The organism is Flavobacterium gawalongense, from assembly GCF_007097265.1.
GTDB lineage: Bacteria > Bacteroidota > Bacteroidia > Flavobacteriales > Flavobacteriaceae > Flavobacterium > Flavobacterium gawalongense.
Genome location: NZ_VJZP01000005.1, coordinates 57,672 through 115,342 on the forward strand (window position 1 = coordinate 57,672; position 57,671 = coordinate 115,342).

At 33.5% G+C, this 57,671-nt stretch carries 53 protein-coding genes and 1 pseudogene (2 of these 54 cut by a window edge); 36 read left to right on the forward strand and 18 right to left on the reverse strand.

All coding sequences use genetic code 11. The features are described from left to right. Both FNW38_RS04535 and FNW38_RS04540 read right to left on the reverse strand, forming a co-directional pair. A protein-coding gene (locus tag FNW38_RS04535) for a YicC/YloC family endoribonuclease (RefSeq protein WP_143386962.1) crosses the window boundary here: on the reverse strand, positions 1–780 show its 5' portion. Its footprint begins 81 nt before the window's first position; only the first 780 of its 861 coding nucleotides appear in the window; its start codon is at positions 778–780; its stop codon lies off the left edge, out of view. A 130-nt stretch (positions 781–910) separates the two neighbouring features. After that, entirely contained in the window at positions 911–1,261 is a 351-nt protein-coding gene (locus FNW38_RS04540) for an arsenate reductase family protein (protein ID WP_143386963.1), read from the reverse strand. 76 nt (positions 1,262–1,337) lie between these two features. On the opposite strand from FNW38_RS04540, the gene FNW38_RS04545 reads away from it, so the two are divergent. Beyond that, entirely contained in the window at positions 1,338–1,793 is a 456-nt protein-coding gene (locus FNW38_RS04545; RefSeq protein ID WP_143386964.1) for a DinB family protein, read from the forward strand. A 178-nt stretch (positions 1,794–1,971) separates the two neighbouring features. Here FNW38_RS04545 and FNW38_RS04550 read toward each other — a convergent pair whose 3' ends face one another. After that, on the reverse strand, positions 1,972–2,715 hold the full coding sequence (locus FNW38_RS04550) for a DUF3298 and DUF4163 domain-containing protein (protein WP_143386965.1): 744 nt from the start codon (positions 2,713–2,715) through the stop codon (positions 1,972–1,974). Between the two features lie 101 nt (positions 2,716–2,816). Here FNW38_RS04550 and FNW38_RS04555 point away from each other — a divergent pair, with 101 nt between their 5' ends. After that, positions 2,817–3,962 carry a cystathionine gamma-synthase gene (locus FNW38_RS04555; RefSeq protein WP_143386966.1) on the forward strand — a complete coding sequence of 382 codons (1,146 nt, stop codon included), beginning with the start codon at positions 2,817–2,819 and terminating at the stop codon, positions 3,960–3,962. Between the two features lie 136 nt (positions 3,963–4,098). On the opposite strand, the gene FNW38_RS04560 is transcribed toward FNW38_RS04555, so the two are convergent. Next, the gene (locus FNW38_RS04560) at positions 4,099–4,902 is read right to left on the reverse strand and encodes a THC0290_0291 family protein (RefSeq protein WP_143386967.1); all 804 of its coding nucleotides are present in this window, start codon (positions 4,900–4,902) and stop codon (positions 4,099–4,101) included. Positions 4,903–5,180: 278 nt separating this feature from the next. On the opposite strand from FNW38_RS04560, the gene gdhA reads away from it, so the two are divergent. The 6 genes from gdhA (at position 5,181) to FNW38_RS04590 (ending at position 14,567) form a co-directional block, all read left to right on the forward strand. Then, complete coding sequence (gene gdhA / locus FNW38_RS04565; protein ID WP_143386968.1) at positions 5,181–6,524, forward strand: NADP-specific glutamate dehydrogenase; 1,344 nt, start codon at positions 5,181–5,183, stop codon at positions 6,522–6,524. A gap of 163 nt (positions 6,525–6,687) precedes the next feature. Beyond that, complete coding sequence (gene porZ, locus FNW38_RS04570) at positions 6,688–8,985, forward strand: type IX secretion system anionic LPS delivery protein PorZ (RefSeq protein WP_449404042.1); 2,298 nt, start codon at positions 6,688–6,690, stop codon at positions 8,983–8,985. Between the two features lie 74 nt (positions 8,986–9,059). Further along, the gene (recO, locus tag FNW38_RS04575) at positions 9,060–9,773 is read left to right on the forward strand and encodes a DNA repair protein RecO (protein ID WP_143386969.1); all 714 of its coding nucleotides are present in this window, start codon (positions 9,060–9,062) and stop codon (positions 9,771–9,773) included. A 250-nt stretch (positions 9,774–10,023) separates the two neighbouring features. After that, positions 10,024–13,488, forward strand: a complete 3,465-nt coding sequence (gene ileS, locus FNW38_RS04580) for an isoleucine--tRNA ligase (RefSeq protein ID WP_143386970.1) — start codon at positions 10,024–10,026, stop codon at positions 13,486–13,488. A 7-nt stretch (positions 13,489–13,495) separates the two neighbouring features. After that, entirely contained in the window at positions 13,496–13,876 is a 381-nt protein-coding gene (locus FNW38_RS04585; RefSeq protein ID WP_143386971.1) for a TraR/DksA family transcriptional regulator, read from the forward strand. Between the two features lie 85 nt (positions 13,877–13,961). Then, positions 13,962–14,567 (forward strand): lipoprotein signal peptidase, encoded by a 606-nt coding sequence (locus FNW38_RS04590; RefSeq protein WP_143386972.1) that lies wholly within the window; start codon positions 13,962–13,964, stop codon positions 14,565–14,567. 75 nt (positions 14,568–14,642) lie between these two features. Here FNW38_RS04590 and FNW38_RS04595 read toward each other — a convergent pair whose 3' ends face one another. From FNW38_RS04595 to FNW38_RS04605, 3 genes are read right to left on the reverse strand one after another with little or no spacing between them, the layout of a single operon-like run. Next, positions 14,643–14,843, reverse strand: coding sequence for a hypothetical protein (locus FNW38_RS04595; protein WP_143386973.1), 201 nt, complete (start codon positions 14,841–14,843; stop codon positions 14,643–14,645). A gap of 41 nt (positions 14,844–14,884) precedes the next feature. Continuing rightward, a complete protein-coding gene (locus FNW38_RS04600; protein ID WP_143386974.1) occupies positions 14,885–15,451 on the reverse strand; it encodes a 5-formyltetrahydrofolate cyclo-ligase in 567 nt (188 codons plus the stop codon). Further along, complete coding sequence (locus tag FNW38_RS04605; RefSeq protein ID WP_143386975.1) at positions 15,441–16,424, reverse strand: succinylglutamate desuccinylase/aspartoacylase family protein; 984 nt, start codon at positions 16,422–16,424, stop codon at positions 15,441–15,443. Before FNW38_RS04605 ends, FNW38_RS04600 begins: the two co-directional genes overlap by 11 nt. 117 nt (positions 16,425–16,541) lie before the next feature. Between FNW38_RS04605 and FNW38_RS04610 the strand changes: the two genes are divergently transcribed. From FNW38_RS04610 to FNW38_RS04665, 12 genes are all read left to right on the forward strand, one after another. Continuing rightward, positions 16,542–17,876: a Fic family protein gene (locus tag FNW38_RS04610; protein WP_143386976.1), complete on the forward strand. Its 1,335-nt coding sequence runs from the start codon at positions 16,542–16,544 to the stop codon at positions 17,874–17,876. A 34-nt stretch (positions 17,877–17,910) separates the two neighbouring features. Next, entirely contained in the window at positions 17,911–19,716 is a 1,806-nt protein-coding gene (uvrC, locus tag FNW38_RS04615) for an excinuclease ABC subunit UvrC (RefSeq protein ID WP_185963079.1), read from the forward strand. Between the two features lie 33 nt (positions 19,717–19,749). Further along, entirely contained in the window at positions 19,750–21,945 is a 2,196-nt protein-coding gene (locus tag FNW38_RS04620) for a patatin-like phospholipase family protein (RefSeq protein ID WP_143386977.1), read from the forward strand. 183 nt (positions 21,946–22,128) lie between these two features. Next, complete coding sequence (locus FNW38_RS04625; protein ID WP_143386978.1) at positions 22,129–23,286, forward strand: homogentisate 1,2-dioxygenase; 1,158 nt, start codon at positions 22,129–22,131, stop codon at positions 23,284–23,286. 208 nt (positions 23,287–23,494) lie between these two features. Then, on the forward strand, positions 23,495–24,655 hold the full coding sequence (gene hppD / locus FNW38_RS04630; protein ID WP_143386979.1) for a 4-hydroxyphenylpyruvate dioxygenase: 1,161 nt from the start codon (positions 23,495–23,497) through the stop codon (positions 24,653–24,655). Positions 24,656–24,947: 292 nt separating this feature from the next. Beyond that, entirely contained in the window at positions 24,948–25,727 is a 780-nt protein-coding gene (locus FNW38_RS04635; RefSeq protein WP_143386980.1) for a DUF3108 domain-containing protein, read from the forward strand. Then, positions 25,717–26,646 carry a tryptophan 2,3-dioxygenase family protein gene (locus tag FNW38_RS04640; protein WP_143386981.1) on the forward strand — a complete coding sequence of 310 codons (930 nt, stop codon included), beginning with the start codon at positions 25,717–25,719 and terminating at the stop codon, positions 26,644–26,646. Before FNW38_RS04635 ends, FNW38_RS04640 begins: the two co-directional genes overlap by 11 nt. A 28-nt stretch (positions 26,647–26,674) precedes the next feature. Continuing rightward, complete coding sequence (locus tag FNW38_RS04645; protein WP_143387039.1) at positions 26,675–27,895, forward strand: M23 family metallopeptidase; 1,221 nt, start codon at positions 26,675–26,677, stop codon at positions 27,893–27,895. 237 nt (positions 27,896–28,132) lie between these two features. Then, the gene (pgi, locus tag FNW38_RS04650; RefSeq protein ID WP_143386982.1) at positions 28,133–29,776 is read left to right on the forward strand and encodes a glucose-6-phosphate isomerase; all 1,644 of its coding nucleotides are present in this window, start codon (positions 28,133–28,135) and stop codon (positions 29,774–29,776) included. A 172-nt stretch (positions 29,777–29,948) separates the two neighbouring features. Next, positions 29,949–30,233, forward strand: a complete 285-nt coding sequence (locus tag FNW38_RS04655; RefSeq protein WP_185963080.1) for a hypothetical protein — start codon at positions 29,949–29,951, stop codon at positions 30,231–30,233. A gap of 97 nt (positions 30,234–30,330) precedes the next feature. After that, complete coding sequence (locus FNW38_RS04660; protein WP_143386983.1) at positions 30,331–30,753, forward strand: hypothetical protein; 423 nt, start codon at positions 30,331–30,333, stop codon at positions 30,751–30,753. 82 nt (positions 30,754–30,835) lie between these two features. Further along, on the forward strand, positions 30,836–31,315 hold the full coding sequence (locus tag FNW38_RS04665; protein WP_143386984.1) for a septal ring lytic transglycosylase RlpA family protein: 480 nt from the start codon (positions 30,836–30,838) through the stop codon (positions 31,313–31,315). Here FNW38_RS04665 and FNW38_RS04670 read toward each other — a convergent pair whose 3' ends face one another. Beyond that, positions 31,316–31,783, reverse strand: a complete 468-nt coding sequence (locus tag FNW38_RS04670) for a CYTH domain-containing protein (RefSeq protein ID WP_143386985.1) — start codon at positions 31,781–31,783, stop codon at positions 31,316–31,318. It abuts the gene before it with no gap. Between the two features lie 114 nt (positions 31,784–31,897). Between FNW38_RS04670 and dinB the strand changes: the two genes are divergently transcribed. Further along, a complete protein-coding gene (dinB, locus tag FNW38_RS04675; RefSeq protein WP_143386986.1) occupies positions 31,898–32,980 on the forward strand; it encodes a DNA polymerase IV in 1,083 nt (360 codons plus the stop codon). A 95-nt stretch (positions 32,981–33,075) separates the two neighbouring features. After that, positions 33,076–33,591: a PAS domain-containing protein gene (locus tag FNW38_RS04680; RefSeq protein ID WP_143386987.1), complete on the forward strand. Its 516-nt coding sequence runs from the start codon at positions 33,076–33,078 to the stop codon at positions 33,589–33,591. A gap of 60 nt (positions 33,592–33,651) precedes the next feature. On the opposite strand, the gene FNW38_RS04685 is transcribed toward FNW38_RS04680, so the two are convergent. From FNW38_RS04685 to FNW38_RS04710, 6 genes are all read right to left on the reverse strand, one after another. After that, positions 33,652–34,425, reverse strand: a complete 774-nt coding sequence (locus FNW38_RS04685; RefSeq protein ID WP_143386988.1) for a Bax inhibitor-1/YccA family protein — start codon at positions 34,423–34,425, stop codon at positions 33,652–33,654. 175 nt (positions 34,426–34,600) lie between these two features. Further along, positions 34,601–36,031: a pyruvate kinase gene (gene pyk / locus FNW38_RS04690; RefSeq protein ID WP_143386989.1), complete on the reverse strand. Its 1,431-nt coding sequence runs from the start codon at positions 36,029–36,031 to the stop codon at positions 34,601–34,603. Between the two features lie 5 nt (positions 36,032–36,036). After that, positions 36,037–36,525, reverse strand: a complete 489-nt coding sequence (locus tag FNW38_RS04695; protein ID WP_143386990.1) for an IPExxxVDY family protein — start codon at positions 36,523–36,525, stop codon at positions 36,037–36,039. Between the two features lie 113 nt (positions 36,526–36,638). Beyond that, complete coding sequence (gene rnc / locus FNW38_RS04700) at positions 36,639–37,379, reverse strand: ribonuclease III (protein WP_143386991.1); 741 nt, start codon at positions 37,377–37,379, stop codon at positions 36,639–36,641. Between the two features lie 4 nt (positions 37,380–37,383). Further along, positions 37,384–38,637 carry a beta-ketoacyl-ACP synthase II gene (gene fabF / locus FNW38_RS04705; protein ID WP_143386992.1) on the reverse strand — a complete coding sequence of 418 codons (1,254 nt, stop codon included), beginning with the start codon at positions 38,635–38,637 and terminating at the stop codon, positions 37,384–37,386. A gap of 180 nt (positions 38,638–38,817) precedes the next feature. Beyond that, positions 38,818–39,054, reverse strand: a complete 237-nt coding sequence (locus FNW38_RS04710) for an acyl carrier protein (protein ID WP_007137004.1) — start codon at positions 39,052–39,054, stop codon at positions 38,818–38,820. A 175-nt stretch (positions 39,055–39,229) separates the two neighbouring features. Here FNW38_RS04710 and purN point away from each other — a divergent pair, with 175 nt between their 5' ends. From purN to FNW38_RS04730, 4 genes are read left to right on the forward strand one after another with little or no spacing between them, the layout of a single operon-like run. Further along, positions 39,230–39,799, forward strand: coding sequence for a phosphoribosylglycinamide formyltransferase (gene purN / locus FNW38_RS04715; protein WP_144064604.1), 570 nt, complete (start codon positions 39,230–39,232; stop codon positions 39,797–39,799). Positions 39,800–39,801: 2 nt separating this feature from the next. Then, positions 39,802–40,284: a ribonuclease HI gene (gene rnhA / locus FNW38_RS04720; protein WP_144064605.1), complete on the forward strand. Its 483-nt coding sequence runs from the start codon at positions 39,802–39,804 to the stop codon at positions 40,282–40,284. A 37-nt stretch (positions 40,285–40,321) separates the two neighbouring features. Continuing rightward, the gene (locus FNW38_RS04725) at positions 40,322–40,570 is read left to right on the forward strand and encodes a hypothetical protein (protein ID WP_144064606.1); all 249 of its coding nucleotides are present in this window, start codon (positions 40,322–40,324) and stop codon (positions 40,568–40,570) included. Beyond that, complete coding sequence (locus FNW38_RS04730) at positions 40,528–40,869, forward strand: type II toxin-antitoxin system RelE/ParE family toxin (protein ID WP_144064607.1); 342 nt, start codon at positions 40,528–40,530, stop codon at positions 40,867–40,869. The genes FNW38_RS04725 and FNW38_RS04730 overlap by 43 nt, the downstream gene beginning before the upstream one ends. A 96-nt stretch (positions 40,870–40,965) precedes the next feature. Here the strand turns inward: FNW38_RS04730 and FNW38_RS04735 are convergent, their stop codons facing one another. Beyond that, positions 40,966–41,292: a hypothetical protein gene (locus FNW38_RS04735; protein WP_144064608.1), complete on the reverse strand. Its 327-nt coding sequence runs from the start codon at positions 41,290–41,292 to the stop codon at positions 40,966–40,968. 113 nt (positions 41,293–41,405) lie between these two features. Here FNW38_RS04735 and FNW38_RS04740 point away from each other — a divergent pair, with 113 nt between their 5' ends. From FNW38_RS04740 to FNW38_RS04760, 5 genes and pseudogenes are all read left to right on the forward strand, one after another. Next, positions 41,406–43,289 (forward strand): DNA methyltransferase, encoded by a 1,884-nt coding sequence (locus FNW38_RS04740; protein ID WP_144064609.1) that lies wholly within the window; start codon positions 41,406–41,408, stop codon positions 43,287–43,289. A gap of 3 nt (positions 43,290–43,292) precedes the next feature. Beyond that, positions 43,293–45,863, forward strand: coding sequence for a DEAD/DEAH box helicase family protein (locus tag FNW38_RS04745; RefSeq protein WP_144064610.1), 2,571 nt, complete (start codon positions 43,293–43,295; stop codon positions 45,861–45,863). 280 nt (positions 45,864–46,143) lie between these two features. Next, positions 46,144–46,329 (forward strand): annotated as a pseudogene (locus FNW38_RS04750) (RNase H family protein); the annotation flags it as partial. A gap of 222 nt (positions 46,330–46,551) precedes the next feature. Next, positions 46,552–47,475, forward strand: a complete 924-nt coding sequence (locus FNW38_RS04755; RefSeq protein ID WP_144064611.1) for a PfkB family carbohydrate kinase — start codon at positions 46,552–46,554, stop codon at positions 47,473–47,475. A 142-nt stretch (positions 47,476–47,617) separates the two neighbouring features. Further along, a complete protein-coding gene (locus tag FNW38_RS04760; protein WP_144064612.1) occupies positions 47,618–49,516 on the forward strand; it encodes an amidophosphoribosyltransferase in 1,899 nt (632 codons plus the stop codon). 265 nt (positions 49,517–49,781) lie between these two features. Here FNW38_RS04760 and FNW38_RS04765 read toward each other — a convergent pair whose 3' ends face one another. Together FNW38_RS04765 and FNW38_RS04770 are read right to left on the reverse strand one after the other, a co-directional pair. Beyond that, positions 49,782–50,390: a superoxide dismutase gene (locus FNW38_RS04765; RefSeq protein ID WP_143386997.1), complete on the reverse strand. Its 609-nt coding sequence runs from the start codon at positions 50,388–50,390 to the stop codon at positions 49,782–49,784. 356 nt (positions 50,391–50,746) lie between these two features. After that, positions 50,747–51,430 carry a ComF family protein gene (locus FNW38_RS04770; protein WP_144064613.1) on the reverse strand — a complete coding sequence of 228 codons (684 nt, stop codon included), beginning with the start codon at positions 51,428–51,430 and terminating at the stop codon, positions 50,747–50,749. Positions 51,431–51,527: 97 nt separating this feature from the next. Between FNW38_RS04770 and FNW38_RS04775 the strand changes: the two genes are divergently transcribed. The 5 genes from FNW38_RS04775 to FNW38_RS04795 all read left to right on the forward strand — a co-directional run bounded on the left by FNW38_RS04775 (position 51,528) and on the right by FNW38_RS04795 (position 57,572). Next, a complete protein-coding gene (locus FNW38_RS04775) occupies positions 51,528–53,069 on the forward strand; it encodes a glycine--tRNA ligase (protein ID WP_143386999.1) in 1,542 nt (513 codons plus the stop codon). Positions 53,070–53,448: 379 nt separating this feature from the next. Continuing rightward, a complete protein-coding gene (locus tag FNW38_RS04780) occupies positions 53,449–54,261 on the forward strand; it encodes a LytR/AlgR family response regulator transcription factor (protein WP_144064614.1) in 813 nt (270 codons plus the stop codon). A gap of 175 nt (positions 54,262–54,436) precedes the next feature. After that, positions 54,437–54,715 (forward strand): 3-oxoacyl-ACP reductase, encoded by a 279-nt coding sequence (locus FNW38_RS04785; protein WP_144064615.1) that lies wholly within the window; start codon positions 54,437–54,439, stop codon positions 54,713–54,715. A 143-nt stretch (positions 54,716–54,858) separates the two neighbouring features. After that, positions 54,859–56,880: a tetratricopeptide repeat-containing sensor histidine kinase gene (locus tag FNW38_RS04790; RefSeq protein ID WP_144064616.1), complete on the forward strand. Its 2,022-nt coding sequence runs from the start codon at positions 54,859–54,861 to the stop codon at positions 56,878–56,880. Beyond that, positions 56,877–57,572, forward strand: coding sequence for a response regulator (locus FNW38_RS04795; RefSeq protein ID WP_144064617.1), 696 nt, complete (start codon positions 56,877–56,879; stop codon positions 57,570–57,572). The genes FNW38_RS04790 and FNW38_RS04795 overlap by 4 nt, the downstream gene beginning before the upstream one ends. Positions 57,573–57,664: 92 nt before the next feature. On the opposite strand, the gene FNW38_RS04800 is transcribed toward FNW38_RS04795, so the two are convergent. After that, positions 57,665–57,671: the 3' end of a type II toxin-antitoxin system RelE/ParE family toxin gene (locus FNW38_RS04800; RefSeq protein WP_143387004.1), read on the reverse strand. The gene runs 287 nt beyond the window's last position; the window shows 7 of its 294 coding nt (coding positions 288–294); the start codon falls outside the window, past its right edge — the gene reads right to left on this strand; its stop codon occupies positions 57,665–57,667.

Below are 57,671 nucleotides of genomic sequence, written 5' to 3' on the forward strand. Positions count from 1 at the left end.
ATTCGATTTAGAACCCATCGTGTTGATTTCACGTCCCATTTCTTGTGTAATGAAACCTAGTTTTCTACCATTGGCTTCGGTGCCGTTGATGGTTTCAAGGAAATAATCAAGGTGATTGGTCAATCGCACTTTTTCTTCGGTGATGTCTAATTTCTCTAAATAATAAATCAATTCCTGCTCAAAACGATTTTCATCTACATTAACTTTTAGTTCTGAAATTGCAGTTTGCAGACGGTCTTTTATCGCCTGAACACGTTCTGGATCAAGTGCCAAAGCTTCGGTCATGTATTGACGGATATTACCAATTCGCAATTGAAATTCTTTTTCAAGAGACATTCCTTCATCTTTTCTGAAGGTCAAGATGTTTTGCAACGCTTCTTCGACAACGGTTTGGATTTGAACCCAGTCGTTTTCATCGATTTCATCACGTTCTATTTTCATGGTATCCGGCATGCGAATGGCCATTTTCATTAGTTCCGTTTCATCAGCATCGGCATAGACTTCCCTCAACTGGTTGATATATCCTTTTACAATGGGCACATTAACTTTCGTAGAAGTTTGTTCAGCGGTACTTTCGATAAAAATAGAAAAATCTACTTTTCCTCTTTCCAGTTTTAGGGCAATTTGGTTGCGCAAACCCAATTCCATTTCGCGGTAAAGAGAAGGCATTCTCACATTCAAATCCAAACCTTTACTGTTTAAGGATTTTACTTCTACCGTGATTTTTTTGGTTGGTAATTGCAAAGTCGCTTTACCAAAACCCGTCATTGATTGTATCATATAGTTGTATAAAAGAGGTCAAAGATAATGAAAAAGTGTTCAGTTTTCAGTGATCGGTGTTCAGTTGAGTAATCGTTTAGGATTGCTACTGATCACTGAATACTGATTACTTTTTTATTGGTATTCGATATTATCCCAAAGCTTTCATTACTTGCAACATGTTTTGCTGTGTGTTACCAATAAAAATTTTTCCGTCTATAATAAAAACAGGACGGCTCAAGAACGTATAATGTTCCAGAATGTATTTCTTGTAATCATCTTCAGTTAAAGATTTATTCTTTAAATCCATTGATTTATACAATTGTGCTTTTTTGCTGAAAAGTGCTTCGTAACTTCCGGAAAGTACGCGCATTTGTTCCAATTCTTCCACTGTAATCGGGTCTTGTTTGATGTCGTGAAACTTCAAATTATGATCTTTCGGTAATGATTTTATAATTTTTCTACAGGTGTCGCAAGAAGCGAGATAATATATTTTGTTCATATAAACAGCGATTTCTTTGTGCAAAGAAAAATCATTTGACACGGAAAATGATTATTTTTATCAAAAAATTAGAAAAATGAATCAAACATTCGACGTCAACACTACAAGCAGAAATATAGTTTCAAAATTTCTAGCCGGTTACACTTTAGAACAACTCAACACGATTCCTGAGGGATTCAGCAATAACTTGATTTGGAATATTGGCCATGTTATCGTGACACAACAATTGTTAGTGTATAAACTTTCAGGTTTACCCATGATGATTTCCGACGAGTTAGTCGGAAAGTATAGAAAGGGAACTAAACCGGGACATATCGCCACACAAACCGAAGTGGACGAAATCAAATCGGTATTGTTTGAAACAATCAATCAAACCAAAGTTGATTTTGACAATAAAATTTTCAAAAATTATAATGAATATCCCACATCAACTGGTTTTATCTTAAAAAGCATTGAAGATGCATTGGCTTTTAATAATTTCCACGAAGGGCTTCACATCGGGATTATGATGAGCATCAGAAAGTTTATTTAGGAGCTATTTCCCGCTATTCGTTGCAATCTTTTTTTCGGTAAAAACCTCAAAAAAGGATTTTCACTGCTATCCGGGCTAGGCAATCCCTAAAAATATAATAATTTGGTCTTTAAAAGAATTTTCAAATTATAGGAACTTAAATTCCTTATATGTTTCTGATTTTTTTAAAGACCATTTATTATTTAACGGTCAAATAATCGTTCACTTCCTTATAAAGCAACAACAATTCTTTTGGTCCATCTGCATACGATGCCGCTTCATAGGAATTATAATAAAGAAGCAACCCTTTATCGGTGTAGAAAATATTTTGGGGCAGGTTGAATTTCTCGTCTTCAAACATCAATCCGGTTGAATTTATAGATTTGTTTGTCGGAATTTTATATTTGGCTCTGAATTTTTTTTCGGCGAAAGCCTTAAAAGCATTCTTGTCTTTAAATAATTTAGTATTCGGAATAAATTTTCCGGTGTTAGGATCAAATAGCAGCGAACGCAACCCTTGGTAGCCATGAGCGCCACCGGTATAGGTATAGTGCTTGATTTCTATATTCAATATACTGTCGGATTGGTATTTTATACTTCCTTCAATGTCAGCTTCCCAGCCAAATTTGTCGTTCGGAAATTCTTTCTGAAGTTTTTCATAGGAATCAATAAACGAAGTTAACAATCCGTCATAATTCGTTGATGTATATGGCTTTTCGCCAAAATAAATAATCTCCTTCAATACCGAAAACACTTTTTTGTTGATGCTGTCCGCTACAATTGGGACTGCATTTGCAACAGGGATTTTTACAGTAATTTTTGGACAATTTTCTTTGCAGGGCAAAGTCGTTTTTTTCTGGAAAGATTGATCTTCAAAAACCAATTCGTTAGAACATCGCGCTGCCGAAAAAAGCAATAAAGTATAAATTAGTAGGTGTTTCATCTCAAAATTGTTAATTAAATACAAAGGTACCTACTTGTGGCTTGGTTAAAATAAATTAAAAGGTAAATTTGTAAAACAATTTTGCATTAAAAATTCAATATATGAAATTCAATACTAAAGTTATTCACGGTGGTCAGCATCATGATCCTAGTACGGGAGCAGTTATGCCGCCAGTATACCAAACGTCAACATTTGTACAAACAAGTCCTGGACACCCCATAAATCCGGATTATGAATACAGTAGAGCTGCAAACCCTACCAGGAGTGCTTTGGAAAATGCATTAGCCAGTATTGAAAACGGAACACGAGGATTGGCTTTTTCGTCAGGATTAGCGGCCACGGATTGTATTTTACGTTCTTTCAAGGCTGGTGATGAAATCATAGCTATGGATGATTTGTATGGTGGAACCTACAGAATGTTTACCCGTATTTATAAAGATTCCGGAATAAAATTCCATTTTGTGGATATGAATGATTTGGAGAAATTCAAGTCATTAATCAACGAAAACACCAAATTGGTTTGGGTAGAAACGCCAACAAATCCATTGATGAAATTAGCCGACATTCAAGAAATTGCTAAAATCACTGCAGCAAATAAAATCCTTTTTGCAGTTGATAATACTTTTGCAACACCCTATTTACAAAAACCATTGGATTTAGGAGCTGATATTGTAATGCATTCTGCAACCAAATATCTTGGTGGCCATTCTGATGTTATTGCGGGAGCATTAATTGTAAAAGACGAAGCACTTGGAGAACAATTGCATTTCCAACAATTTGCAACGGGAGCTACATTGGGACCAATGGATAGTTTCTTGGTTCTTAGAGGAATAAAAACTTTGCATTTGCGAGTAGAAAGACATTGTGAAAACGGTGGAAAAGTGGTGGAGTTTTTAAACAACCATCCAAAAGTGAAAACGGTTTATTATCCGGGATTGCCAAGTCATCCGTATCATGAAATCGCCAAAAAGCAGATGAGTGGTTTTGGAGGGATGGTTTCGTTCACTTTTGTTTCGGGTAAAAAAGAAGATGCTATTGATTTTCTGGAGAAACTAAAAGTGTTCACCTTAGCAGAATCTCTTGGTGGAGTAGAATCATTAGCAAATCACCCAGCTTTGATGACTCACGCATCGATTCCGGAAGAAAAGCGAAAAGAAATAGGAATTACAGATGATCTGGTTCGATTGAGCGTTGGTATAGAAGATGCCGAAGATTTAATTGAAGATTTAAAACAAGCATTAGCGTAAATTTATAAAAATAAAACAGCCCGCTTTTCTCCCTCTCCTTTGGAGAGTCCCGACGCTTCGGGAGGGGAGAGGAAAAAAGCGCCAATTCTAATTTTAGAATTGGCGCTTTTGTTTTTATATTGGTGTTTTGTTTTTTCTATTGTAAGTAATAAATATAACCAACATTCAACCAAACCAGCCAGTCGTTTGCTTTGTTTTCTTTGTAAAGTGCCGGATTAGGATTTAAACCATCTACCCAATTGGAAAAATAATATTGAAATCTTAAATCAATCATTAAATCTCGTAAAGGAGTCAGTTTATAACGGGTTCCCATGCTTGATACAACTGACCACACGGTCCCGCCTTCAGTAGAAAATCCATAAGGACGATCGTCTGTAGGGATTAAATATTTAGGAAATGTAGTTAAGGGTGTTCCCAAAGTTCCCATTGTTGAATAAGCTTCGGCATCATAATAACTGAATTGGGCTCCAAGACTTACGAATGGTCCTAAGCTACCAATTCTTGCGGTAAAATCACGAATACTCCATGGGAAATATTCTAGTTGCATTCCTATGTTTGTAACCGCGGTGCTTCCTTTCATTGCGCGTAATTGATCTGCTCCAAGAGAGGTTTTATTTGGTTCTACCCATTCTCCAAAATGCTCTAATTTGGTTTTATTATAAGAAAGCTCGGATCTTAATTTAAAATGGTCATTAAAATAAGTTTCAGGAGTAAAACAGTTACATTCGGCTTTGTAAGAGAAATTTAAATAATGAATAATTCCAATTCCTAAACCTGTATTTCCGGAGTTAGTTTTCAAATCATAGCGTTCCCCATAATCAGATTGAAAAGCCACAGGACCAGCAATAATTCCTACTTCATGCGAAAAACCAAATTGCGCATTTATTTTATTTGAAAAGCCAAATAAAATAAATAAAGTAAGGATGGTTTGTTTGATCATTAGATATTAAATTTCAACTCTTGACAAATATATAAAAACATCATCCATTAATTAAAATAAACTAAAAATTAAATATAAGTAATCAAATTCTCATTTGGTTACGAAAACTATAACGTTTTCGTAACAAATGCCACTTCAAAAGCATATTTCTCTGTAATTGCTTAATAAAAAGATAATTCTGTTGATAAAGTCAAAAAAAACACTGCAATATTCTTATAAGATGTATCTTTGTATACACTAACGAAAACGTTTTCTTAAACGTTAATAATCTAATTATTATGTCACAAAGTATTACTACTTTTATCGAAGCGGTTGCTAAAAAAAACCCTAACGAGCCTGAATTCATGCAGGCAGTTTTAGAAGTTGCTGAAACAGTAATTCCTTTTATCGAAGAAAATAAAAAATACCAGAACAAAATGCTTTTGGAGAGAATGGTCGAGTCAGATCGAATCATTACGTTTCGTGTAACTTGGATTGATGACAAAGGTGAAATTCAAGTGAATAGAGGATACCGTATTCAAATGAACTCTGCAATTGGACCATATAAAGGAGGACTTCGTTTTCATCCTTCAGTGAATCTTAGTATTTTGAAATTCTTGGCTTTCGAACAAACTTTCAAAAATAGCTTAACTACATTACCTATGGGTGGTGGGAAAGGTGGAGCTGATTTTGATCCAAAAGGGAAATCAGATAATGAAGTGATGCGTTTTTGTCAAAGTTTCATGACTGAATTGTGTAAACATATTGGTGCTGATACGGATGTTCCTGCTGGAGATATAGGCGTTGGTGGAAGAGAAGTAGGTTATATGTTTGGTCAATATAAAAGAATCAGAAACGAATTTACTGGTGTTTTAACTGGGAAGGGAATTTCTTTTGGAGGTTCATTGATTAGACCGGAAGCTACAGGTTACGGAGCCGTTTATTTTGCTCAAAGTATGTTGGCTACAAAAGGCGATAGCTTTACGGGGAAAACAGTTGTAATTTCCGGTTCAGGAAATGTAGCACAATATGCTGCTGAAAAAGCAACTCAATTAGGTGGAAAAGTAGTTACCATGTCAGATTCTGGAGGATATATCTATGATGCCGATGGAATTGATGGGGAGAAATTAGCTCATGTAATGGTAATCAAAAATGAGTTAAGAGGTAGAATTAGTGATTATATCACTAAATATCCAAATGCAAAATACGTTGCAGGAAAACGTCCTTGGGATGTAAAATGTGATGTTGCATTGCCATGTGCTACTCAAAACGAATTGAATGAAGACGAAGCAAAAGCTTTAGTAGCACATGGATGTATCTGTGTTGCCGAAGGAGCAAATATGCCCACTATGCCAGATGCAGTATTAGTTTTCCAACACGCAAAATTATTATTCGCTCCGGGAAAAGCATCTAATGCTGGCGGGGTTGCAACTTCAGGTTTAGAAATGTCTCAAAATTCATTAAGACTAGGTTGGGCATCTGAAGAAGTGGATGAAAAATTAAAAGGAATTATGCTAAATATTCACGCTTCATGTGTGAAATATGGTTCTGATGCTAACGGTTATGTTGACTATGTAAAAGGAGCCAACATTGCAGGATTTGTAAAAGTAGCTGATGCTATGCTGGCTCAAGGAGTGGTATAAAAAATCCTCACCCCTCCCGAAGCCTCGGGACTCTCCAAAGGAGAGAGTTAAAAATAGTAATGCCTTCTACCGTCCCGATGCTTCGGGATCGAATGGAAGGCATTTTTTTGTGTAACAAAATTCTAATACTTTCGTTTGTTCTATATTTGTAAACCAAATATTGATGCAAATAATGAAAAAGGGCGTTTTATGTTTTTTGCTTTTACTTTTTATCCAAATGGGTTTTGCCCAAAGTAATTTGTTGTGGCAAGGTTATTTCTCTTATAATGAAATTAAAGACGTTTCAGAATCTACAACTGCTGTTTTTGTCGCTTCAGAAAATGCCTTGTTTTCTAAAAATATAACAACAAGCCAAATTAAAACTACCAATACAATTGATGGACTTTCTGGGCAAACTATTTCTGCATCATACCACAGCGCAACATTCAATAAAACAATTGTAGGTTATGAAAACGGATTGATAATAGTTATCAACGAGGCCGATGGGAGTATGCTGAATGTTGTAGATATTATCAACAAACAACTTCCTTCAAACATAAAAAAAATAAATCACTTCACGGAATTTGAAGGTATTATTTACGTTTCCTGTGATTTTGGAATTGTCCAATTCAATTTGGCTACCATGCAATTTGGTGACACCTATTTTATTGGAACTAATGGAGCCGAAATAATTGTTAACCAAACGGCACTATTTAATGGATTTATTTATGCAGCTACAAATAGCGGTATAAAAAGAGCTACTATTTTTAATGAAAACTTAATCGATTATAGCCAGTGGGAAACAATTGCACCTGGAAACTGGTCCAGCGTTGAAATTTTTGGAGCAGATTTGTTTGCTGTTAATGCTGTAGGTTACATTCATAAATATAATGAAAGTACTAGTTCTTTTACAGGATATTTAGCTCTCAATCAACCCTCCTCAGACATGAGAGCAACTGTTAATTATTTAATAGTTACTACTTTAAACAGTGTTTATATTTACAACAGTCAGATGGGGTTGGTACGCCAAATAACCACAAACCAAATTACGGAGAGTAATCCTAGTTTTACTTGTGCAACGATAATAGGAGATACCATTTTCATTGGAACCAAAGAAGATGGATTGATTACTACCTCACTTTCTTCGGTTGGAACTTTTGAAAATACGACTCCAATTGGACCTTCTCGGAATAATATATTTGCGCTTCAAACGACATCAAATTCACTTTGGACGGTTTATGGCGATTATACAGTAGATTATAATCCGTATGATTTAGATAGTTATGGCGTGAGTAAATTTAGCGCCACAGGATGGTTGAATATTCCGTATGAAAAAGTTTTTGGGGCCAAATCAATGACCAGAATCACCGTTAATCCAAGTAATGAAAACGATGTGTACGCGAGTTCTTTTTTTTCAGGATTACTAAAAATTGAAAATGATGAACCTACTTTTTTGTATAATCAAACGAATAGTGGACTGGAATCATTAACCTTTGCCGGTCCAAATTATATTGATGTTAGAATAAACGGAGCGGCATTTGATAAATCGGGGAATTTCTGGGTGACCAATAGCAGAATTAAAAACGGATTGAAAGTGTTGAAATCTGACGGTCAGTGGCAAAGTTACGCGATGGATAATATTCTGGATTCAGCTATTGATAATAATTTTGGAACAATTGCAATTGATAAAAATGGTACGAAATGGCTCTCTACAAGTAGTGATGGGGTTATTGGTTTTAACGAAAGCGGCAATAAATTCAAAAAAATTACAACTGGACCTGATACCGGGAACTTACCTATTGCTGATGTAAGAACGGTTGCGGTAGATACCAGAGACCAACTTTGGATAGGGACTACAAAAGGATTGCGAGTTTTGTCTAATGTTGGAAGTTTTCAATCTGATAATCAATTAACGACCAATCCCATTATTATTTTAGAAGATAACTTGGCGCAAGAGTTGTTGTACGAACAATTTATTACTGATATTGCTGTGGATGGAGCCAATAACAAATGGATTGGCACTGCCGATTCGGGTGTTTTTTTAGTTTCACCAAACGGTCAGGAAACAAAATATCACTTTACAATAAACAATTCGCCTTTGCCCAGTAATGATATAAATGACATCGACATAAATAGTACAACGGGCGAAGTTTTTATAGCTACCGCTAAAGGTTTAGTTTCTTTCAAAGGAGTCTCGACTGCTGCAAATGATGATTTAAGCAATGCGTATGTGTACCCAAATCCAGTGCGGCCTGAATATCAAGGAACCGTTAAAATTGCCGGATTACTCGATAAAGCCAATATTAAAATTACCGATATTGAAGGAAATCTGGTTTATGAAACCACTTCCGAAGGCGGAACAATAGAATGGGATACCACGGCTTTTGGAAAACACAAAGTAGCTTCGGGAGTGTATATGATTTTTATTTCGGCACAAGACGGAGTCGAAACGAAAGTTAAAAAAGTAATGATAATCAGGTAATTTGTTTATGGTTTTGAGTTTGTGGGTTGTTTTTACAATCCGAAACTTTAAACTTTAAACTTTAAACAAAAAAAATGCTCGTAAAAACTAAAGCTATCGTCATTTCATCTTTAAAATTTCAGGAAAAAAGCTTGATTGTGAAATGCTTCACATTGTCGCATGGTTTGAAATCTTATTTTGTTCGGGATGCATTTTCTTCCAGAAAATCCAATCAGAAAATCGCCTATTTTCAGCCGTTGACTATTCTCGAAATTGAAGCTGTTCATAAAAATAAAGGTACTTTGGAGAATTTCAAAGAAATAAAAATCGCAACGCCTTTTCATTCCATCCATTCGGATATTTATAAAAGCACGATTGTGATGTTTGTTTCTGAAATTCTGCATCATTCGATTCATGAAGAAGAAAAAAACGAGCAACTGTTTACCTTTTTAGAAACTGCTTTGCATTGGCTCGACAATCATGATGAAATCGCCAATTTTCACCTGATTTTATTACTGGAAACTACAAAATACTTAGGCTTTTATCCTGATATTTCGGACATGAACATGCCTTTTTTCGAAATGACTGAGGGCGTTTTTACGCCGTTCAATGCCATCAGTTCGCTCACCGAACATGAAAGTAATTTGTTTAAAAAACTCATTGATTTAAAATTTGGTAACAATCAAAAAATATTTCATGTTATTGAAAGACAGCTAGTTTTGAAAATCCTAATCGATTACTACAGTTTTCACCTGGATGGCTTTAAAAAACCAAAATCCTTAGACGTTTTAAAAGAAGTTTTCTCTTGAAAAACCTTAGTAAAGGTTCAGAGACACAAATTAAAAATGAAAAACTAACACGAATTACACTAATTTTCACTAATTAATTCATGTTGTTTTTTAGATTTTGGATTTTGAAACTTGAGAATAGAATCAATTTTAAAATGAACAAAAAAATTTCAAACCTGTTTGGTAAACAAAAATTCGTGAAAATTCGTGAAATTCGTGTTCAATAATTCAAAATTCCTTACTTTCGCACCTCGATTTAGAAAAGGATAAAATGAGGACAAAATTTACTGAATACAAAGGACTTGACTTGCCAACTGTAGCGTCAGAAGTACTTGATTTTTGGAAGGCAGCAAACATATTCGAGAAAAGCGTAACCACGCGTGAAGGAAATCAGCCATTCGTGTTTTTTGAGGGGCCGCCTTCGGCAAATGGATTGCCTGGAATTCACCACGTAATGGCACGTGCGATTAAGGATATTTTTTGCAGATATAAAACTCAAAAAGGATTCCAAGTAAAGCGTAAAGCAGGTTGGGATACTCATGGTTTGCCTGTGGAATTAGGTACTGAAAAAGAATTAGGCATTACCAAAGAAGATATTGGAAAGACGATTTCCATCGAAGAATACAACGAAGCGTGTAAAAAAACCGTGATGCGTTACACGGACGTATGGAACGATCTGACTGAAAAAATGGGGTATTGGGTTGATATGAAAGATCCGTATGTGACCTATAAACCAAAATATATGGAAACGGTTTGGTGGATTTTGAAACAAATCTACAACAAAGATTTGATGTACAAAGGCTACACGATCCAACCGTATTCTCCAAAAGCAGGGACTGGTTTAAGTTCTCATGAAGTAAACCAACCGGGAAGTTATAGAGATGTAACGGATACGACTGTTGTGGCACAATTCCCCACCCTAGCCCTCCCCGAAGGGGAGGGAACCGGAGCCGAAAACTCTGTGTTCAAGGCATTCGGTTTCAGCGCCACGTCACCCTTCCCTTTGGGAAGGGATGGGGATGGGATTTATTTCCTCGCTTGGACAACAACTCCTTGGACTTTGCCTTCGAATACCGCTTTGACGGTTGGTCCAAAAATCGATTATGTATTGGTAGAAACCTTCAATCAATATACATTTCGTCCTTCGAAAGTGATTCTTGCTAAGAATTTAGTTGGAAAGCAATTTGGAAAAGGTTTCTTCGAAAGTTCAGAACCAGCTGATTTTGAGAATTTCAAGGAAGGCGACAAAAAAATTCCTTATCAGGTTTTGGCTGAATGTAAAGGAGCTGATTTGGTCGATATACGTTACGAGCAATTATTGCCGTTTGCGTTGCCATACCAAAATCCAGAAAATGCTTTTAGAGTAATTTCAGGGGATTTCGTTACTACAGAAGATGGAACAGGAATTGTACATACTGCGCCAACATTTGGTGCTGATGATGCAAAAGTGGCTAAAGAAGCTACGCCAGAAGTTCCGCCAATGTTGGTTTTGGACGAAAATGGAACTCCGGTTCCTTTAGTAGATTTACAAGGAAAATTCACTTCACACATGGGTGAATATGCCGGTAAATATGTGAAAAACGAATATTATAATGATGGTGAAGCACCGGAACGTTCTATAGATGTTGAGATTGCTATTCGATTAAAAGAAGAAAATAAAGCTTTCAAGGTGGAGAAATACGTGCACAGTTATCCGCATTGTTGGAGAACAGACAAGCCTATTTTATATTACCCTTTGGATTCTTGGTTTATAAAAATCTCTGAAGTTAAAGATAGAATGTTTGACCTGAACGAAACCATCAACTGGAAGCCAAAAGCTACCGGAGAAGGACGTTTTGGGAATTGGTTGAAAAATGCCAATGACTGGAATTTATCCCGTTCAAGATTTTGGGGAATTCCGTTACCGATTTGGAGAACCGAAGACAAACAAGAAGAAATTTTAATAGGTTCTGTTGAAGAATTATATAACGAAATTGAAAAATCAATCGCTGCCGGTTTCCAAAAAGAAAATCCTTTTAAAGGTTTCGAAATTGGAAATATGGCTGAGGAGAATTATGATTTAGTTGATTTACATAAAAATGTAGTCGATGAAATTACTCTGGTTTCTGCTTCGGGGAAAGCGATGACGCGTGAAGCGGACTTGATTGATGTTTGGTTTGATTCGGGTTCCATGCCTTATGCACAATGGCATTATCCTTTTGAAAACAAAGATAAAATAGACGAAAACAAAGATTTTCCTGCTGATTTTATCGCTGAAGGAGTCGATCAAACACGCGGTTGGTTTTATACGTTGCACGCTATTGCAACTTTAGTTTTTGACAAAGTAGCATACAAAAATGTAGTCTCTAACGGATTGGTTTTAGATAAAAACGGACAAAAAATGTCCAAACGTCTTGGGAATGCTGCAGATCCATTCGAAACATTAAAAGAATATGGTCCTGATGCCACACGCTGGTATATGATTTCAAATGCAAATCCTTGGGACAATTTAAAATTTGATTTAGAAGGAATTGCTGAGGTGCGTAGAAAATTCTTTGGAACATTATACAATACGTATTCGTTCTTTAGTTTGTACGCCAATATTGATGGTTTCAAATTTGAAGAAGCAGAGATTCCATTAAATGAAAGACCGGAAATTGATCAATGGATTATTTCGGAATTGAACACTTTGATAAAAGATGTTGACAGCTATTATGCGGATTATGAACCAACGAAAGCAGCTCGTGCAATCTCTGAATTTGTACAGGAAAATTTAAGTAACTGGTACGTTCGTTTATGCAGAAGACGTTTCTGGAAAGGGGAATATGCACAAGATAAAATTGCGGCTTATCAAACCTTATATACTTGTTTGTTAACCATAAGTAAGCTGGGTGCGCCTATAGCTCCGTTCTTTATGGACAAACTTTACAGAGACTTAACTTTAGCAACACAGTCGGAAAAGTACGACAGTGTGCATTTGGCGGAGTTTCCAAAACACGTTGAAAACTTTGTTAATAAAATGTTAGAGAGCAAAATGCAGAAGGCGCAGACCATTTCATCATTGGTTTTGTCACTCCGAAAAAAGGAAATGATAAAGGTGCGTCAACCATTGCAAAAGGTAATGATACCAGTACTTGACGAGAATCAAAGAGCTGAAATTGAGGCCATTTCTGACCTTATAAAAGCAGAAGTAAACGTAAAAGAAATCGTACTTTTGGATGATGCTTCGGGTGTTTTGGTGAAACAAATTAAACCGAATTTTAAAGCGCTCGGACCTCGTTTTGGAAAGGATATAGGCTTGATTTCTAAGGAAATACAAGGGTTTTCTAAAGAACAGATCAGCCAATTGGATAAGGAAGGCAGCCTGGATATTGTTATTGCAGGAAATAACGTAACTTTAACATTAGAAGATGTAGAAATAACATCACAAGATATTGAAGGCTGGCTGGTAGCCAATTCAAACGGAATAACGGTTGCGCTTGACATTACAATTTCTGAAGAATTAAAACAGGAGGGAATTGCCAGAGAATTGGTGAACAGAATTCAGAATATCCGTAAAGATTCGGGATTTGAAGTTACTGATAAAATTAAAGTTGAACTGAAAAGAAACGGACTTTTAGAAGAGGCAATTCTTAAAAATGAAGCATATATAAAATCAGAAACATTAACCAGCGATTTGGTTTTTGTAGATGAAATAGAAAACGGTACGGAAATTGAATTTGATGAAATAAAAACAAAAATAATAATTACTAAATAATTAGAATATGGTAGATGAAGCAACAAGATACTCTGACGCTGATTTGGCAGAGTTCAAAGATATAATCCTTAACAAAATTCAAAAAGCACAAGCAGATTTAGATTTGATAAAAAGTGCTTATATGAATGATTTGAATAATGGGACTGACGATACGTCGCCGACATTTAAAGCCTTTGAAGAGGGTAGCGAAACGATGTCTAAAGAAGCAAACTCACAACTGGCGATCCGTCAGGAAAAGTTTATTCGCGATTTGAAAAATGCACTTTTCCGTGTAGAAAACAAAACCTACGGAATTTGCAAAGTAACAGGCAAATTAATCGGGAAGGAAAGATTGAAAATCGTTCCTCACGCAACAATGAGTATCGAAGCAAAAAACTTGCAACGATAAACCTGTTGTTAAACAATATTTAACGCTCCATTGGGAGCGTTTTTTTTGATTAAATTGTTACTTTTGCGCCATTAAAATTTATAAAATGTCATTACGAAAAGCGTATCTCCTTATTTTTATCATATTACTTGTCGATCAAGTTTCAAAAATATACATCAAAACTAATTTTATTTTAGGCGAAGAAGTTGAAGTATTCAAATGGTTCAAAATTCTTTTTATCGAAAATGAAGGAATGGCATGGGGAACTAAAATCCCGGGAGCATACGGAAAATTATTCCTGACACTTTTTAGATTGGTTGCCGTTGGCGGAATTGGGTATTGGTTGTGGGATGCTGTTGAAAGAAAACACAGTTCAAATTACTTAATTGTAGCCATTGCATTAATTCTTGCAGGTGCTTTTGGGAACATCATAGATTCTGTTTTCTACGGAGTTATCTTTGACGACAGTCATCAGCAATTGGCTACTTTATTTGCAGACAAACCTTATGGAACTTGGTTTCATGGTCAAGTTGTCGATTTGTTTTATTTTCCTTTTTGGCATGGGGTTTTACCAAGTTGGGTGCCAGTTTGGGGAGGAAAAGAATTTACATTTTTCAACGCTATTTTTAATGTTGCCGATATGGCGATTTCTACAGGAGTTGGAATTTTGATTTTTTTCAATAAAAAAGCGTTTCATCATAAAACAGCCTAAATTTTAAATCACTAATTCATAAAATAAAAAAGACCTATTTCATAATTTGAATAGGTCTTTTTCTTTTTCTTGGATTTATTTGTTTTGTCCCGGAGCATAGCGTTTAGCACTTTGGTCCCCATTTATTTTTTTGGCTTGTCCCGGAGGAAGTCTCTTCGCCTTATAGGAGGCTCTGGGTGATCTTGTTCCCACTCTCACCGCACAGTCAGACAGTGAAAAGGCAAATACAGCAATTAAAAGAATTGTTGCAAATCTTGAATATTGAAATTTTTTCATAGCTTTAATTAGGCTTTATCTGCTAAAGTACGAATTCAAAATTAAAAAGAGTGGATTAAATTTGGCGTAACACAATAATCCAGTTTCACGTCACCTTCAAAAACATCTGTAATCAATTCTTCAGGATCAAAGAAAGAAAGACCAATTTTGATTGTATCCGGTTTACATTCTGATAAGAATTTGTCATAGAATCCTTTACCATAACCCACCCGATTTCCTTTTTTGTCGAATGCTAAAAGCGGTACAAAAACGACATCAATTTTATGCGTTGGAACTTCAATCCCATCAACAGGTTCGGGAATATTGTATTCGTTTTTCTTGATTTTGATGTTGTCCGTCAAAAGATAATGAACCAAATTACAAATTTTAAAATCGCATTTGGAAAGAACGATTTCCTTGTCTTTTCCGGATAATAAGTGCAGAATAAATTCAGTGTTGACTTCCCTGTGTTCCGTAATGGGAAGAAAAATATGGAAATAGGTTTTCTCCCAAATGGGAAGTGCCAATACTTTATTGGCAATAGCCAAACTCATTTCTTCCAATTCATTTTCAGAAAGTGAATTTCGTAAGGTTTTATATTTTAGTCTTAATGCTGTTTTATTCTTCATCTTCTTCATTGGTATTAGACATGTGATAAATAGCATCGCCTTCGTAAACAATAGGCGAATGATTGGCATTGATTACGTAACCGTCATTTGGCGCTTTCACTTTTCGTTCAAATTTCCCAAAAGGATCAGTTATCGTGGCAAGAATAGTTCCTTTTTTTACAAATTTCCCTATTGTATCGTAATCGTGTAATAATCCGGAACATTTGGCTCTTATCCAACCAGATTTTTCAATATAAATGGTAGGTGTTTTTTGTTTAGTAACAAAATGTTTTGGGTCTAGCATATCAAGGTGAGATAGCAAGCGCTTCACTCCATTTACACCTTCATCTGCAATAGCGTTATTGATATCAAGGGATTTTCCGCCTTCAAAAAGTAGCATTTTCACATTCAATTTTTCACTTGAACTCCTGAAAGAACCCGAAATATTTCTGGAATATAAGGTAAAAGGCGCATTAAACACATCGGCCAGTATTTTTAACTCTCTATTGTTTTGGGTAAGACGAATTTGCGGTGCGTTGAAACGGCTGGCGCCACCGGCATGAAAATCTACTGCATATTGTACAATTGGCATAATCTCCGTTAAAATATGAAAAGCGAATCTGCTGGCTAAAGAACCAGTTTTGCTTCCCGGGAAAACCCGATTTAAATCTCGGCCATCAGGAAATTCTCTGGATTTATTGACAAATCCGTACACGTTAATTATTGGAATACAGATTATTGTACCTCTTTTCGGTTTGTTTATTTTTTTATGGATAAGCTGTCTGACAATTTCTACGCCGTTGATTTCGTCGCCATGTATTCCTGCAGAAAAAAGAACCACTGGACCATCAATTTTAGAACGTCGGACAATTATAGGAATGTTCAGTTTTGTCGTGGTGTGCAATCTGGCAATTTCAACATTGATGGTTTTACTTTCGCCGGGAATAATGCTTTCGCCAAAAAGGACTATGGGTGTGGTATTGTTTTTTATCATAAGATATTGAAAAGATAAAAATATACAATTATGGGTTAGGAATTATAAGTTGTGTGTTGTTTTTCGTTTTAGAAAAATGTTATTTGTAAATTTGTTGGGAGTAAATTGAAAATTCAGATGGAAAACAGCAGAAAAGCTTTAGAATTAAAAAAACAATTAGATGATTTACGTCCAATTGATAAAGAACAAGAAGGGCGAATCATGCAAAAATTTCGTTTGGATTGGAATTATCATTCCAACCATCTCGAAGGGAATTCGTTGACTTATGGTGAAACTAAGGCATTAATCTTATTTGGTGTTACAGCTCAAGGTAAGCCATTACAGGATCATTTTGAAATAACGGGACATAATGAAGCAATAAATTGGGTTATCGATGTTGTAAAAGGCGACTATCCATTGAATGAAAATTTTATTAGGGAGTTGCATACACTTTTGCTAAAAGGACCCTATGAAGTTGATGCAATTACTTCTGATGGTAAACCAACAAAAAAACGTATAAATGTTGGGCGTTACAAAACCTCTCCCAATCATGTAAAAACAAAAACAGGGGAAATATTTTATTTTGCCACGCCAGAAGAAACGCCATCTAAAATGACCGATTTAATCAATTGGTACAGGGAAAAAAGCGAACAGAAAGACGTAAATCCTATTTTTTTAGCAGCAGAGTTTCATTATAAATTTATTCGGATTCATCCTTTTGATGATGGAAACGGTAGGACGGCAAGGATTTTGATGAATTTTATCTTGATGAAGTTTGATTACCCGCCTGTAATTATTAAAACGGAAGACAAAGCTAATTATTTTGCAGCATTACAGCTTGCAGATGCAGGAAATATTGAAGCATTTATTGAATATGTCTCTCAAAATTTAGTTCGTTCCCTTGAAATAATGATTGCAGGAGCTAAAGGGGAAAGTATTGAGGAAGAAGATGATTTAGATAAGGAAATTGCTTTGTTGGAGCAGAGATTAGTTTCTTTTGGAAAAAAGAAAGTAAAAAAAACAAAAGAAGTTACATTTGATTTATACAATAATTCAATTCTTCCTTTTATTATAAAGTATATTGAAAAAATGTCAAAATTTGAAAAACTTTATTATGAAAATGATTTTTCAATAATTTTTAACGGTACTAAAAAATATGAGAACGCAGAAAATTTTTTAAAGGATTTTGATGTGTTAAGTTATGATAGAATAATAGATGAAATAATCATTAATTATACATTTTCAAAATTAAAGCAAATAGGTTTTGAAGATGTAAAATATGGGAGTTATATCGTAATCAAATTTGATATTAATTTGTGTTTTGTTTACTTAAAATATGATGAACCATTTGTAGAAATCGATTATGCTACAAAATTAACAAAAATTGAAATCGAAAAAATAGTTGAATCGGAAGTAAAACGCCACAAAAAATTCATCGAAAAAAAAATTGCTGAAAATGAAACCAAATCTTAAATCAAAAATCGTTAATCTGCATTCATAAATCCTAATGATTAATCCAACAACTTTAATCCTTCAAATACAGACTTTGCCTGATAATCCCGGCGTATATCAATATTACGACAAGGAAGGGAAGATTTTGTATGTGGGCAAAGCCAAAAATTTGAAAAAAAGGGTTTCTTCCTATTTTAATAAAATTCATGATACGGCCAAAACGAATGTGCTCGTTAAGAAAATTGTGACCATAAGACATATTGTGGTTCCTTCTGAAACGGATGCGCTTTTATTGGAAAATAACCTTATAAAAACCTTACAGCCACGTTACAATGTGTTGTTACGAGATGACAAAAGTTATCCGTGGTTGTGTATTAAAAAAGAACCTTTTTCGCGCATATTTGCTACTAGGAGAATGGTCAAAGATGGCTCGGAATATTTTGGACCGTATACCAGTTTCAAAACGGTGAATACTATTTTAGAACTCATAAAAGAATTGTATCCGCTAAGAACCTGCAATTATGATTTGAATAAAAGCAATATTGACAGTGGGAAATTCAAGGTTTGTCTCGAATATCATATTGGGAATTGTATGGGGCCTTGTGAAGGTTTTGAAACTTTAGAAAATTATCAGAAGCAAGTTGATGCGATCCGCGAAATCTTAAAAGGGAATTTTAAGGAAAGCATGAAAGATTTCAAACGGGTTATGACGAATCTGGCTGCGGATATGCATTTTGAAGAAGCGCAAAAAATCAAAGAGAAAATAGAAATACTTGAAAATTACCAATCGCGTTCAACGATTGTAAATCCGAAAATCACCAATATTGATGTGTTCTCAATCGTTTCGGATGAAAGTGCGGCGTATGTGAACTTCTTACAAATTTCTCACGGTTCGATTATTCGTTCCCATACGATGGAAATCAAAAAGAAACTGGATGAACCCGATGAAGAATTATTAGAATTGGCGATTATCGAATTGAGAGACCGTTTTCAATTGTTGTCGAGAGAAGTTATCGTTCCGTTTCAGGTTGATTTGGGTGAAAATATAAAAATTACTGTTCCACAATTGGGAGATAAAAAGCAAATTTTGGATTTGTCTATTCGAAACGCCAAGTTTTATAGAATTGAACAATTAAAACAACTGCAAATTGTAGATCCTGATCGCCACACCAAAAGGATTATGGCGCAAATGCAAAAAGATTTGCGATTGCCGGTGGAGCCAAGACACATAGAATGTTTTGACAACTCGAATATTCAAGGAACGAATCCTGTGGCGGCTTGTGTTGTTTTTAAAGATGGGAAACCCAGCAAAAAGGATTACCGCCATTTTAATATAAAAACGGTCGAAGGACCGGATGATTTTGCTTCGATGACCGAAGTGGTTTATCGAAGATATAAAAGATTGCTGGACGAAAATGAACCTTTACCACAATTAATTATTATTGACGGAGGAAAAGGACAATTGTCATCGGCACTGAAAAGTATTGATGAATTGGGTCTGCGGGGAAAAATAGCTATAATTGGTATTGCCAAAAGACTAGAAGAGCTTTTTTATCCAGGAGATTCTATTCCGTTATACTTAGACAAAAAATCAGAAACCTTGAAAGTAATCCAGCAATTGCGCAATGAAGCACACCGTTTTGGAATTACACATCACAGAGATAAAAGGAGCAAAGCAGCACTAAATTCGTCGATAGAAAGCATTCCTGGTATAGGAGAAAAAACGATGTTGACTTTGATTCAGCACTTTAAAAGTGTTAAAAGATTGAAGTTAGCGACAGAAAAAGAAATTTCTGACGTTATAGGTGTATCAAAAGCCAAAAAAATTGCCGAATTTTACAAGGCAACAAATGATAATTAATACACCTTTCTAATGCATACCAAATTGCTACTTATGAAGAAAATTGCGCTGTTATTCATTGTTTTTTGTATGAGTTTAACTTTGTTTTCGCAGGAGCAACGCCGACCTAAAATAGGTTTGGTTTTAAGTGGTGGTGGAGCAAAAGGATTTGCGCATATTGGTGTTTTAAAAGTGTTGGAAGAAGCAGGAATCAAGATTGATTACATTGGTGGTACCAGTATGGGGGCAGTTGTTGGCGGGCTTTATGCTTCGGGATATAATGCAAGTCAGATTGATTCTATTTTTCGATCAACAAATTTTGATGAACTATTAAACGACTTCATTCCCAGATCTTCCAAAAATTTTTATGAAAGACGAAACGACGAATTATACGCGTTAGTCTTACCTTTTAATAACCTAAAAATAGGTATTCCCGAGGCATTGTCAAAAGGGATGTATAATTATAATTTATTGAGTAGAATTACCAGAAATGTTAGACACATAAAGGATTTTAATAAATTGCCAATTCCCTTCTTATGTATTGGTACCAATATAGAAACAGGAGAAGAAGTTTTGTTGAATAAAGGTAATTTGGCACAGGCTATGATTGCCAGTTCCGCATTTCCATCTTTGTTTTCACCTGTAGAAATTGATGGGAAACTATTGGTGGATGGCGGTGTTGCTAATAATTATCCCATTGAAGAGGTCAGAAAACTTGGGGCGGATATTATTATAGGCGTTGATGTTCAGAATAATTTATTGGACAGAACCCAACTTAAAGATGCCACAAAAATTTTGGTACAAATTACAAATCTTCAATCAAGAGATAGAATGAAGAAAAATGTAAAAGATACGGACATCTATATAAAACCAGATATCAAAAACTACGGTGTTATATCATTTGATAAAGGAAAAGAAATCATTAGAAAAGGAGAAGAGGCGACATTTTCTGTTTTTGAAAAATTAAAACTGTTAGTGGATGAGTCAAACCCTTATAAGAAACCTGAGCTGAAAATAGTAACCGATAGTTTACAAATTAAAAATATAAATTGTAATGAGCTGGACAATTATACACAGGATTATGTTGTTGGTAAACTAAGGTTTAAACCAGGAGCTAAAACAACATACAATGATTTACAGAATGGGATAAACAATATTAATGCGACTCAAAATTTCAGTGCCATATCTTATTCGTTGGATGCTAATGAAGACGGGGATGACTTAAACCTCAGTTTGAAAGAAAATCCCACAAAGACTTATTTAAAATTTGGATTGCATTATGATAATTTGTTTAAAAGTGCTGTTTTAGTTAATTTGACACGTAAAAAAACGCTTTTTAAAAATGATATAGCGTCATTTGACATTGTTTTAGGGGACAATATCAGATATAATTTAGATTACTATGTAGAAAATGGATTTAATATGAGTTTTGGTTTTAAATCGCAGTTCAATCAATTTAATAGAAATGTAGCTAAAGAAATAAGTAATTTGAATTTAAGTGAAGTAAATTCAATCAATATTGATTTTACCGACCTGACAAATCAAGCTTATTTTCAATCTTTATTCGTGCAAAAATTTCTAGTAGGAGGAGGAGTAGAACTTAAATTTTTAAAAATAAAATCAGAAACATTGGCAAATGTGGATCCAATAATTGATAACAGCAATTATCTAAGTGCTTTTGGGTATATGAAATTTGATTCCTTTGATAATAAATATTTTCCTAAAAAAGGTTGGTATTTCTCAGGGGATATTCAAACCTATTTGCTTTCTTCAAATTACACGGGAGATTTCAAACCGTTCTCTATTGCAAAAGGCGATTTTGGAATAGCTGCGACGCTTTTTAAAAACGCCACAGTAAAATTTCAAACGGATGCGGGATTTTTATTTGGCAACGAAAGTGTAGCCTTTTTTAATTTTATTTTGGGAGGTTATGGCTATAACCCCATAAATAACTTTAAGTATTTATATGGATATGATTATTTAAGTGTGGCTGCCAATAGTTATATAAAATCAACTGGAACTATTGATTATGAGTTTTACAAGAATAATCATTTCAACTTTTCGGCAAATTTTGCTAATATTGGGGATAGAATTTTTGAAAAAGTCGATTGGATTTCAATGCCAAAATATTCAGGTTATGCGGTAGGATATGGTCTGGAAACTGTAATTGGGCCTATAGAAATAAAACATTCCTGGTCGCCGGAAACTGGAAAAGGATATACTTGGTTTAGCATTGGGTTTTTGTTTTAATTGTAAATTATATCAATAATAATTCCGATATTTGTTATAATGAAAACAAAATGGCTAGGTTTGTTAGATTATCTTCAATTCCTCATCAAGAGAAATCCTGAGTGAGTACTCTTTTTTGATTTATCATAGCACATTATAAAGTAATCTCAACTTTAATCTGTTACACTTTTAAACAAAAAAATCATGCCTTTATACCATAAATTGGGGAGTTTTCCTCAAAAGAGACACACGCAATTCGAAAAACCAAACGGTGGTTTATACTACGAGCAACTTTTTGGAACCGAGGGTTTTCATGGCCATTCGTCATTGTTATATCATGTTCACAGACCAACACAAGTAAAGGAAATCCTAAAATCCTATCCGGTAGAACCAAAAATTGCAATTGGAAAAAACATAAAATCGTTATTGTTAAAAGGGTTTGAGTTAAAACCAGAAGACGATTTTCTGGACAGTCGCAAAGCCATGTTGGTCAATAAAGATTGTACCATAGGATTAGCTGCGCCAAAACAATCCTTGCGTACTTATTTCTATAAAAATGCCGATGCCGATGAAATGATTTTCATTCACAAAGGGAAAGGAAAATTGCGCACCATGATGGGAAATATTTCGTTTAAATACGGGGATTATCTTATCATTCCACGTGGAATGATTTATCAAATCGATTTTGAAACTTTAGAAAACAGATTGTTTTACGTAGAATCATTTGCGCCATTTTATACTCCAAAACGCTATAAAAACGAATCGGGGCAGCATCTGGAACATTCTCCGTTTTGCGAACGCGATTTTATTTTACCAGATGAGTTAGAAACGCACGACGAAAAAGGCGACTTTCTTATTAAAATAAAAAAAGAAGGTATGATGCATGAAGTGATTTACGCTTCACATCCTTTTGACGTCGTAGGTTGGGATGGTTACAATTTTCCTTATGGATTTAGCATTCATAATTTCGAACCCATAACAGGGCGTGTACACCAGCCGCCACCAGTACATCAAACATTCGAAACGGCGACTTTTGTAGTTTGTTCTTTCGTTCCAAGATTGTACGATTACCATCCAAAAGCAATTCCGGCGCCTTACAATCACAGCAATATCGATAGTGATGAGGTTTTGTATTATGTAGATGGTGATTTCATGAGCCGCAATAATATCGAGCAAGGACACATTACTTTGCATCCAAAAGGGATTCCTCATGGACCGGCACCAGGAGCAATGGAGCGCAGCATTGGTCAAACCATAACGCATGAATTAGCGGTAATGGTCGATACATTTCGCCCTTTAATGGTTACCGAAGAAGCTATGGGATTGGATGATGGACAATATTATAAATCTTGGGTGGAGTAATATCATCCTGAGCGCAGTCGAAGGGAGGAGCTATTTCCTGCTGTCCGCTGTATCTTTATGTTTTTAAAGGAAAAACATAAAGGATGCCACTTCCATCAGGGCTAGGACTTTTGTATAACGAGCAATATTTTTTAAATTAATAAAAACTTTGTAAATCCGTTTTATCCACTTTCCAAAATTAGATTTACCGAATCAAAAAATAAATATCATGTCAAAAGAAATAAAATCAATAGAATACGGACTAGAAAAAATATTTGAAGGAGCACAGGATTTCCTTCCGTTATTAGGAACCGATTATGTAGAATTCTACGTAGGAAATGCAAAACAATCAGCGCATTATTATAAAACCGCTTTCGGCTACCAATCATTGGCCTATGCAGGATTAGAAACCGGAGTAAGAGACAGATCGTCTTATGTGCTAAAACAGGATAAGATCCGCATCGTATTGACCACACCATTAACGCAAGATTCTCCGATACACGAACATTTGAGAAAACATGGTGACGGGGTGAAAGTAGCTGCACTTTGGGTAGAAGATGCCACTAGTGCTTACGAGGAAACAATGAAGCGTGGTGCTCGCTCTTTTATGGAGCCAACAGTTGAGAAAGATGAATTTGGAGAAGTAGTACGTTCAGGAATTTATACTTACGGTGAAACCGTGCATATTTTTGTAGAGCGCAAAAATTATAACGGTGTTTTCCTCCCTGGATATAAGGAATGGAAATCCGATTACAATCCAGAGTCAACAGGATTAAAATACATTGACCACATGGTGGGTAATGTAGGTTGGAATGAAATGAATACCTGGGTTAAGTTTTATGAAGAAGTAATGGGATTTGTGAATTTCCTTTCTTTTGATGACAAACAAATTAATACCGAATATTCGGCCTTGATGAGTAAAGTGATGTCGAATGGAAACGGAAGAATTAAATTTCCAATTAACGAACCTGCCGAAGGAAAGAAAAAATCACAAATCGAGGAATATCTGGACTTTTACGGCGGACCTGGAATTCAGCATATCGCTATTGCAACGGATGATATTATCAAAACGGTAACGCAATTGAAAGCAAGAGGAATAGAATTCTTGTCAGCTCCTCCGCATACCTATTATGAGGCAATTCCGGAGCGATTGGGAGCGCATATGAAAATGATGAAAGAAGATTTAAATGAGATAGAGAAACTAGCCATTATGGTCGATGCCGATGAAGAAGGGTATTTATTACAAATTTTTACAAAACCAGTGCAAGACAGACCGACCTTGTTTTTTGAAATTATACAAAGAATGGGAGCCAAAGGTTTTGGAGCGGGTAATTTTAAAGCTCTTTTTGAGTCAATTGAAAGAGAGCAACAATTGCGAGGAACGCTATAAAAGTGTGTTATTTTTATGTTATGTTAAAAAATAATCAACGAATGACCTGTTTTTCTGCAAATGTTGTGTTAAACTTTATTTCGAAGCTTTAAAAACTAGTTTTATTAATTAGCTTTGCACTCGCAAAACAGGAAGGGGTGGTTTCCTTCCTATATTGATATAAATTTCATAATTTATAGTTTTTTGGTTAGTTAATAGCATAAAAACTCAGTCATTATTTGACTGAGTTTTTTTGTTTTAATATATTTGGAACAAAATTTGCTATTACAGTCAATAAATTGACAAAAAAGTAATGAAAAAAATAATCCTACTCTTTATATTTATAACTACAGTAAGCTTTGATTCTCAAAATGAAGATGCTTACGATGTGGGCGAGTATTTTAAATTTCGAATCCATTACGGTATAGTGAATGCAGGATATGCAACACTTGAAGTCAAAGACGCGATCATAAACAACAAAAAAACGTTTCATGTTGTAGGGAAAGGATATACAACCGGAATGTCTCGGTTTTTCTTTAAAGTGGATGATTTGTATGAAAGTTATATCGATAAGGAAACCAGAAATCCATATCGATTTGTAAGGAAGATTAATGAAGGAGGATACACTAAAAATCAGGAAGGTTTTTTCAATCAAACTACAAATAGAATTCTTGTAAAAGATTACAAACATAGAAACGAAAAAACAATTGTCATTCCGAAAAACACGCAAGACATTTTGTCAACTTTCTATTATTTGAGAAATTATCCAAGTATTGATAAAATCAAAATTGGAGAATCAGTGTCAATTGACATGTTCTTCGATGATGAGACTACAAAGTTTAGGATGAAATTTATAGGTCGTGAAGATATTACAACTAAATTTGGTGTTGTTTCAACAATGGTTTTTAGGCCTTTGGTGCAATCAGGACGCGTTTTTAAAGAACAGGAAAGTCTAACCGTTTGGATTTCAGACGATGATAATAAAATACCCTTGCGAATTAAAGCAAGTCTGGCTGTAGGATCAATCAAAGCAGATTTAGATCAATACAAAGGATTGAAGAATCAGTTTAAAACAAAATATAATGGACAATAATGAGAATTCTGAAGTAATTTTAAAAGAAATTGAACTTAAATACCAAGCAATAAACCAGAAAACCGAGACGCATTTAGAAGGATTGCTTTGGTCTAAGCCGATAACTTATTGGGATTATATTCACACAGATGCATTATTAAGTCTTCAAATTCAAAGAACCACCCTTCCGGATGAAATGGTTTTTATTATGTATCATCAGGTTAATGAATTAATATTCAAGATGATACTTTGGGAAATGAATCAAATTTCTTATTCTGAGAACATAAAGACTGATTTTTTTACCGAAAGGTTAATGAGAATCAGTCGCTATTTTGATATGCTGACAACTTCTTTCGGTATTATGGAAGATGGAATGGAAGTCGATCAATATATGAAATTTAGGAATACCCTTACTCCGGCAAGTGGTTTTCAAAGCGCGCAATATAGATTTATAGAGTTTTCTTCTACGGATCTAATAAATCTTGTAGATCACCGTTATAGAGATTCAATTGATAGGAATACTCCGTTCGAATTTGCTTTTGAACACTTGTATTGGCAAGCAGCCGGAAAAGAGTATCACACCGGTAAAAAATCATTTTTGCTGGAGGAATTTGAAAGAAAATACAAAGGAATGTTTTTGAAACATATGGAGGAATATAACACCATAAACATTTGGCAAAAATTCAAGCAGCTCCCTGATTTAGATCAAAAAAATTCAGAGTTAATTAAAGCGATGCGTCATTATGATCATACTGTAAATATTACTTGGGTTATGCAACATTTGAATGTCGCTATAAAATATATAGATCAAAGCGGGAAAGGAAATGGAGAAGCTACAGGAGGAAGTGACTGGAAAAAATACATGCATCCAAAATACCAACGTAGAATATTTTTTCCAGAATTATGGTCGGTAGATGAGTTGGCACATTGGGGAGAATAAAATAATTAGAATGCAAAAAAAATATAGTTTGAAACAAGTATTAATAACAATTATAGTGTTGTTTTCTTTAGTTTCTTGTAATAAATCCGATGATGTATTAGAAAAAGAAATTATAAAACCAGCAGTTAAGAAAATTGAGTTTGGGTTTAAATATTCTGATTTTAATGTAGTTCAGGATACTATTAAAAAAGGAGATACTTTTGGTACTATTATCGAAAATCAAAATATTGGTAATAAGAAAGTGTATGATATTATTAAAAAAGTAAAGGATACATTTGATGTTAGAATAATTAGAATAAACAAGCCCTATACACTCCTTAGATCAAAAAACAAAACAAATAAGTTGCAGGTTTTTGTTTATCAACCGGATGCAATGAATTATTATGTTGTCGATTTGCGAGATACAGCTGTGGTTGTATATAAAAAGACAAAACCTATCACCATTAAGACCCGTACAATAGGAGGATTGTTGAAGGGTTCTTTGTCTGAAACTTTGGAAGGGGCTAATGTAGAAGGTGCGTTGGCGAGCAAAATATCTAAAATTTATGCTTGGTCAATCGATTTTTTTAAGCTTAAAAAAGGAGATCGATTTGCTATTACTTTTACGGAAAGATATATAAATGACACTATATATGATGGAGTAGACAGTCTTAAAGCCGCTTTTTTTGAATACAAAGGAAAAATAATTTATGCATTTCCCTATGCTCAAAATCCTTCATCCAATAAAATAGAATATTATGATGAAGAAGGGAAAACATTGAAAAATTTCTTTCTTAAAACACCAATAAAATTTAGTAGAATATCTTCTCGTTTTTCAACTAATCGATTCCATCCAGTACAACAAAGATGGAAAGCACATAAAGGAACCGATTATGCTGCGCCATACGGAACCCCAATTACAACTACTGCGGCAGGGACTATAGAGCAAACAGGTTTTACGGCAGGAAATGGAAATTTCGTAAAAGTAAAGCACAATGGTACGTATTCCACTCAATATTTACACATGTCAAGAATCTTGGTACGACGTGGTCAGCATGTCAATCAAGGTCAGGTTATAGGTCGAGTAGGAAGTACTGGTTTAGCAACAGGCCCTCATGTTTGTTATCGATTTTGGAAAAATGGCGTTCAGGTAGATGCGTTACGACTTAAATTGCCTAACGGCGAACCAATGAGCGGTAGAAATAAAGATCAGTTTTTAAAGGTTATTACTCCTTTAAAATGGCAATTAGATAGTGTTTCTAATTTGTAAGAGAATTGATTTATTTAGTTAAAAAGGTGTGTTTACACTGGAAAGCTAAAAGCAAATCTGGATTTTACCATAGAAATAGGATTCGGATTTAATTATAGGTTTTTTTCTGTCCTATTTAAGGGATTACTATTTTGGCAAAATCGCCTTAAATTGTTATATAATTGTAAACACATTTATCATTAAAACTAATTTCAGTATTTTTGCCAAAAATTAAACAAAACTACAATCCAAATATAAATGGCTTTAAATACAATAAACCCAACAGAAACGATTGCTTGGAAGAAACTACAAATGCATTACAACGAAATGCAAAAAGTTTCGATGCAAGAAATGTTTCTATCTGACACTTCAAGAACTGAAAAATTCAATTTGAAATGGAATGATTTTTTAATTGATTATTCTAAAAACATTATCAATCAGGAAACTCTTGATTTATTACTTGAGTTGGCAGAGGAAACAGGGCTTAAAAATGCTATTTCAGACTATTTTGACGGAGGAATTATCAACCAAACTGAAAATAGAGCGGTACTTCATACTGCCTTAAGAGCCAAAGAATCCGCTATTGTAAATGTAGAAGGACAAAATGTAGTTCCTGAAATTTATGAGGTAAAAAATAAAATAAAAGCATTCACTAACGAAGTAACTTCAGGACAAAGAACAGGTTTTACAGGAAAACCTTTTACTGATATTGTAAATATAGGGATTGGTGGTTCAGATTTGGGACCTGCAATGGCTGTTGAAGCATTACAATTTTATAAAAATAATTTAAACGTTCATTTTGTATCGAATGTTGATGGGGATCATGTGAATGAAATTATTAAAAAATTAAATCCGGAAACCACTCTTTTTGTTGTTGTTTCTAAAACATTTACAACGCAGGAAACATTGACCAATTCTGAAACTATCAGAAAATGGTTTTTACAATCAGCAAAACAAGAAGATGTGGCAAAACATTTTGTCGCGGTTTCTACCAATATTGCAAAAGTAACGGAATTTGGGATTAACCCTGATAATGTATTCCCAATGTGGGACTGGGTTGGAGGTCGTTTTTCTTTATGGAGCGCTGTAGGGCTTTCAATAAGTCTAGCGGTAGGTTTTGAGAATTTTGACGAATTATTAAGTGGTGCTAACGAAATGGATGACCATTTCAAAACTGCTGATTTTGATAAAAATATACCAGTGGTTTTAGCTTTATTGAGCATTTGGTATAACAACTTTTTTGGAGCAGAAAGCGAAGCTTTAATACCTTACACACAATATTTACAAAAACTGGCACCTTACTTACAGCAAGGAACAATGGAAAGTAATGGGAAAAGTGTTGGTCGTGACGGGAAACCGGTAAATTATCAAACAGGAACTATTATTTGGGGTGAGCCAGGAACCAATTCACAACATGCTTTTTTTCAATTAATTCACCAAGGAACCAAGTTGATTCCTACTGATTTTATTGGCTTTATAAAACCATTATATGGCGATGAAGACCATCATGATAAATTGATGTCTAACTTTTTTGCGCAAACCGAAGCCTTATTACACGGAAAAACGAAGGAACAAGTTCAGGCAGAATTCGATAAACAAGGGCTTGCTGCAGATAAAGCTGCGTTTCTTTTGCCATTTAAAGTTTTTGCAGGAAACAAACCTACGAACACCATTTTAATACAAAAATTGACTCCGAAAACCTTGGGTTCTTTGATTGCATTGTATGAACACAAAATTTTTGTTCAGGGAATCATCTGGAACATATTTAGTTACGATCAATGGGGAGTTGAACTTGGGAAACAATTAGCCAACTCAATTTTAGAGGAGATTAACAGTAAAAAAGTAAAAAAGCACGATTCTTCCACAGCTTATTTGTTGAATCACTTTCTGTCGAATAAATAAAATTTGATTAAAGCGAATCAAGTTGTAAGGTTTAAAAAATAATTTTTTAAATTACAGTTACCAAAAAGCCCCGATTTTATAAAATCGGGGCTTTTTTATGCAAGTAGTTCTATAACAGTAGTTTTTTATCGCAAACTTTATTTTTTGTTTTTATCTTGTTTGTAATATTTTTATGATATATATAAATAAGCATAAAAAGAACAATTTCCAGTTTAGAGCTGATATTTTAAATTTTACTAATTTTATAAATAAAGATTGGGGTATTTCACAAAGAGTTATAAATGCTAATGTTTTGAATTTCAGAGCAGCTACAGCAAATGTGCCATTTTTTCAATTAGCAACTCAGACAGAAGATGATGGAACTAGAATTTTAATTAAAGATACTTTCCAGAAAAATGCTTCAACTTTTGATGTTTGGCAAGCACAATTTACACTTAGATATATTTTTGGTAAATAATTACCTGAAAAAATATCAAAAAATTAAAACCACGCATTAATGTGTGGTTTTTTTATGCCTTTTTTTTCTTATATTTGTTAAAACAAAAACAAGTTATATGTACGAATTTATTCAAAAATTTCATTCCGGTTGGGCTTATTTAACACTTTTAGTATTAGTGATTGCAGTTGTTAATTCCTTTATTGGAATGTCTTCTAAAAAAGAATTTACTTCAAAAGACAGAAAGATTGCATTGTTTGCATTAATAGGAACACACACTCAATTATTGATTGGTTTAATTTTATATTTTGTTTCACCATTAGGGTTAGCTTCATTAGGACAAATGTCAGATAAAGCTTTGCGTTTAACGTCATTAGAACATCCATTAATAAATATTATTGCAATTACTTTGATTACAATAGGATGGTCAAAACATAAAAAACTCACTACAAGTGAGTCAAAATTCAAAACGTTTTCTATTTTTTATGGTTTAGGATTATTACTTATTTTAAGTAGAATTCCATGGTCAATGTGGTTTTAAAAAACCGGTTAAAGCTCTAGAAATAGGGCTTTTTTTATCTAGGTATGGTTTTTGTAAAATAGATTTAACTAAAAAGATAAAAATGAAAAAATCAATAACATTATTTTTTTTGGTGGCAATTATTAGCATAGTCAGCAGCCAAAGTTCCTTGGATAGACAAAAAGCCACAGTACAAAAAGACACTCTCAAAAAGAGCAAAATAGCAGTTGAACAACAAGAAAACAAATTAGACTCTTTAGTTATCTCATTGGGAAAATTCAAAATCTATAAAAAAGAGGCGCATGCATCTTATTATGCCGATAAATTTAATGGAAGAAGAACTACAAGCGGCAGAAAATTTGATAACAATAAATATACTGCAGCACACAAAAAACTCCCGTTTGGAACAAAAGTGAAAGTAACCAATGAAAAAAATGGGAAGTCCGTAATTGTAGAAATTACAGATAGAGGCCCGTTTGTAAAGTCTAGAGAGATTGACCTCTCAAAACGCGCATTTATGGATATTGCTTCCAATAAAAGCAGTGGAGGAATACTGGTAACAATAGCAGTATTGAGTAATTAATCACCAATTTTTGTAAGGATTATTGCTTAAACAGGCATTGTAATATCGAGTGTCGCCAGTTACTTCATCCCCTAGCCAATTTGGTTTTTCAAAAGTCTCCGTTTCAGATTCAAGTTCAATTTCAGCAACAATCAATCCTTCATTTTCGCCATAAAATTCATCAACTTCAAATACATGATTTCCTCGTTTTATCTCAAAACGGGTTTTGTCGATAACGCCTTTCTCACATAAAAGCAATAATTTTTTAGCTTCATCAAAGGGAATTTCTTTTTCCCACTCAAATCGAGACATCCCAGCATCATTTGAAACTCCTTTTATAGTCAAATATCCTTTGTTGCTTTTTATGCGTACGCGTACTGTACGTTCTGGAACCGAGCTTAAATACCCTTGTGCAATACGATTTTGGGCGAAAGCGGCTGCCTTGAACGAATCGTCTTTAACTAAAAATTTTCTTTCTATTTCAATCATTTTACCGTTGAATTTTAGATTTTAAGCTGTGTGCTAATTAGTAATTTCAAATGTATCAAATATTTTTAATTACAATTGGTTTCATTTAATATAAAACGTGCATAAATTTGTGTCATGTCCGAAATAATTCCAAATAGAAAAATCATACACGTTGACATGGATGCTTTCTATGCTTCGGTAGAGCAAATGGATAATCCGGCATTGCGAGGAAAACCTATTGCCGTAGGAGGCTCTGAAAACCGAGGGGTAGTGGCAGCGGCAAGTTATGAAGCGAGGAAATTTGGAGTTCGTAGTGCTATAAGTGGAGTTATGGCCAAGAAAAACTGCCCGGAACTCATTTTCGTAAAACCACGATTTGACCGGTATAAGGAGATTTCAACTAAGATTCACAAAATTTTTCATGACTATACGGATTTGGTAGAGCCATTGTCTCTTGATGAGGCCTATTTAGATGTTACCAATAACAAAAAAGGGAATCCTAGCGCTACTTTATTGGCACAGGAAATAAGACAGCGCATTTTCAGCGAAGTAGGTTTGACGGCTTCGGCTGGAATATCGGTCAATAAGTTTGTGGCTAAAATTGCCAGTGATTATAATAAACCCAACGGACAAAAAACGGTTAATCCAGATGAAGTCATTTCATTTCTGGAGGAATTGCCCATTCGGAAATTTCATGGTGTTGGAAAAGTCACCACCGAAAAGATGTATCAACTGGGAATTTTTACCGGAGTAGAATTAAAAAGTAAATCATTAGAGTTTTTGGAGAAACATTTCGGGAAGTCAGGAGGTTTCTATTTTAATGTTGTGAGAGGGATCCATAATAGTGAAGTAAAATCAAATCGAATTACAAAGTCAGTTGCGGCAGAACATACTTTTGATGTCAATCTCTCTTCTGAAATTTACATGTTAGAGCAGCTTGGGAATATTGCAAATGCATTAGAAAGAAGATTAAAAAAATACAATGTTGCGGGGAAAACAATCACATTAAAAATTAAATACAGTGATTTTACGCAACAAACCCGTAGCAAAACTTTGCCTTATTTTATTTCTGATAAAGCATTGATATCAGAAGTCGTAAAAGAACTGTTGTATCAAGAACGGATGAAAGATTCCGTCAGATTACTGGGAATTTCTTTAAGTAATTTAAATACTGAAGAGAAGAAATTTGTTGTCGTACAGTTAAAATTTGACTTTTAATTAATAATGGGTACGTTCAACAATGGTTAAAGTCTGAAATTTGTTGTTTTGTTTTTATAAATAAAATTACATTTGGTTCTTGAAGATAAAATATCATGAATAATTTTAGACAATATGAAGAGGCTATTGCTAAGTATCACAAATGCTTAAGCATAAAAACACTTCCAGTTTTTTCTTGGGATTTCCATCATGAATTTTTACATGAATTAAAGAATTCCTTTTTGGATTTAAGTAAACTGAATTCTATTGCTTCCCAAAATAAATGGATTCAGAACAATTGGGATTTAAAAACAAGGATCAAAGAGGAAGTAATAATTGTAACGGATGCCAAATTGAGTATCGTTTTTGCTTCTCATAACATGGTAAAAATGAATGGCTATGCATCAGCGGAAGTTGTGGGTAAAAGTCCTAAGATGTTTCAAGGTCAAGAGACTAATTTAGATACTTCGAATGAAATTCGTAAAGCTATCGAGTTAAAACTACCATTCGAAAAAACGGTTTTAAATTATAAAAAAAACGGAGAAACGTATCTTTGTGAGATAAAAGCATTTCCAATTTTTAATGCAAAAGGGGAATTATCACACTTTATCGCTTTTGAAAAAGCGGCATAAACGAACAAAACCCTTCCGTAGTTAGAAAGGGTTTTTGTTACTGAAATATTTTTTATTGAATTAGTCTTTACTGGACAGTTTGGATAGTAATCTTAGGAACTCAATGTATAACCAAACTAAAGTAATCATCAATCCCATAGCTCCATACCATTCCATGTATTTTGGCATTTTTTGTTCGGCTCCTTTTTCTATTCGATCAAAATCCAAGAACAAATTCAAAGCGGCAATAATAATTACAAAAATACTGATTCCAATACTCATCGTCGAGTTGCCGTGATGTACAGGGACAAAGCTGGTAAACATAGAAAACAACCAAGATATCAGGTAATAAGTCGCAATGGCAAGTGTAGCTGCCACAACAACTGATTTGAACTGCTCTGTTACTTTTACAATTTTATATTTATACAATCCCAAGCAAACCATAAAAGTCACAAATGTTGCCCCAACGGCTTGAATCACAATCCCGGGATACATAGCTTCAAATATCGCCGAAATTCCACCGATGAATAACCCTTCAAATAAGGCATAGCCAGGAGCTAAATATGGAGAATATTGCGGTTTGAAAGCAGAGATTACTACTAAAACAAGTCCAATGATAGCACCGCCAATTGCCGGAACCATTGGGTTCATGCCATTAAAAGTCAACCGCCAAATTACCGTTGCTGAAGCCGTAAGAAGTAAAAATAGAATTAAACTCTTATTGACAGTTCCTGACAAAGTCATTTCTTGATCGTAATCAATTAGAGTTGCTTGATGTACTTCGTCTTTTTTTGAAACTGCTGTTGACGAAAAAGTTTTATTATTTAAAAATGGATTTTTAGAATTGAAATTCATAGTTGGTCTGATTTTTTGTTCATCAAATATAAATTTTATTTTGCAGAAGAATGTTTAATTGTTCTTAATTTTTTTCAAATGAAAATGGAGGTATTTTCACGTTTAGATTAAAATCATAAAAAAATCCGTCCAGTTTGTTAACGGGACGGATTAATATATTCAAAATAACTTAAAACTATTCTATTTCAGAAACTCTCAAGGTGTTTACCATTCCTTTATCTTTAATAGGCATTGCTGCTAAATTGATAAGAAAATCGCCTTTTTGAACAAAGCCTTTTTGTTTTACAATTTCGTTTATGTCAGTCACAGTATCATCAGTACTTACTGTTTTTTCATAGAAAAAAGATTTCACACCCCATAATAAATTTAGTTGTGTAAGGATTCTTTTATTAGATGTAAAAACTAAAATATGTGAATTTGGTCTCCAAGCCGAAATTTGGAAAGCGGTATAACCACTATTAGTTAATGTACAAATAGCTTTCGCTTTGATAACATTAGCCATAGTTGCAGCATGATGACAGATCGTTTTTGTAATAAAACGTTTTGTTTTTATCTGTGGCGTATTTTGTGGTACTTGAATAAGCGGAGAATCCTCAACTGCTTCAATGATCTGAGTCATTTTTTGAATTACTTGAACCGGATAATTACCAGTAGCAGTTTCTCCAGAAAGCATTACAGCATCTGCACCATCCATAACTGAGTTTGCGACGTCATTTACCTCTGCACGTGTTGGCGTAAGGCTGGTGATCATTGTTTCCATCATTTGCGTAGCAACGATAACCGGGATACGAGCTGTTTTAGCTCTGCGAATCAATTCTTTTTGAACTAAAGGGACTTCATGAGCAGGAAGTTCAACTCCTAAATCTCCACGAGCAACCATCAAAGCGTCACAATACGCAACAATTTTGTCAATATTTTCTAATGCTTCTGGCATTTCTATTTTGGCAACAATTGGAATTTTATATTCTGAATGTTCTGCAATTAATTCCTGTAAGTCTTGCAAATCTCTTGGTGTTTTTACAAATGATAATGCAATCCAATCTACATTTTGTCCAATAGCAAAAATAGCATCTGCAATATCTTTCTCAGTCATTGCAGGAAGAGATATTTTTGTATTTGGTAGATTTACTCCTTTTTTAGATTTCAATTCACCACCTTGAATTACTCTTGCTATAACTTCTGATTTTTTATCAGTCTCAACGATTTCGAAAATAAGTTTTCCATCATCAAGCAAAATTCTTTCCCCTGGATTTACATCATTTGGAAAGTTTTGGTATTTCATGAATACTTTTTTTGCAGTTCCAAGAATATCTTCGGCTGTAGTAAATGTAATTAAGTCTCCATCATGTACAACAACCCCTTCTTCCATAACTCCTACACGAAGTTTAGGTCCTTGTAAATCCCCTAGGATTGCAGTAGTGTAGCCAAACTCTTCGTTTAGACCTCGTATCAGATTTATTTTTTCTTTTACATCTTCGTAGTCAGCATGTGAAAAATTAACTCTAAACACATTTACACCTGCGTCAATCATGTCTTTTATGATTTCTCTAGTACTGCATGCAGGCCCAAGTGTGGCTACAATTTTAGTTTTTTTGTTTGTAAGCATTGGTATTAAAAAATTAAATTGTTTTTTGATTTGATTTGATTTATATCTACTGTATAAAGGGTAGATATGCTATCGATTTTATTTAATATGGTCTGTATTTTTGATACACTCCTTGTATCTTCAACATTCTCTATTTTTAAGAAATAATCTACTTTTTTAAACTCAGGAAGTAAAAAGACCTTTGTTGAGACTTCCATTGTAACATTTGAAAATAAATTTTGGCTAATTCCCTTTTTCTGTTGAATAACCTCATTTTTATTTTGAATCAAATTCCAAGTGATTGCTTTTTCATTATCATAATAATAGAATCTTGAAAAATTTGTTTCTCCTTCTTCTATATTAATCTGAATTTCATTCTTGCTTTTGCTTAAATTTATTGGCAATAATTGATTAATAAAAAAAGCCAATCTATAGTCTTCTAATGAAGTGTGAATAGCAATGAGATAATAATCTATTTCGTCAAATTCTCCAAGATCCAGTTTGTGAATAGCCATTTCATGAAAAAATAAGTTGTAAATATAGTATTTCTATTGAAGTTCTGACCTACTTAAATAGGATGTTTTTGTTAATTTATCAACGAAAACGTTATAGGTTTAAGAAAATGATGTTATTTTCTATCCATTTTTTCTTGAAATGCAAAATAAGCGCGTTGGGATGCTTTTTCTTCTGCCTTCTTTTTAGATGTTGCTCTGGCTTTTGCAATTACTTTATCATCAATGCTGAGTTTAACCCCAAACAAGCGTTGTCCATCTATTGCATTGTCCTCAAAAATATCATAATGAAATATTTTCTTCTCTTTTTGACACCATTCTATAATCAAGCTTTTATAGCTGATTACTTTTCCTTCCAGCCTGGCAATATCTACATAGGGGATAATAACTCTTTTCTGAATGAATTTTTCACAGTAGACATAACCTCTGTCTAAATAGATTGCTCCAATTAGCGATTCAAAGATATTACCGTGTATGTTTTCGCCAAAATGTTGTAACGGCACTTTGCTTTCTATATACTGAACCAGATTTAAATCTTTTCCTAATTCGTTCAGGTGTTCCCTGCTTACAATTTTCGAACGCATTTTAGTCAAATAACCTTCGTCTCCCGCTGGTGCTTTGCTGAATAAATGTGCTGCAATCACAGCGCTTAGCATGGCGTCGCCTAGAAATTCCAATCGTTCGTAGTTGATAGGATTTCCTAAAACATCCAGTCGATTTGAGGAACGGTGTGTGAAGGCTTTTTTATAGTAATCCAGATTGTCTGGAGCGAAGCCCAAAATTTTCTGAATAGAATCAAAAAAAATCCCGTCTTCTAGAGAACGGGATTTCGAAAATATTTTTCTAATTATACGCATATAATTAGATGTCTAATTTTTTAACCAATACACAAGCATTGTGTCCTCCAAAACCAAAAGTGTTACTCATGACAACATTCATTTCTCTTTTTTGAGGAACGTTGAACGTAAAGTTTAATTTAGAGTCAATGTTTTCATCATCGGTAAAATGATTTATTGTAGGAGGAACTATTCCGTGTTTCATGGAAAGTATAGAGGATATGGTTTCAATTGCGCCTGCAGCACCAAGTAAATGGCCCGTCATTGATTTTGTTGAATTTAAATTCATAGTGTAAGCATGTTCGCCAAAAACATGCAATATTGCTTTAGATTCTGCAATATCACCAAGTGGCGTTGAAGTTCCATGCATATTTACACCATCAACATCACTGGCTTGTAAACCAGCATCTCTCAAACAATTCAACATTACATTTTTGGCGCCTAATCCTTCAGGATGTGGTGCGGTAATATGATATGCATCTGCGGACATTCCGCCACCGCCAATTTCGCAATAAATTTTTGCGCCACGAGCAACAGCATGTTCGTATTCTTCAAGGATTAAAGCGCCGGCTCCTTCACCCAGAATAAATCCATCTCTGTCTTTATCCATCGGTCTGGATGCGGTTTTTGGATCGTCATTTCGAGTGGATAAAGCATGCAAAGCATTAAATCCGCCCATACCTGCTATAGTTACAGCAGCTTCAGAACCTCCAGTTACCATTGCATCTGCATGACCTAATCTAATATAATTGAACGCGTCAATAATTGCATTTGTAGAAGAAGCACAAGCAGAAACGGTAGCGAAGTTTGGACCTCTAAAACCGTATTTTATTGAAATATGTCCACAAGCAATATCCGAAATCATTTTTGGAATAAAGAAAGGATTGAATCGAGGTGTTCCGTCACCTTTAGCATATTCCAGCATTTCAATTTGAAACGTTTCTAAGCCACCAATTCCTGAACCCCAAATAACGCCAACTCTGTCTTTATCTAATTTTTCAAAATTGAAACCAGCATCAAGTACAGCTTCATCAGATGAAACCATGGCATACTGTGCATAGCGGTCCATCTTTCTGGCTTCTTTTCTGTCTATAAAGTCCTCAACATTAAAATTTTTCAATTCGCATGCAAATTGAGTTTTAAATTTTGAAGCATCAAAATAAGTTATTGGTGCAGCTCCACTAACGCCGTTAATGAGGCCATTCCAATACTCTTCAATGTTATTTCCAATAGGAGTAAGAGCACCTAAACCTGTTACAACAACTCGTCTTAATACCATAAATTCTTTATTTTGTTATCTTTAAACAAATAAAACCCATGCTTTCTTTACTGTATTAGTATTACTAAAGAGCCATGGGTATTACAATAAATATTTTTTGATTGAAATTCAATCTCGAATTTAATTTTTTTAAAAAATAATAAAACCCGTTTACAGGATTGCAAACGGGTGTGTAATTTATTATTTTTTAGCTTCCTCGATGTAAGAGATTGCTTGACCTACAGTAGCGATGTTTTCTGCTTGATCGTCTGGAATTTGAATGTCAAATTCTTTTTCGAATTCCATAATAAGCTCAACAGTGTCTAATGAGTCAGCTCCTAAATCATTAGTGAAGCTTGCTTCTGTTACAACTTCGTTTTCGTCAACACCTAATTTGTCTACGATAATCGCTTTTACTCTTGATGCAATGTCTGACATAATCTTTAATTTTAGAATTTAATTTGTTGGCAAAAATAAAAAACTTTATTTTAAAACAACTATTTAGTTAATAAATGTGACATCTAATTTATAAAATATATTTGACAAAGACTTCTGAATGTTATTTAATTTCATTTTTTATGCCTTTTTTTGCGTAATTAAAATTTGTCAGGTTATGAAAAAAATAGTGGTTTTTGCCTCTGGATCGGGGACTAATGCTGAAAATATCATCAAGTATTTTGCTGCAACTGAAATTGGAAGAGTTGAAGTGGTGTTTACAAACAACCCAAATGCTAAAGTGATTGAAAGAGCCAGAAATTATGGGATACCAACAGAGATTTTCTCAAAAACAGAATTAATTGAAAGTAAAATATTACAAAAAATAGATAATATAAAACCGGATTTGATCGTTCTGGCTGGATTCTTGTTGAAATTTCCTGAGAATATCATCGAAGCCTATCCTAATAAAATAATAAATATTCATCCGGCCTTGTTGCCAAAGTATGGCGGAAAAGGAATGTATGGGATGCACATACACAGAGCAATTGTTGGGAATAAAGAAAAAGAAACAGGTATTACTATTCATTTTGTAAATGAACATTATGACGAAGGAAATATTCTTTTTCAAAAAAATGTAGTTTTATCAGGAGATGAAACTCCGGAAGAAGTGGCCGAAATAATTCATGAATTGGAGCAAAAATATTTTCCGGAAGTGATTGAAAAACTCTTAAATCATAACTTATAATTTTGAATATTCACGACGTACATATTTATACGGATGGTGCTGCCAAAGGAAATCCAGGCCCAGGCGGTTATGGAGTGGTTATGGAATGGGTAGGAAAACCGTATAAGAAGGAATTCTACGAAGGTTTTCGTCATACCACCAATAATAGAATGGAATTGCTGGCGGTAATTGTGGGTCTTGAGAAATTGAAAAACCCCAATACGAGAGTTTTAGTGGTCTCCGATTCTAAATACGTGGTGGATTCCGTTGAGAAAAAGTGGGTTTTAGGTTGGGAAAAAAAAGGGTTCGTTGACAGGAAAAATTCCGATCTGTGGAAACGTTTTCTGGTTGTTTATAGAAAACACAAAGTCAATTTCAAATGGATAAAAGGACACAATAACCATGTTCAAAACGAAAGATGTGACGAGTTGGCAGTTATGGCTTCGATGCAAAAGCAACTTTCGGTAGATGCTTTTTATGAAAAAGAGGAGGGAAAGTTGTTGTAAAAGAGATTAATTTGTAAATTTGTTTAAATATCTGATTATGATCGAGCAAACTTTAACGCCAAAGGATACTATTGTGAATCTTACTTTTGAGATTCCAAAAAATCTTGTGGGTAAACCTTTAAAAGTTTTTATTGATTTTGAAAAAGACGACGACGAGCAACAAATGACTCAGGAAGATTTTTTGAAATGGATTGACGATGCCGAAAAATCGCCAACGATGTCTTTAGAAACTTTCAATGAAAAATGGGAAAAGAAAAAATCGGAGATTCTAGCTCGCATGCGTTAATTATTTCACAGAAATATTACGAAGATTTAGAACAAATTGTAGATTATATCGAATTTGTAAAACTTCAACCACTCAATGCAATCAAAGTGGGTAATGGAATTCAAAAAACAATGAATAAAATTATCTTGAATCCAACCATTTACGCCGAGTGCGAAAATATCCCAACAAAATCCAAAATTTACAGAGAAGCAGGCTACAAGTCTTGGTTAATTGTCTTTAAACTTAAAGGCAATGTAATCACAATTTTGGGTGTTTTGAGCGGAAAAAGAAAACCTTCATGGTTTAGGGAAATCAAATAATATTTGTTTAAACTAAACGTCAATTCGAGTGTTTTTATGTAATGCCATAAAAATGTATCGAGAACAATATTATTTGATAATTTTCAAATAGAGAAATTACTTCTTCAATTTCAACAAATCATTATATTCTTCCAGTAACTTCAAGTACTTGTTTTTCCAATACTCTGCATCAGAATTCTCTTTTTTAGAATCTAAAGGCGACTTCTCTATAACCCTTTGAGAAGGACTGAATTCTTTGATTTCATCTGTAAAATCATAGTGGATAATTTTACCAATTTGTAACACAATATCCAGAGAAACATTACTATTTTCAAACATAAGGTACATCCACTTCCTGCTTTTTCCTATGCACTTTGCTATTTCTGTAATAGTGTAACCACTATTATAGACAGCCTTCCTTATTATTTCTCCTCTGTGTTGCATTGTGCAAATATTTACACTAAATCGAGAAAATATTTACTCGAAAATACACATATAATACCCATTTGTTCATTTAAATAAATAGATTTGTAAAATATATTACACGCTATTAATAAATGAAAAATCTAAATATACAAGAACGAGAATTTTTAATGGAATGTTTAGCCAATGGCTCTGCAATTCCCGAAGATTTTAGAGAAAAACTTTTTCCGACTACACATAAAGAATATGAACTTCGTTATGCTGGAAAAATGCGTAAAGAAGACATTTTAGCCGACCAAGACGGAACTTTTGCAGTGCCTTTGCAAGTAGAGAAAATATATAATGGAGAAAGAGAAAAGTTTAAAGACGATTGGAGAAATATGCTTGTTTTTGGAGATAACTTACAGTTTCTAAAAACACTCTATAAAAACGAAGACCCAATCATAAAAGACAAAGTAAAAGGAAAAGTAAAACTAATTTATATTGACCCACCATTTGGAACAGAAAGCGATTTCAATCAAAATGAAATTAAAGCATATACAGACAAAGCAAAAGGTGCAGATTTTGTTGAATTTATTCGTAGAAGGATTATTGTAGCTAAAAACTTATTAAGTGATGATGGTTTAATTGCAGTACATTTAGATTGGAAAAAAGGCCATTACATAAAATTGGTTTTAGATGAAATTTTTGGAGAAAATAACTTCATAAATGAAATTATTTGGCATTATACAGGAAACTCTGTTCCTGTAAAATCATTTCCAAGAAAACACGATGTAATATTTTTATTTTACAATCAAAATCCGCCTAAATTTAATTTTGAAGATATTTTAGAGCCATATAGTGAAGGAACAATAAAAAGATATAATCATACAGATGAATTAGGTAGAAAATATAAAGTTAGTGCTTTACAAAGTGGAAAAAAAGAAATTGTATACGCAAAAGAAGGAAAATATCCTGATGATGTTTGGGATATTCCCATTCCAAGACAAAAAAATGAAGTAGTTGGTTATCCTACTCAAAAACCTGAAGATTTATTAAAAAAAGTAATTCTATCTTGCACAAACAAAGATGAAATTGTTTTAGATTTCTTTGGAGGAAGTGGAACTACTTGCGCCGTTGCTGAAAAATTAGGTAGAAGATGGATAAGTTGCGACATAGGAAAATATAGTTTTTATACGCAACAGAAAAGACTTTTAACAATACAAGACAGCAAAAATTTAGACAATTCAAAACAAAAGTATGGAAAATTGGCTAAAACTTTTGTAACTGTAAACACAGGTATTTATGATCTCAAAAAAATGCAGGAACTTAATCAAGATAAATACATTGAGTTTGTTTTGCAATTATTTGAAGTTACACCCAAAAAAACTACTAAAAAAGGATTTACTTTTTCCGGCGAACGCAAAGATGGTTATCCTGTAATCGTTTGGGATTATTGGAATAACAAAGACAGTAATTTAGACATTTTCTTTTTAGAAAATTTACATCAAATTTTAGGAAAGAGTGTTTCAAAAAGAGTTTACATAATAGCACCAGCCAATGCAGTAGATTTTATTAGTGATTTTTACGAATTAGATGATGTTCGCTATTATTTTCTAAAAATTCCTTATCAAATCATAAAGGAGTTACACCCAAAAGACTTTGCAAAAATAAGACAACCCAAAAGCAAAAACAAAGTCAATGATTTAGACAATGCTATTGGTTTTCATTTCAGTTTACAACCCGAAGTTGATGCAACATTTGAAGATAATAAACTCATTATCAAGAAATTCATTTCTAATTTTAGAGAAGAAGAAACGAACAAAGATTTACCCAATTTTGAAAGTTTGAGTATGGTAATTATTGATAATGATTTTAATGACAAAGATTTTATGATGAGTGATTGTATTTTTAGTGAAGATATTGAAAATGTGCAAAGCACACTTCAAATTCCACTTCAAAATACTGGGGATAAAATTTGTGCCATTTTTATTGATATTTATGGCAATGAATTTAAGCAAGTAATTAAAACTAAATAAGCAATGGCAGGAAAGAAAATTTTTAATACGCAAGATTTAGTTTTAAAAGTAAATGACAAAAATTACGACCCAATAAAATATCCTTTGGATGAATGGGAAAGATTTTTAGATATACTTTGTAGTAATAGAGATTATCAAAAAGAAGCAATTAAAACAGCTATACATTATTTGATTTCTACCAAATACAACACGATTGAAGATTTGGTAAAAGAAAACTACAAAGCAAACGACCAATTACAATTAAGATACAAAACGGAAAACGAATATTTAAAGAAAATTCAGTTGCCTAATAAACTTTCTGCTTGCATAGATTTAGCAACAGGAACAGGAAAAAGTTTTGTAATGTATGGCATTGCACAAATTGCATTAGGTTTAGGGATTGTAGATAAAGTTCTGGTTTTGGGGCCGCCAAGTTTAACTATTGAAAGAGAATTAACTAAAAAATTTACCGAGCTTTCAATAGATACGAATTTAAAAAATGCTATTCCACCAAGTGCAAAAGTTAGTAATCCAACAATCATAAACGCTGACCAAACCATTAAAGATGGGTGTATCGCTATTGAAAACATAAACGCAGTTTATTCAAAAACAGGTTCATCTATTTTTGATAGTTTAGCATTTGGTAAAGGCGAAAGATGTTTAGTTTTAAATGATGAAGTGCATCACGCATACAACAAAGTAGAAGGAACTACTAACGAAAGTAAGAGCATCAAAAAATGGAAAGAATTTTTGTTGGATGCAACTTATCAATTCAAATACATTTTAGGTTTTACAGGAACTTCCTACATTGACAATGATTATTTTAATGATGTTATTTATAGATATTCTTTGCGTTCTGCTGTAGAAAATCGTTTCGTAAAAAGCATAAATTATGTAGTGGAAAACGAAGATAGTAACGAAAATGAGAAGTTTCAAAAAATATTACAAAACCATAAACTTAACAAAGCAAAATATTCTAATCTAAAACCATTAACAATTTTAATTACAAAAGATATTAAAATTGCTAAACAGCTTAAAACGAGATTGGTAGAATTTTTATGCGAAAAAGGCGAAGGTTCTGAAGAATATTTGAACAATGAAAAAATTTTATTAGTAACTTCTGATAAAGACCATAAAGCAAATGTTTTAAAACTTCCTTATGTTGATAGCAAAGATGAGCCAATAGAATGGATTATTTCTGTAGCTATGCTTACTGAAGGTTGGGACGTGAAAAATGTTTTTCAAATTGTGCCAATGGAAGAAAAAGCGTTTAATTCGAAACTTCTTATTGCACAGGTTTTAGGTAGAGGTTTGCGTATTCCAAACGGCTATCCAAATGCAGAAGTAATAGTATTTAATCACGACAAATGGGGTGAAAGAATAAAAGATTTAGTAGAGGAAATTTTGGAAATGGAAACCAAAATTAAGAATAGCTCTATTGTTGATGGAGATAGGGCAGATTTTCATTTTGCATTACATAATTTAGACTACACAAAAGAAAAGAGAGAAGTTGATGTTGAAAAAGAAACAGAAGTTTTTAATTATAAAGATTATATCACTTTTGTAGCTGAAACTTTTGAACATAAAACTGATACAAAGTTTGTGAAAATTGGTGATAAAGAATATAAAATGACTTATGATATCGAAAAAGAAAATTTTTTAGTATCAGATATTATCAGTAAAATATATGATGAATTTCAAATTAGAAAACTTGAAGGAATTATTTTAAAACTCAATGAAACGGAATACACAAGCGAAAATTTACCAAGCAAAGAAGTAATTGAGCAAGTAATTAGAAACTCAATGGAAAAAGTTGGTATGCAAGGAGGTTTTTTGGGCAAAAAAAACAGGCAAGCCGTTTTTTCTGCTTTCAATACTTTACTTCGCAAAAAACCCAAAAGTATAATTTTAACAAGAATACCTAACTCAATAATTGAAGTAAGAACAGAAAACAGAGAACACGAAAGCGTATCGGTTTTGAGTTTAAAAAGTGATTCAACAGTTTTTTATTCTGATGATTATGAAAATGAAATTGTAATTCAAGACTCTTTAATTGCATTTGCAGAAATCAAAGAAGATTTATCTTTGCCTCGTTCTGCGTTTGCAGAAAGTACAAATAAATTTCTATTTAAAACGCCTATTGATTTAGTTTTTACTTCAAGAGAACCTGAAAGAAAATTTGTTAGCGAATTGGTAAAAAAAGACAATGCAAGTAAATTAACAAGTTGGATGAAATCTAAAAATCAAAGTTTTTATTCTATAGAATATTCATACACAAAAGGAAGTCATACAAGCAGTCATTTTTTTAACCCCGACTTTTTCATCTATTTTAAAAAAGATGATTTTCAATATATTTCAGTTGTAGAAATAAAGTCGGACAATGACAATAGCGATGAAAACAAAGCAAAAAACAGGTATGCGGCTGAGCATTTTAATGAATTAAACAAACAACTTGAAGAAAAAGATATAAAGCAGAAGTATTTATTTAACTTTTTAAGCCCAACAAATTACAGTGACTATTTTACCTATTTGAGAGATGAAAGATTAATTAAAGGTAAATTTAAAAGTGAATTAGATTTATTGTTGGAAGTATAAAAACTTTGCAACTCTAAAAACCTTCAACCGCAACAACTGTTACGTTATTTTTTCGATTTTAGTACCCCTATAAGAACTTACATTGCTATTTTTTGCATATTGTTTCCAATTGGCAACTGCCCTCTTGAACTTCAGTTATAATTTCTTCGGTTTTTTCAATCCAAAAATAGCTGCCAATTCCAGTAAATGAGTTTGATTAGGATTTTGATATTCGCCAGCAAAACTAGTGCTGTGCCAGCCTTTGGAAGAACTAGAGAATGTTAAATCATAAGCGGGTGCAAATTCCGATTTGTGGAAACGTTTTCTGGTTGTTTATAGAAAACACAAAGTCGATTTCACATGGATAAAAGGACACAATAACCATGTTCAAAACGAAAGATGCGATGCGTTAGCAGTTATGGCTTCGATGCAAAAGCAACTTTCTGTTGATGCTTTTTATGAAAAAGAAGAAGGAAATTTATTGTAAAGATTTGTAATTCAGTGCAATAAATTGGCAAAACTTTACGATTGAGACCCTTTGCAACTTTACAACTTATAAACTATCTTTGCGCCTTAATTCGAAACACATAAAATGAAATGAGCTTAACATGGTTTTTTTATAAATATCAAATGTTAATAAGCGACTCGAACTTTTGTGAACAGGCGAAGCAATTCCATATTCCTTTAAAAAAGAAAATAATATCTACGTATGAATAAATTATTGATTGTTGGAACTGTAGCTTTTGACGCAATTGAAACTCCTTTTGCAAAAACAGATAAAATCTTAGGCGGCGCAGCAACATACATCGGACTCTCAGCTTCTTATTTCAATTTGCAATCGGCGATAGTTTCTATAGTTGGCGATGATTTTCCACAAGAATATTTAGATTTATTAACAGCAAGAAACATAGATATTTCTGGTCTTGAAGTTGTAAAAGGCGGGAAAACTTTCTTTTGGAGCGGTCGTTACCATAACGATTTAAATTCAAGGGATACATTAGACACTCAATTAAACGTTTTGGCAGACTTTCAGCCAAAAGTTCCTCAAAATTTTAAAGATTCTGACGTAGTGATGTTAGGAAACTTGCATCCATTAGTACAGAGCAGTGTTTTAGACCAAATGGAAACACAACCTAAATTAGTGGTTTTGGATACTATGAATTTTTGGATGGATTGTGCTTTACCGGAATTATTGGATGTAATTAAACGTATAGATGTAATTACCATAAATGATGAAGAAGCAAGACAACTTTCGGGAGAATATTCTTTAGTGAAAGCTGCTGCAAAAATTCATACCATGGGACCAAAATACGTGGTGATTAAAAAAGGAGAACACGGAGCTTTATTGTTTCATGACAAAGAAGTTTTCTTTGCTCCGGCATTGCCTTTAGAAGAAGTTTTTGATCCAACAGGAGCAGGAGACACTTTTGCAGGTGGATTTGCAGGATTTATTACGCAGAGTGAAAATATTTCATTCGAAAACATGAAAAACGCGATCATCTATGGTTCTAATTTAGCTTCATTTTGTGTGGAGAAATTTGGAACAGAAAGAATGATTGATTTAGATAAAGAAGAAGTTTTGTCAAGATTGAAACAATTCAAATCATTGACACAATTTGATATAGAATTATAATGCTTAAACCTCGGAAACGAGGTTTTTTTTAAAATAATATTGGCAAGAAATTACAGGATTTAATTTTTGGTCTAATTATGGATGTTCTTTTAAGAACAATAATTAGTGTATACCAACAAACACAACAACAAACAACAACACAATGAGCGACGCTTTACAACACGAATGTGGAATAGCCCTAGTTAGACTACTCAAACCGCTTGAATTTTACAAAGAAAAATACGGAACTGCTTTCTACGGAATACAAAAAATGTATCTCCTGATGGAAAAGCAACACAATCGCGGGCAAGACGGAGCAGGTTTTGCAAGTATAAAATTAGATGTTGAGCCGGGAGAACGTTACATAAGTCGTGTGCGATCCAATCATGCACAACCTATTCAAGATGTTTTTGCGCAGATAAATGACAGAATAAATGAAGAAATGGCAGCTCATCCGGAATATGCGGATGATGTTGCTCTTCAAAAAGCAAATATTCCATACATAGGCGAATTGTTTTTGGGACATGTTCGTTATGGAACTTTTGGGAAAAACAGTATTGAAAGTGTTCATCCATTTTTACGTCAGAATAACTGGATGCACAGAAACCTGATTTTGGCTGGAAACTTCAACATGACTAATGTTAAAGAGCTTTTTCAAAGTCTAATTGAATTAGGTCAGCATCCAAAAGAAATGGCGGATACAGTTACCGTAATGGAAAAAATCGGACATTTTCTGGATAATGCAGTAACTGACTTGTACCAAGAATGTAAAAATAATGGCTTAACTAAAAGAGAAGCCTCACCGGTAATTGCAGAAAAATTAGATGTTGCAAAAATTTTGACCCGAGCATCTAAAAATTTAGATGGTGGTTATGCTATGGCAGGACTTTTGGGACACGGAGATTCATTTGTATTTAGAGATCCGGCAGGAATACGTCCCGCTTATTTTTATCAAGATGATGAAGTCGTGGTTGTTGCTTCTGAAAGACCGGTTATACAAACCGTTTTCAATGTGCCTTTCGAAAAAGTACAAGAAATAGACCCAGGGAGTGCATTAATAATTAAGAAGAACGGAACTGTTTCCATGAAGGAAATTCTTCCGCCAACAGTTAAAAAAGCATGTTCATTTGAGCGTATTTATTTTTCAAGAGGAAGTGATGCTGAAATTTATCAAGAAAGAAAAAATTTAGGAAAACTTATTTTGCCTGCCGTTTTGGAAGCCATTGACGAAGATACGGACAATACCGTTTTCTCTTACATTCCAAATACTGCTGAAACTTCCTTTTACGGATTAGTTGAAGCGGCTCAAGATTTTTTAAATCAAAGAAAGAACAATTACATTCTTGAAAATAGAAATACCTTAACTAAGGATTCTTTACAAGAATTACTTTCGGTAAAAATCCGTACGGAGAAAGTAGCTATTAAAGATGCAAAACTAAGAACATTTATTACTGAAGACAGTAGTCGAGATGACTTAGTGGCCCATGTTTATGATGTTACTTACGGAGTTATCAAACCAACAGACAATTTGGTAATTATTGATGATAGTATTGTGCGTGGAACAACGTTGAAAATGAGTATCATTAAAATGATGGATCGTTTGAATCCAAAACGAATTGTAATCGTTTCATCAGCACCTCAAATTAGATATCCTGATTGTTACGGAATTGATATGGCTAAACTGGAAGGTTTGGTAGCATTTAAGGCGGCATTAGAATTGTTAAAGGAAAGAGACTTGTATCACATTGTTGATGAAGTGTATTTGAAATGTAAAGCACAGGAAAACTATATAGACAGTGAAGTCGTGAATTATGTAACGGCAATTTATGAGCCTTTTCAACCGCAAGAAGTTTCAAATAAAATTGCTGAAATGTTAAGCTCACCTGAAATAAAAGCTGAAGTGAAAATAATATTTCAAACAGTAGAAGATTTGCATATTGCTTGTCCGAAAAATTTAGGAGATTGGTATTTCACTGGAGATTATCCTACACCTGGAGGAAATAGAGTGGTGAATCGAGCATTTATGAATTTTTATGAAGGAAAAGATGCGAGAGCATACTAATAATTGAGCAAATTTAGTTCTTAATCGGTTTTATGTGTTGTTTATCTAATTTATTTGTTTTGATTAAATAACTGCTATAAATTTGAATCACCATAACATTAGTAGGTTAAGTTTATGGTAGATTTGGGGCAAAAAGGGTGGAAGAAATTCCACCTTTTTTATTGGAATAAAGTCAAGGATTTTTTAGATAATGAATAAAAAAATAGACGAACAAACTTTAAAAAGTCTATCCGTCTATCATCTAAAAAGTCTATTATCTTTCTGACTATTTCTCTAAAGCATATCTTCTAGCTACTTCCGTCCAGTTAATTACATTGAAAAAAGCTTCGATATAATCGGGTCTTCTGTTTTGATAATGCAAATAGTAAGCATGCTCCCAAACATCCATTCCTAAAATTGGAGTTCCACCGCAACCTACGCCTGGCATCAAGGGATTATCTTGATTTGGAGTTCCGCAAACATCCACTTTTCCGCCTTTATGAACACAAAGCCAAGCCCATCCAGAACCAAATTGTGTAACACCAGCTTTAGTGAATTTTGCTTTAAATTCTTCAAAAGTTCCAAAAGCAGCTTCGATTGCAATCAATAAATCACCAGTTGGAAGTCCGCCACCGTTTGGTGTCATCACAGTCCAATATAAATTATGATTGTAAAAACCACCGCCATTGTTACGAACAGGCATGTTTTTCATGTCAAGATTAATCAAAATATTCTCAATCGTCTTGCCTTCCATGTCCGTGCCTGCAATAGCAGCATTCACGTTAGTAATGTAAGCGTTATGATGTTTTGTATGATGAATTTCCATCGTGCGTGCATCAATATAAGGTTCTAATGCGTCATACGCATAAGGTAATTGTGGTAATTCAAAAGCCATAATATGATTGTTTAATGATTAATAAATATTTTTATTCAAATTTATACATTTAAGTTTGGAATCGGAAATTCTATTTCGTTATAATTTCATTAAATTAATTGATAGTGTGCTCTTTGGAATTGTAACAGACTTATTTTCAGGAGCTGTTTCCTGCTTTCCGCTTCAATCTTTCTAGTCCTGAACTTGTTTCAGGATCCTGAAACAAGTTCAGGACTAGAAAGGATTTCCACTTTAAACGAAGTTCACTGAACTCCTATGAGAATGAAAGTTTAAGTGAAGTAATCAGGGCTAAAAAACACTGTTTTCTACAATGCTATTTTGTTTTAAAAACAAAATTTAAGGTTTGAATTATTTTATCAAGATTGTGCCATTGCCATGCAAATGACACTAATTTTAGCGCCGGGAATTTTCAATAAAGCATGTGAACAAGCTTCTAATGTGGCTCCTGTCGTGATAACATCATCAATTAAAAGGAAATGTTTATGATGATCTTTTGCTGTAAAGGAAACATCAAAAACAGTTTTGATTCCTTCGGTTCTGCCTAATAAATTTTTCTTCGATTGCGTTTTTGAATACACATTCCGAATTAAAAGAGAATCATTATAAACCAAATTTAAACTCGAAGAAAGTGCTTCGCCAAAGGCGGTAACTTGATTGTATCCTCTTTCTTTTAATTTTTTTCTATGAAGAGGAACCGGAATAATTTCATCTACGGATTGTAGCAATTGGATATTTTTTAAATCTTCGGCATACCATTCTCCAACTATTGTTCCTATTTCCTCGTGTCCTTTGTATTTCAAATTATGGATGAGCTCTTGGACAATTCCCTTTTTATGAAAATAAAATAATGCTGAGGTGTGTAGTACAGGAATTCTTCCATAAAACTTTTTGAAAGCATCATTCTCTGGATTCAAATGATGATTCGTCAGCGGAATATCATGCCTGCAAACGGTGCAAATCACATTTTCATTTAGAACTAAAAAGGAGCTGCAACCGGAACAAACTTTTGGAAAAAATAGATTAATAACGCTTTCAAACATGTAATCAAGGATTTATTTATAAAAATAGGTAAATCAATGCTTCAATCTTTAACAATTTTCTTTTTTTTAAGTTCACTTTTTATATTTTTGCATCATTATGGCAAAACAAGAAGATTTATTTAAGAATGTAATTTCGCATGCAAAGGAATACGGATTTATTTTTCCGTCAAGCGAAATTTACGATGGTTTAAGTGCAGTCTATGATTATGCACAAAACGGAGTAGAGTTAAAAAAGAATATACGCGAATATTGGTGGAAAGCAATGGTTCAAATGAACGATAACATTGTTGGTCTTGACGCGGCAATATTGATGCACCCAACTACTTGGAAGGCGTCAGGTCACGTGGATGCTTTCAACGATCCATTGATTGACAACAAAGATTCAAAAAGAAGATATAGAGCCGATGTTTTGATTGAAGATTATGCCGAAAAGCTAAATCAAAAAGCAATCAAGGAAATCGAAAAAGCACGCGCTCGTTTTGGAGATGCTTTCAATGAACAAGAATTTGTAACTACAAATGCAAGAGTAATTGAATACAAAGCCAAAGAAAGAGAAATTCTGGAAAGAATGGCTCGTTCGCTTGGTAATGAAGATTTGGAAGATGTAAAAGCGTTAATCGAAGAACTGGAAATTGCTTGTCCGGAATCGGGTTCTAGAAACTGGACCGAAGTACGTCAATTTAATTTGATGTTCGGCACTAAATTAGGAGCGTCAGCTGATACGGCAATGGATTTATACTTACGTCCGGAAACAGCTCAGGGTATTTTCGTCAATTTCTTGAATGTACAAAAATCAGGAAGAATGAAAGTTCCTTTTGGAATTGCACAAACAGGAAAAGCATTTAGAAATGAGATTGTAGCTAGACAATTTATTTTCCGTATGCGTGAGTTTGAACAAATGGAAATGCAATTTTTTGTGCGTCCAGGAGATGAAATGAAATGGTACGAACATTGGAAAACAGCAAGATTAAACTGGCACTTGTCATTAGGACTTGGAAAAGAAAATTACCGTTTTCACGATCACGAAAAATTAGCACATTATGCGAATGCAGCTGCCGATATTGAGTTTAATTTTCCTTTTGGGTTCAAAGAATTAGAAGGAATTCACTCTCGTACTGATTTTGACTTGAAAGCACACGAACAATTTTCAGGTAGAAAACTACAATATTTTGATGCTGAATTGAATCAGAATTATGTTCCTTATGTAGTGGAAACTTCAGTAGGATTAGACAGAATGTTCTTAGCTGTTTTTGCAACTTCATTAAAAGAAGAAACATTAGAAGATGGTTCCACAAGAACAGTTCTAAAATTACCGGCAGTTTTAGCACCGACAAAAGCGGCAGTTTTACCATTGGTTAAAAAAGACGGATTACCGGAAATAGCACATAAAATCATTGAAGATTTAAAATGGGATTTCAATGTAGCGTATGATGAAAAAGATGCTGTAGGAAGACGTTATAGAAGACAGGATGCATTAGGAACTCCTTTTTGTATTACTGTAGACCATCAAACTATCGAAGATCAAACGGTAACGATTCGTCATAGAGATACGATGAAACAAGACCGTGTAAAAATCGCAGATTTAAAATCAATTATAGAAAATGAAGTTTCGATGAAAAATTGGTTGATGAAAATGTAATCAGATTTTTATTTATATAAGAAAAGCTTTCCTAAATGGAGAGCTTTTTTTTTAACTATAATCTATGGATTCTATTTTTTAGTGCGTAAATGATTATGCATTAGATTTTGGATGTCTCTAAATCAAATATTTATGCGCTTTGTCGGCTTTATTTGCGCTTCATCTTAATGTGTCAACATTTGTTAAAAACATATTAACAACATATATGAAAAAACAGTTAAATGCTTATTTTTAGACTGTTAAATAAGAGTTTTTTGTTCAGTATTTTATGCTTTTGTTTAATTAGTTTCCCAAAACTACCATTATTACTTAATAATTTGAAGTGTATTTTACTTTGGACATCTGATGATATGCCTAACAATTCTAGGAAAAACCATTGATGAATTACTCGTACATTATTATTGACGACGATCAAGAAAGTGTTTCGAAAACGAAAGCCATTGCGGATAGTTTTTCGGAGCTTAGTTTTGTGGCATCAGCAAATAATTACACGGATGGCTTAAATCTTATTTTAGAACACACTCCTCAATTAGTTTTTCTTGAAATTGACCCTGCGAATGCGGCCAGTAATTTATCGTTAATACTCATTAATGAGTTGTATCGGTATCTTAAAGTAATTCCGAAGATTATTGTTACTACCACTAAGAAAGATTTGGCTTTTGAAGCTATTCAATATGAAGTTGCGGATTATTTATTAAAACCATTAGCACGTATCGATATTGTAAAATCAATTTTAAAATTGAACAAATCGAATAATATCCAGGAGATTTTTTTAGAACAATCGCCATTTCCTGATGAAAAACCTATAGTTTCAGTTAGGCAAGAAACGCCAAATCAGGAGCAGCCTCTTATTCTATGTATAAAATCATATGGTGATTACAGGTATATTGATGCTAAAGATATTTGCTATTTCCAAGCGGATAATAATTCTACTGACATACACCTAAATAATGGTGAAATGATAACCGCTTTCAAAACATTGAAGCATTTCGAAGGAATTTTATCTTTCCCTTTTATCAGAATTCACAATAGTTATATCGTAAACCGAAATTATATTTCTAGAATTCATACGGGAAATACGGTATGTTATATTAAAAACACCACTACAAAACTTCCTTTCTCCAAATCGTATAAGGCAAATATCGACCTTATTATTTCTGATTTTTCCAACGGAAATTACCTCGAAATTTAAAAAATAGTCATTCACTCTAATTTGAGGGTCATTCACTATCAGATGACCGTATTCTACCATATATGCCTTTTTTTGTAGGAAATTTTAAGATAACCTATGTAGTTTTACTAAACAATTTCCTGCAAAGGGAAGTAAAAACAAGTAAAAAATTATAAACATATAAAAATCCCAAATCATGAAAAAAGCAATCTTAACAATCGGTTTATTCTCTTTAGTGATGATATTAACATCATTTACTACACCAGAAACTAATAATACTGTAAAATCGGATACTAATGTCAATATAGTTGGACAAGGTGCAACAGGAGGTAATGTAAAAGTAGATATCGTTGGACAAGGCGCAACAGGAGGCAATGTAAAAGTAGATATCGTTGGACAAGGTGCAACAGGAGGTAATGTAAAAGTAGATATTGTTGGGCAAGGTGCAACAGGAGGCAACGTAAAAGTGGACTAGAAATTCAATTATTTTTTTAAATATATTTAGGCTATCAATTATTTGGTAGCCTTTTTTTATGTCAATAGTTTTATTTTACTATTTTTGGTAAAACATATTAATAACTATTGAAAAATAAATACTACATACTTCTATTGTTTTTTATGCTGTTTGTTTTTTTGGGTTGTTCAAAAAAAAAAACAAAAAATATTATTGTAGCTTCATCTGAAGATAGCCTTTCTACTTATTTTTCATTGGCAAATGATTTTAGCTTAGCTAGGGAAAAAAGACAGGAATACAATCATAAAGCTTTTGATATTGTTATCAATCAGGAAAATGATTCGCTGAACCGAGTCAATCTATTCAAAGTAGCCAATCGGTATTATAACATAAACAACTGGAAAGATTTTAATAAAACGGTACATCTTGTATTAGATAAGTCAGAAAAAGCTAAAGATACTTTAAATATAATAAAATCCTACACCTATTTAGGGGATTATTATGATTCACAGGCAATTTTAGATAGCTCTTTTCAGTTTTATTATAAAGCAGAAAAAATGTATGAAAAACTCGGGGATAATTTTAATTTGGGTAAAACATTAATCAGTAAAGCAAACTTACAGTTTAAGGCGGGTGATTTTTTAGGTTCTGAAAAAGCAGTTTTCAATGTATTGCGGATAATAAAGGGAGAGAAGGGTATCAAAAATATTTTATACGATGCTTATAATTTACTGGGGTTAATATATAATGAGCTAAGTGAATATGAAAATGCAATAGCCTATCACAATAAAGCATTGTTAATTAGTGATGATGAATTAATACCTAAGGAGTTTCAGTCAAAAGCCACGACCTATAATAATATTGGGCTACTATATCTCAATTCGCAAAAATACATGCTCGCAAAAGAATATTTTCAAAAAGGATTAGATCAACAAAACCTAAAATTACAAAAACCATACGTTTATGCCATGTTGTTAGATAATTTGGCCTATTCAAAATTCAAATTAAAAGATTCAAATGAATTACCTGAACTATTTTACCAATCGCTAAGATTGAGAGATAGTCTTCAGTTGGCATCGGGGATATTTGTTAACAAGATCCATTTATCAGAATATTTTGCTTCAAAAAAGGATGCTGTAAAGTCATTGCAATATTCTAAAGAAGCACTTTTATTGTCTCGAACTACCAATAATTCCCGTGATATTTTGGTGGCATTAAAGCAATTGGCTGTTATCGAGCCCGATAAAGCATCTGTTTATTCAAAAGAATACATTCGGATCAATGAAAGTTTACAAAAATCAGAACGGAAAATGGGGGAGAAATTTTCTCGTATAGAATATGAAACCGATCAAATAAAAGGCGAGAACACTAATCTGGAAACTAAAAATCGAAATTTGTTATTTGGATTTAGTGCATTTACCATTTTGGGATTATTTTTGTATATCATTAAGGCGCAAAAAGCTAAAAATAGGGAATTGTTATTCAAACAAGAGCAGCAAAAGGTCAATGAGGAAATTTATAATTTGATGATTTCGCAGCAAAGTACCATTGAAACCAATAGAATTGTGGAGAAAAAAAGAGTTGCACAAGAGTTGCATGATGGGGTATTGGGAAGAATGTTTGGCGTACGAATGAATTTAGATGGGTTGAATAGATTCAATGATGAGATTGCCGTTAATCAAAGAAATAGTTATTTGTCAGAATTAAAAAATATAGAGCAGGATATTCGTGAAATTTCACATGATTTGAATAGAGAAAAATCAGAATTAATTAATAACTTCGTTGCCATAGTAAATAATTTGTTTGAAGAACAAAAAAAGACATTTAAACCAAAACTAGCTACAATCATTGATCCAACTATAAAATGGGAGTTGTTAAGCAATGCGGTTAAAATAAATTTATACCGAATTATTCAGGAGTCGCTTCAAAATATTAATAAGTATGCCAATGCGAGTGCTATCAAAGTAGAACTCAAAAAAAAGGAGGATGATTTATTTTTAGTGGTAAGTGATGATGGAATTGGGTTTAATGTGAACAAAGCAAAAAAGGGTATAGGTCTACAAAACATACAATCTCGAACAAGTGAATGTGATGGAATGGTCGACATAAAATCAAAAAAAGGAGAAGGAACAAGCATTACAATTACAGTCCCAATAGAACAGAAACAAATACTTACAGAGAAATGACACTTGCCTCAACTGAAAAGACAATCATTCAAAATAATATATTAATCGTAGACGATCATCCTTTTATTATAGAAGGGTATAAGAATGCAATTACAAGATATAACCCTAAGGGATTTGAATTTTTTATTAGCCAGGCCAAAGATTGTGAATCGGCATACGATATCATTACAAATCCTGCTACTTTAGCTTTTGATATCGCTTTTTTAGACATTAGTATGCCACCTTACGAAGAAAAAGGGATTTATTCGGGGGAGGATTTGGCAAAATTGATTAATGAATTTATGCCCAATTGCAAAATTATTTTGCTGACAATGTATACTGAATTGCTAAAAATAAAGACGATAATTAAAACAATAAACCCAAACGGATTAGTAATAAAAAATGATCTGACATTTGATGAATTACTTTTTGCTTTTGATAAAGTCATAAAAAACGAAATATATTACAGTCAATCTGTTCAAAAAATGTTGGACTTGGCAGAAAAAGACACAATAGAAATTGATCAATTTGATAAACAAATTCTGTTTCATTTATCGAAAGGTACTAAGCTGAATGATATTCCACAATATATTCCAATATCATTAGGTGCAATAGAAAGAAGAAAGTTAAACCTAAAAGAATTATTGAAAATAGACAATGGTAGCGATATTGATTTAATTCGCGAGGCAAAAAATCAAGGATTACTTTTTTAGAATTTTAAACACCATTTAAAACAAAAAACGAGACTGCCTTTTGAGACTGCCTCGTTTTTTGTTTGCGATATTTTTTTATTAAAGATGATAAATCAAATA

Excerpts from the sequence above, each read along its gene's own strand:
- FNW38_RS04610 (WP_143386976.1), top strand. The coding sequence starts at position 16,542 with ATGGAAAACAGCAGAAAAGCTTTAGAATTAAAAAAACAATTAGATGAT.
- FNW38_RS04680 (WP_143386987.1), top strand. The coding sequence starts at position 33,076 with ATGAATAATTTTAGACAATATGAAGAGGCTATTGCTAAGTATCACAAA.
- FNW38_RS04765 (WP_143386997.1), bottom strand. The coding sequence starts at position 50,390 with ATGGCTTTTGAATTACCACAATTACCTTATGCGTATGACGCATTAGAA.
- gdhA (WP_143386968.1), top strand. The coding sequence starts at position 5,181 with ATGTCACAAAGTATTACTACTTTTATCGAAGCGGTTGCTAAAAAAAAC.
- FNW38_RS04540 (WP_143386963.1), bottom strand. The coding sequence starts at position 1,261 with ATGAACAAAATATATTATCTCGCTTCTTGCGACACCTGTAGAAAAATT.
- uvrC (WP_185963079.1), top strand. The coding sequence starts at position 17,911 with ATGATTAATCCAACAACTTTAATCCTTCAAATACAGACTTTGCCTGAT.
- FNW38_RS04600 (WP_143386974.1), bottom strand. The coding sequence starts at position 15,451 with ATGAAGAATAAAACAGCATTAAGACTAAAATATAAAACCTTACGAAAT.
- FNW38_RS04595 (WP_143386973.1), bottom strand. The coding sequence starts at position 14,843 with ATGAAAAAATTTCAATATTCAAGATTTGCAACAATTCTTTTAATTGCT.
- FNW38_RS04780 (WP_144064614.1), top strand. The coding sequence starts at position 53,449 with ATGAATTACTCGTACATTATTATTGACGACGATCAAGAAAGTGTTTCG.
- FNW38_RS04785 (WP_144064615.1), top strand. The coding sequence starts at position 54,437 with ATGAAAAAAGCAATCTTAACAATCGGTTTATTCTCTTTAGTGATGATA.
- purN (WP_144064604.1), top strand. The coding sequence starts at position 39,230 with ATGAAAAAAATAGTGGTTTTTGCCTCTGGATCGGGGACTAATGCTGAA.
- FNW38_RS04790 (WP_144064616.1), top strand. The coding sequence starts at position 54,859 with ATGCTGTTTGTTTTTTTGGGTTGTTCAAAAAAAAAAACAAAAAATATT.
- FNW38_RS04745 (WP_144064610.1), top strand. The coding sequence starts at position 43,293 with ATGGCAGGAAAGAAAATTTTTAATACGCAAGATTTAGTTTTAAAAGTA.
- FNW38_RS04725 (WP_144064606.1), top strand. The coding sequence starts at position 40,322 with ATGATCGAGCAAACTTTAACGCCAAAGGATACTATTGTGAATCTTACT.
- hppD (WP_143386979.1), top strand. The coding sequence starts at position 23,495 with ATGTCAAAAGAAATAAAATCAATAGAATACGGACTAGAAAAAATATTT.
- FNW38_RS04735 (WP_144064608.1), bottom strand. The coding sequence starts at position 41,292 with ATGCAACACAGAGGAGAAATAATAAGGAAGGCTGTCTATAATAGTGGT.
- FNW38_RS04655 (WP_185963080.1), top strand. The coding sequence starts at position 29,949 with ATGATATATATAAATAAGCATAAAAAGAACAATTTCCAGTTTAGAGCT.
- FNW38_RS04555 (WP_143386966.1), top strand. The coding sequence starts at position 2,817 with ATGAAATTCAATACTAAAGTTATTCACGGTGGTCAGCATCATGATCCT.
- FNW38_RS04685 (WP_143386988.1), bottom strand. The coding sequence starts at position 34,425 with ATGAATTTCAATTCTAAAAATCCATTTTTAAATAATAAAACTTTTTCG.
- FNW38_RS04545 (WP_143386964.1), top strand. The coding sequence starts at position 1,338 with ATGAATCAAACATTCGACGTCAACACTACAAGCAGAAATATAGTTTCA.
- dinB (WP_143386986.1), top strand. The coding sequence starts at position 31,898 with ATGTCCGAAATAATTCCAAATAGAAAAATCATACACGTTGACATGGAT.
- FNW38_RS04755 (WP_144064611.1), top strand. The coding sequence starts at position 46,552 with ATGAATAAATTATTGATTGTTGGAACTGTAGCTTTTGACGCAATTGAA.
- FNW38_RS04585 (WP_143386971.1), top strand. The coding sequence starts at position 13,496 with ATGGTAGATGAAGCAACAAGATACTCTGACGCTGATTTGGCAGAGTTC.
- FNW38_RS04760 (WP_144064612.1), top strand. The coding sequence starts at position 47,618 with ATGAGCGACGCTTTACAACACGAATGTGGAATAGCCCTAGTTAGACTA.
- FNW38_RS04770 (WP_144064613.1), bottom strand. The coding sequence starts at position 51,430 with ATGTTTGAAAGCGTTATTAATCTATTTTTTCCAAAAGTTTGTTCCGGT.
- fabF (WP_143386992.1), bottom strand. The coding sequence starts at position 38,637 with ATGGTATTAAGACGAGTTGTTGTAACAGGTTTAGGTGCTCTTACTCCT.
- FNW38_RS04605 (WP_143386975.1), bottom strand. The coding sequence starts at position 16,424 with ATGATAAAAAACAATACCACACCCATAGTCCTTTTTGGCGAAAGCATT.
- rnc (WP_143386991.1), bottom strand. The coding sequence starts at position 37,379 with ATGCGTATAATTAGAAAAATATTTTCGAAATCCCGTTCTCTAGAAGAC.
- FNW38_RS04740 (WP_144064609.1), top strand. The coding sequence starts at position 41,406 with ATGAAAAATCTAAATATACAAGAACGAGAATTTTTAATGGAATGTTTA.
- FNW38_RS04710 (WP_007137004.1), bottom strand. The coding sequence starts at position 39,054 with ATGTCAGACATTGCATCAAGAGTAAAAGCGATTATCGTAGACAAATTA.
- FNW38_RS04590 (WP_143386972.1), top strand. The coding sequence starts at position 13,962 with ATGTCATTACGAAAAGCGTATCTCCTTATTTTTATCATATTACTTGTC.
- pyk (WP_143386989.1), bottom strand. The coding sequence starts at position 36,031 with ATGCTTACAAACAAAAAAACTAAAATTGTAGCCACACTTGGGCCTGCA.
- porZ (WP_449404042.1), top strand. The coding sequence starts at position 6,688 with ATGCAAATAATGAAAAAGGGCGTTTTATGTTTTTTGCTTTTACTTTTT.
- ileS (WP_143386970.1), top strand. The coding sequence starts at position 10,024 with ATGAGGACAAAATTTACTGAATACAAAGGACTTGACTTGCCAACTGTA.
- FNW38_RS04775 (WP_143386999.1), top strand. The coding sequence starts at position 51,528 with ATGGCAAAACAAGAAGATTTATTTAAGAATGTAATTTCGCATGCAAAG.
- FNW38_RS04550 (WP_143386965.1), bottom strand. The coding sequence starts at position 2,715 with ATGAAACACCTACTAATTTATACTTTATTGCTTTTTTCGGCAGCGCGA.
- pgi (WP_143386982.1), top strand. The coding sequence starts at position 28,133 with ATGGCTTTAAATACAATAAACCCAACAGAAACGATTGCTTGGAAGAAA.
- FNW38_RS04660 (WP_143386983.1), top strand. The coding sequence starts at position 30,331 with ATGTACGAATTTATTCAAAAATTTCATTCCGGTTGGGCTTATTTAACA.
- FNW38_RS04730 (WP_144064607.1), top strand. The coding sequence starts at position 40,528 with ATGGGAAAAGAAAAAATCGGAGATTCTAGCTCGCATGCGTTAATTATT.
- FNW38_RS04635 (WP_143386980.1), top strand. The coding sequence starts at position 24,948 with ATGAAAAAAATAATCCTACTCTTTATATTTATAACTACAGTAAGCTTT.
- FNW38_RS04640 (WP_143386981.1), top strand. The coding sequence starts at position 25,717 with ATGGACAATAATGAGAATTCTGAAGTAATTTTAAAAGAAATTGAACTT.
- FNW38_RS04560 (WP_143386967.1), bottom strand. The coding sequence starts at position 4,902 with ATGATCAAACAAACCATCCTTACTTTATTTATTTTATTTGGCTTTTCA.
- FNW38_RS04620 (WP_143386977.1), top strand. The coding sequence starts at position 19,750 with ATGAAGAAAATTGCGCTGTTATTCATTGTTTTTTGTATGAGTTTAACT.
- FNW38_RS04795 (WP_144064617.1), top strand. The coding sequence starts at position 56,877 with ATGACACTTGCCTCAACTGAAAAGACAATCATTCAAAATAATATATTA.
- FNW38_RS04670 (WP_143386985.1), bottom strand. The coding sequence starts at position 31,783 with ATGATTGAAATAGAAAGAAAATTTTTAGTTAAAGACGATTCGTTCAAG.
- FNW38_RS04665 (WP_143386984.1), top strand. The coding sequence starts at position 30,836 with ATGAAAAAATCAATAACATTATTTTTTTTGGTGGCAATTATTAGCATA.
- recO (WP_143386969.1), top strand. The coding sequence starts at position 9,060 with ATGCTCGTAAAAACTAAAGCTATCGTCATTTCATCTTTAAAATTTCAG.
- FNW38_RS04695 (WP_143386990.1), bottom strand. The coding sequence starts at position 36,525 with ATGGCTATTCACAAACTGGATCTTGGAGAATTTGACGAAATAGATTAT.
- FNW38_RS04625 (WP_143386978.1), top strand. The coding sequence starts at position 22,129 with ATGCCTTTATACCATAAATTGGGGAGTTTTCCTCAAAAGAGACACACG.